At 36.6% G+C, this 57,671-nt stretch carries 56 protein-coding genes and 1 pseudogene (2 of these 57 only partly in view); 38 read left to right on the forward strand and 19 right to left on the reverse strand.

Annotated elements, in window-relative coordinates:
- The 4 genes in view from QWY78_RS06925 to QWY78_RS06940 are tightly spaced (at most 9 nt apart) and all read left to right on the forward strand, a layout consistent with a single transcriptional unit that may run on beyond the window.
- Positions 1–553: the 3' portion of an acyltransferase gene (locus QWY78_RS06925; protein WP_290217889.1), read on the forward strand. 38 nt of this gene lie to the left of the window's left edge; the window shows 553 of its 591 coding nt (coding positions 39–591); its start codon lies beyond the left edge, outside the window; its stop codon occupies positions 551–553.
- On the forward strand, positions 554–1,390 hold the full coding sequence (locus QWY78_RS06930; RefSeq protein WP_290217891.1) for a glycosyltransferase family 2 protein: 837 nt from the start codon (positions 554–556) through the stop codon (positions 1,388–1,390).
- 9 nt (positions 1,391–1,399) lie between these two features.
- Positions 1,400–2,560, forward strand: a complete 1,161-nt coding sequence (locus QWY78_RS06935) for a glycosyltransferase (RefSeq protein WP_290217893.1) — start codon at positions 1,400–1,402, stop codon at positions 2,558–2,560.
- A gap of 4 nt (positions 2,561–2,564) precedes the next feature.
- Positions 2,565–3,125, forward strand: a complete 561-nt coding sequence (locus QWY78_RS06940) for an acyltransferase (RefSeq protein WP_290217895.1) — start codon at positions 2,565–2,567, stop codon at positions 3,123–3,125.
- Positions 3,126–3,202: 77 nt separating this feature from the next.
- Here QWY78_RS06940 and QWY78_RS06945 read toward each other — a convergent pair whose 3' ends face one another.
- Entirely contained in the window at positions 3,203–3,505 is a 303-nt protein-coding gene (locus tag QWY78_RS06945) for a DUF4298 domain-containing protein (protein WP_290217897.1), read from the reverse strand.
- Between the two features lie 79 nt (positions 3,506–3,584).
- Between QWY78_RS06945 and QWY78_RS06950 the strand changes: the two genes are divergently transcribed.
- The 3 genes from QWY78_RS06950 to QWY78_RS06960 all read left to right on the forward strand — a co-directional run bounded on the left by QWY78_RS06950 (position 3,585) and on the right by QWY78_RS06960 (position 6,162).
- Positions 3,585–4,742, forward strand: coding sequence for a glycosyltransferase (locus tag QWY78_RS06950; protein WP_290217899.1), 1,158 nt, complete (start codon positions 3,585–3,587; stop codon positions 4,740–4,742).
- Positions 4,743–4,858: 116 nt separating this feature from the next.
- Complete coding sequence (locus QWY78_RS06955; protein WP_290217901.1) at positions 4,859–5,413, forward strand: serine acetyltransferase; 555 nt, start codon at positions 4,859–4,861, stop codon at positions 5,411–5,413.
- An 80-nt stretch (positions 5,414–5,493) separates the two neighbouring features.
- A complete protein-coding gene (locus QWY78_RS06960) occupies positions 5,494–6,162 on the forward strand; it encodes a carbonic anhydrase (RefSeq protein ID WP_290217903.1) in 669 nt (222 codons plus the stop codon).
- Positions 6,163–6,366: 204 nt separating this feature from the next.
- Here the strand turns inward: QWY78_RS06960 and pth are convergent, their stop codons facing one another.
- Entirely contained in the window at positions 6,367–6,930 is a 564-nt protein-coding gene (gene pth / locus QWY78_RS06965) for an aminoacyl-tRNA hydrolase (protein ID WP_290217905.1), read from the reverse strand.
- A 9-nt stretch (positions 6,931–6,939) separates the two neighbouring features.
- Positions 6,940–7,833 (reverse strand): hypothetical protein, encoded by an 894-nt coding sequence (locus QWY78_RS06970; protein ID WP_290217907.1) that lies wholly within the window; start codon positions 7,831–7,833, stop codon positions 6,940–6,942.
- A 161-nt stretch (positions 7,834–7,994) separates the two neighbouring features.
- On the opposite strand from QWY78_RS06970, the gene QWY78_RS06975 reads away from it, so the two are divergent.
- Positions 7,995–8,567, forward strand: coding sequence for a CAP family protein (locus QWY78_RS06975; RefSeq protein WP_290217910.1), 573 nt, complete (start codon positions 7,995–7,997; stop codon positions 8,565–8,567).
- Positions 8,568–8,699: 132 nt separating this feature from the next.
- Here QWY78_RS06975 and mfd read toward each other — a convergent pair whose 3' ends face one another.
- Positions 8,700–12,128 (reverse strand): transcription-repair coupling factor, encoded by a 3,429-nt coding sequence (mfd, locus tag QWY78_RS06980; RefSeq protein WP_290217912.1) that lies wholly within the window; start codon positions 12,126–12,128, stop codon positions 8,700–8,702.
- 269 nt (positions 12,129–12,397) lie between these two features.
- Between mfd and QWY78_RS06985 the strand changes: the two genes are divergently transcribed.
- The 6 genes from QWY78_RS06985 to QWY78_RS07010 are packed head-to-tail and all read left to right on the forward strand — an operon-like array spanning position 12,398 to position 16,200.
- Complete coding sequence (locus QWY78_RS06985; RefSeq protein WP_290217914.1) at positions 12,398–12,658, forward strand: hypothetical protein; 261 nt, start codon at positions 12,398–12,400, stop codon at positions 12,656–12,658.
- The gene (locus QWY78_RS06990) at positions 12,624–13,100 is read left to right on the forward strand and encodes a hypothetical protein (protein WP_290217916.1); all 477 of its coding nucleotides are present in this window, start codon (positions 12,624–12,626) and stop codon (positions 13,098–13,100) included. The genes QWY78_RS06985 and QWY78_RS06990 overlap by 35 nt, the downstream gene beginning before the upstream one ends.
- A complete protein-coding gene (locus QWY78_RS06995; protein WP_290217918.1) occupies positions 13,097–13,708 on the forward strand; it encodes a hypothetical protein in 612 nt (203 codons plus the stop codon). The genes QWY78_RS06990 and QWY78_RS06995 overlap by 4 nt, the downstream gene beginning before the upstream one ends.
- An 11-nt stretch (positions 13,709–13,719) precedes the next feature.
- Positions 13,720–14,097 (forward strand): hypothetical protein, encoded by a 378-nt coding sequence (locus QWY78_RS07000; RefSeq protein ID WP_290217920.1) that lies wholly within the window; start codon positions 13,720–13,722, stop codon positions 14,095–14,097.
- On the forward strand, positions 14,094–14,681 hold the full coding sequence (locus tag QWY78_RS07005) for a hypothetical protein (protein ID WP_290217922.1): 588 nt from the start codon (positions 14,094–14,096) through the stop codon (positions 14,679–14,681). Before QWY78_RS07000 ends, QWY78_RS07005 begins: the two co-directional genes overlap by 4 nt.
- 19 nt (positions 14,682–14,700) lie before the next feature.
- Positions 14,701–16,200 carry a GH3 auxin-responsive promoter family protein gene (locus QWY78_RS07010; RefSeq protein WP_290217924.1) on the forward strand — a complete coding sequence of 500 codons (1,500 nt, stop codon included), beginning with the start codon at positions 14,701–14,703 and terminating at the stop codon, positions 16,198–16,200.
- 98 nt (positions 16,201–16,298) lie between these two features.
- Here QWY78_RS07010 and QWY78_RS07015 read toward each other — a convergent pair whose 3' ends face one another.
- Together QWY78_RS07015 and QWY78_RS07020 are read right to left on the reverse strand one after the other, a co-directional pair.
- A complete protein-coding gene (locus QWY78_RS07015; protein WP_290217926.1) occupies positions 16,299–17,165 on the reverse strand; it encodes a T9SS-dependent choice-of-anchor J family protein in 867 nt (288 codons plus the stop codon).
- 102 nt (positions 17,166–17,267) lie between these two features.
- Positions 17,268–17,609, reverse strand: a complete 342-nt coding sequence (locus QWY78_RS07020; RefSeq protein ID WP_290217928.1) for a DMT family transporter — start codon at positions 17,607–17,609, stop codon at positions 17,268–17,270.
- 201 nt (positions 17,610–17,810) lie between these two features.
- Between QWY78_RS07020 and QWY78_RS07025 the strand changes: the two genes are divergently transcribed.
- The 11 genes from QWY78_RS07025 to QWY78_RS07075 all read left to right on the forward strand — a co-directional run bounded on the left by QWY78_RS07025 (position 17,811) and on the right by QWY78_RS07075 (position 31,935).
- Complete coding sequence (locus tag QWY78_RS07025) at positions 17,811–19,049, forward strand: MFS transporter (RefSeq protein ID WP_290217930.1); 1,239 nt, start codon at positions 17,811–17,813, stop codon at positions 19,047–19,049.
- A gap of 250 nt (positions 19,050–19,299) precedes the next feature.
- The gene (gene dnaB, locus QWY78_RS07030; protein ID WP_290217933.1) at positions 19,300–20,892 is read left to right on the forward strand and encodes a replicative DNA helicase; all 1,593 of its coding nucleotides are present in this window, start codon (positions 19,300–19,302) and stop codon (positions 20,890–20,892) included.
- A gap of 2 nt (positions 20,893–20,894) precedes the next feature.
- Complete coding sequence (gene rnhA, locus QWY78_RS07035; protein WP_290217935.1) at positions 20,895–21,377, forward strand: ribonuclease HI; 483 nt, start codon at positions 20,895–20,897, stop codon at positions 21,375–21,377.
- A gap of 335 nt (positions 21,378–21,712) precedes the next feature.
- On the forward strand, positions 21,713–22,342 hold the full coding sequence (locus tag QWY78_RS07040) for an NAD(P)H-dependent oxidoreductase (RefSeq protein WP_290217937.1): 630 nt from the start codon (positions 21,713–21,715) through the stop codon (positions 22,340–22,342).
- 37 nt (positions 22,343–22,379) lie between these two features.
- Positions 22,380–23,954, forward strand: a complete 1,575-nt coding sequence (gene nadB / locus QWY78_RS07045) for an L-aspartate oxidase (protein ID WP_290217940.1) — start codon at positions 22,380–22,382, stop codon at positions 23,952–23,954.
- Positions 23,951–24,802, forward strand: a complete 852-nt coding sequence (locus QWY78_RS07050) for a sulfurtransferase (RefSeq protein ID WP_290217942.1) — start codon at positions 23,951–23,953, stop codon at positions 24,800–24,802. Before nadB ends, QWY78_RS07050 begins: the two co-directional genes overlap by 4 nt.
- Positions 24,803–24,857: 55 nt before the next feature.
- Positions 24,858–25,718 (forward strand): carboxylating nicotinate-nucleotide diphosphorylase, encoded by an 861-nt coding sequence (nadC, locus tag QWY78_RS07055; protein WP_290217944.1) that lies wholly within the window; start codon positions 24,858–24,860, stop codon positions 25,716–25,718.
- Positions 25,719–25,936: 218 nt separating this feature from the next.
- A complete protein-coding gene (locus tag QWY78_RS07060) occupies positions 25,937–29,248 on the forward strand; it encodes a TonB-dependent receptor (protein WP_290217946.1) in 3,312 nt (1,103 codons plus the stop codon).
- Positions 29,249–29,381: 133 nt separating this feature from the next.
- A complete protein-coding gene (locus QWY78_RS07065; RefSeq protein ID WP_290217948.1) occupies positions 29,382–29,828 on the forward strand; it encodes a hypothetical protein in 447 nt (148 codons plus the stop codon).
- Positions 29,829–29,853: 25 nt separating this feature from the next.
- Complete coding sequence (locus tag QWY78_RS07070; protein WP_290217950.1) at positions 29,854–30,846, forward strand: aspartate-semialdehyde dehydrogenase; 993 nt, start codon at positions 29,854–29,856, stop codon at positions 30,844–30,846.
- Between the two features lie 78 nt (positions 30,847–30,924).
- Positions 30,925–31,935: a cation diffusion facilitator family transporter gene (locus QWY78_RS07075; RefSeq protein ID WP_290217952.1), complete on the forward strand. Its 1,011-nt coding sequence runs from the start codon at positions 30,925–30,927 to the stop codon at positions 31,933–31,935.
- Here the strand turns inward: QWY78_RS07075 and QWY78_RS07080 are convergent.
- Positions 31,928–32,353, reverse strand: a complete 426-nt coding sequence (locus QWY78_RS07080; RefSeq protein WP_290217954.1) for an exosortase F system-associated membrane protein — start codon at positions 32,351–32,353, stop codon at positions 31,928–31,930. The genes QWY78_RS07075 and QWY78_RS07080 overlap by 8 nt on opposite strands.
- Positions 32,340–32,882, reverse strand: a complete 543-nt coding sequence (gene xrtF / locus QWY78_RS07085; protein ID WP_290217956.1) for an exosortase family protein XrtF — start codon at positions 32,880–32,882, stop codon at positions 32,340–32,342. Before xrtF ends, QWY78_RS07080 begins: the two co-directional genes overlap by 14 nt.
- Before the next feature lie 53 nt (positions 32,883–32,935).
- On the opposite strand from xrtF, the gene QWY78_RS07090 reads away from it, so the two are divergent.
- From QWY78_RS07090 to QWY78_RS07115, 6 genes and pseudogenes are all read left to right on the forward strand, one after another.
- Entirely contained in the window at positions 32,936–33,955 is a 1,020-nt protein-coding gene (locus QWY78_RS07090) for an aminoglycoside phosphotransferase family protein (protein ID WP_290217958.1), read from the forward strand.
- 97 nt (positions 33,956–34,052) lie between these two features.
- Positions 34,053–34,457: pseudogene (locus tag QWY78_RS07095) on the forward strand (GxxExxY protein).
- 129 nt (positions 34,458–34,586) lie between these two features.
- The gene (locus QWY78_RS07100; protein ID WP_290217960.1) at positions 34,587–35,015 is read left to right on the forward strand and encodes a RapZ C-terminal domain-containing protein; all 429 of its coding nucleotides are present in this window, start codon (positions 34,587–34,589) and stop codon (positions 35,013–35,015) included.
- Between the two features lie 48 nt (positions 35,016–35,063).
- Positions 35,064–35,777: a nucleotidyltransferase family protein gene (locus QWY78_RS07105; RefSeq protein ID WP_290217962.1), complete on the forward strand. Its 714-nt coding sequence runs from the start codon at positions 35,064–35,066 to the stop codon at positions 35,775–35,777.
- A 3-nt stretch (positions 35,778–35,780) separates the two neighbouring features.
- Complete coding sequence (locus tag QWY78_RS07110) at positions 35,781–36,539, forward strand: LOG family protein (protein ID WP_290217963.1); 759 nt, start codon at positions 35,781–35,783, stop codon at positions 36,537–36,539.
- Between the two features lie 43 nt (positions 36,540–36,582).
- Positions 36,583–37,053 (forward strand): DUF6702 family protein, encoded by a 471-nt coding sequence (locus QWY78_RS07115; RefSeq protein ID WP_290217965.1) that lies wholly within the window; start codon positions 36,583–36,585, stop codon positions 37,051–37,053.
- A 99-nt stretch (positions 37,054–37,152) separates the two neighbouring features.
- Here QWY78_RS07115 and QWY78_RS07120 read toward each other — a convergent pair whose 3' ends face one another.
- The 7 genes from QWY78_RS07120 to QWY78_RS07150 form a co-directional block, all read right to left on the reverse strand.
- Positions 37,153–37,482, reverse strand: a complete 330-nt coding sequence (locus tag QWY78_RS07120) for a metal-sulfur cluster assembly factor (RefSeq protein WP_290217967.1) — start codon at positions 37,480–37,482, stop codon at positions 37,153–37,155.
- Positions 37,479–38,744: a hypothetical protein gene (locus QWY78_RS07125; RefSeq protein ID WP_290217969.1), complete on the reverse strand. Its 1,266-nt coding sequence runs from the start codon at positions 38,742–38,744 to the stop codon at positions 37,479–37,481. The genes QWY78_RS07120 and QWY78_RS07125 overlap by 4 nt, the downstream gene beginning before the upstream one ends.
- Positions 38,745–39,578 carry a DUF2249 domain-containing protein gene (locus QWY78_RS07130; protein WP_290217970.1) on the reverse strand — a complete coding sequence of 278 codons (834 nt, stop codon included), beginning with the start codon at positions 39,576–39,578 and terminating at the stop codon, positions 38,745–38,747.
- Positions 39,579–39,676: 98 nt separating this feature from the next.
- Positions 39,677–40,804, reverse strand: a complete 1,128-nt coding sequence (locus QWY78_RS07135) for a DUF2249 domain-containing protein (protein ID WP_290217972.1) — start codon at positions 40,802–40,804, stop codon at positions 39,677–39,679.
- A 63-nt stretch (positions 40,805–40,867) separates the two neighbouring features.
- Complete coding sequence (locus QWY78_RS07140) at positions 40,868–41,302, reverse strand: RrF2 family transcriptional regulator (RefSeq protein ID WP_290217974.1); 435 nt, start codon at positions 41,300–41,302, stop codon at positions 40,868–40,870.
- Between the two features lie 198 nt (positions 41,303–41,500).
- Complete coding sequence (locus QWY78_RS07145) at positions 41,501–42,892, reverse strand: M949_1556 family lipoprotein (protein WP_290217977.1); 1,392 nt, start codon at positions 42,890–42,892, stop codon at positions 41,501–41,503.
- A 30-nt stretch (positions 42,893–42,922) separates the two neighbouring features.
- Positions 42,923–45,787: a carboxypeptidase-like regulatory domain-containing protein gene (locus tag QWY78_RS07150; protein WP_290217978.1), complete on the reverse strand. Its 2,865-nt coding sequence runs from the start codon at positions 45,785–45,787 to the stop codon at positions 42,923–42,925.
- Positions 45,788–45,992: 205 nt separating this feature from the next.
- Here QWY78_RS07150 and QWY78_RS07155 point away from each other — a divergent pair, with 205 nt between their 5' ends.
- Together QWY78_RS07155 and QWY78_RS07160 are read left to right on the forward strand one after the other, a co-directional pair.
- Positions 45,993–47,189, forward strand: a complete 1,197-nt coding sequence (locus tag QWY78_RS07155) for an endonuclease/exonuclease/phosphatase family protein (protein ID WP_290217980.1) — start codon at positions 45,993–45,995, stop codon at positions 47,187–47,189.
- A 75-nt stretch (positions 47,190–47,264) separates the two neighbouring features.
- Complete coding sequence (locus QWY78_RS07160) at positions 47,265–47,663, forward strand: DUF6146 family protein (RefSeq protein WP_290217982.1); 399 nt, start codon at positions 47,265–47,267, stop codon at positions 47,661–47,663.
- Between the two features lie 68 nt (positions 47,664–47,731).
- Here the strand turns inward: QWY78_RS07160 and QWY78_RS07165 are convergent, their stop codons facing one another.
- Positions 47,732–48,328 carry a superoxide dismutase gene (locus tag QWY78_RS07165; protein ID WP_290217984.1) on the reverse strand — a complete coding sequence of 199 codons (597 nt, stop codon included), beginning with the start codon at positions 48,326–48,328 and terminating at the stop codon, positions 47,732–47,734.
- A 158-nt stretch (positions 48,329–48,486) separates the two neighbouring features.
- Complete coding sequence (gene rho / locus QWY78_RS07170; RefSeq protein WP_290217986.1) at positions 48,487–50,301, reverse strand: transcription termination factor Rho; 1,815 nt, start codon at positions 50,299–50,301, stop codon at positions 48,487–48,489.
- Between the two features lie 153 nt (positions 50,302–50,454).
- Here rho and QWY78_RS07175 point away from each other — a divergent pair, with 153 nt between their 5' ends.
- The 4 genes from QWY78_RS07175 (at position 50,455) to QWY78_RS07190 (ending at position 53,545) form a co-directional block, all read left to right on the forward strand.
- The gene (locus tag QWY78_RS07175; RefSeq protein ID WP_290217987.1) at positions 50,455–50,844 is read left to right on the forward strand and encodes a DUF4293 family protein; all 390 of its coding nucleotides are present in this window, start codon (positions 50,455–50,457) and stop codon (positions 50,842–50,844) included.
- Between the two features lie 133 nt (positions 50,845–50,977).
- Complete coding sequence (locus QWY78_RS07180) at positions 50,978–52,816, forward strand: ABC transporter ATP-binding protein (RefSeq protein ID WP_290217989.1); 1,839 nt, start codon at positions 50,978–50,980, stop codon at positions 52,814–52,816.
- Entirely contained in the window at positions 52,816–53,160 is a 345-nt protein-coding gene (locus QWY78_RS07185; protein WP_290217991.1) for a DUF1801 domain-containing protein, read from the forward strand. The genes QWY78_RS07180 and QWY78_RS07185 overlap by 1 nt, the downstream gene beginning before the upstream one ends.
- Positions 53,161–53,164: 4 nt before the next feature.
- Positions 53,165–53,545 (forward strand): energy transducer TonB, encoded by a 381-nt coding sequence (locus QWY78_RS07190; protein ID WP_290217993.1) that lies wholly within the window; start codon positions 53,165–53,167, stop codon positions 53,543–53,545.
- 2 nt (positions 53,546–53,547) lie between these two features.
- On the opposite strand, the gene mutS is transcribed toward QWY78_RS07190, so the two are convergent.
- On the reverse strand, positions 53,548–56,103 hold the full coding sequence (gene mutS / locus QWY78_RS07195; protein ID WP_290218086.1) for a DNA mismatch repair protein MutS: 2,556 nt from the start codon (positions 56,101–56,103) through the stop codon (positions 53,548–53,550).
- A 100-nt stretch (positions 56,104–56,203) separates the two neighbouring features.
- On the opposite strand from mutS, the gene QWY78_RS07200 reads away from it, so the two are divergent.
- On the forward strand, positions 56,204–56,737 hold the full coding sequence (locus QWY78_RS07200; protein ID WP_290217995.1) for an RNA methyltransferase: 534 nt from the start codon (positions 56,204–56,206) through the stop codon (positions 56,735–56,737).
- Positions 56,738–56,812: 75 nt separating this feature from the next.
- Here QWY78_RS07200 and QWY78_RS07205 read toward each other — a convergent pair whose 3' ends face one another.
- Positions 56,813–57,671, reverse strand: partial view of an efflux transporter outer membrane subunit gene (locus QWY78_RS07205; protein WP_290217997.1) — the 3' portion only. It continues 551 nt past the right edge of the window; only the last 859 of its 1,410 coding nucleotides appear in the window; its start codon lies beyond the right edge, outside the window — the gene reads right to left on this strand; its stop codon occupies positions 56,813–56,815.

The raw sequence follows: 57,671 nt of genomic DNA on the forward strand, positions 1-57,671 counted from the left end.
AGACATGATTACAGCAATTATAGAAAAACTTCAACGCAAAAAACAAAGGATGATTTTAGAAAAACATCCACAAGTTTCGGTTGGTAAAAGTTTGAAATTGGGAATCAACAATCATTTTATTGTATATCCAAAAATCAAAAATTTCATTCTTGGCGATCATGTTTCTCTTCGAAATTACATTCATATCATCGTTCAAAACGGAGCGATTTTAGAAATAGGGAACAATGTTTTTTTAAATAATCAATGTTCTATTACGTGTTTAGACAAAATTTCAATTGGCGAAAACACATTATTTGGCGAAAATGTGAAGTTGTATGATCACAATCATTCTTACCAAAGAAATGAAAATAATTTGAAAATTTCTCATTCAGAATTTACTACTGCACCTATTTCAATTGGAAAAAATTGTTGGTTGGGAAGCAATGTTGTTATTTTAAAAGGCGTAGAAATCGGCGACAATTGCATTATTGGAGCAGGTTGCGTGATTCACAAAAATGTTCCAGCAAATTCTACTGTTTTCAATAATCAAGAACAGATTTTAAAAACCAATTAAATGAAATTTTCTGTTCTCATTGCGCATTTCAATAATTCTAAATATTTCAAAGATTGCTATGATTCTTTGCTTTTGCAAACCTACGAAAATTGGGAAGCGGTTATTTTGGATGATGCTTCTGATGAAAATGAAAAAGCCGCAGTTCAAAATTTAATTAAAGACGATCATCGTTTTAAATATTTTGAAAATTCTGAAAATCAAGGAGTTGGATTTACAAAAAGCAAATTGATAGAATTAGCAACCGGAGAAATTGTTGGTTATGTAGATCCAGATGATGCCATTTTGCCGACCGCAATTGAAAAATCCATTGAGGTTTTTAAAAAAGATAAAAATACCGTTCTCACTTATTCCCGCTTTTTCTCTTGTGACAAAGATTTAAAACCGATAAATCCGTTCAAATCTGCACAACAAGTTCAAAATAATGATCTCTATTTTTTTAATTATCCCATTCAAATTGCGCATTTTGTTTGTTTTAAAAAAGCAACTTATCTTTCGACAGAAAAAATGAATCCCGACTTGAAAATTTCGGAAGATCAAGATTTATATTTAAAATTATACGAGAAAGGAAAAGTAGTATTCATCGATGAAACCAACTATTTGTACCGAACTCATCAAGGTGGAATTTCTCAAAATGACCACAAAAAAAAATCTTATGAATATTGGGGAAAAGTAATTTTCGATGCGATGACAAGAAGAAATTTAAAAACAATTAACGGACAAAAAATTCCAGAAAAATTTAGCAATTCCGAAGAAATTTTCGCTTTATTGGCTTATCAAAATTCAATTTCTTATCGAATTAAAAAGAAATTAAAAATCCTATTTCAATCTTTTTTCTAAATTTAATACATGAAAAACTCATCAAAAATAAAAGTATTATTTCGACATCGTTCCATGGAAATGGGCGGCGTGGAAAAAGTAATGTTGAGTGTTTTGAATAATTTAGACCAAGAAAAATTTGAAATGACGGTTTGTTTGAGTTTAAATCAGGGCGAATTGCGCGACGAATTTCCTTCTCATATTCGGAAAGTTTTTTTAACAGAAGGAAAAGAAGATTTTTCCAAAAATAAATTCATACAGAAATTTCAACTTTTTAAAAGAAAACTTCAACTCGAAAAATTATCAAAAAATCCAGAAATTGTTGATAAAGAAATTTTAAAAGAAAATTACGACATCGAAATCGGGATGACTTATAATGATTTTGAATTGATTCTAAATTCCTCCAACAAAAATTCTAAAAAAATAGGTTGGTTTCATTCTGAAATTAATTTACCGAAACTTCAACCTTTAGTTCCAAAAATTCTGGAACATTTTCCACAAATGGATCATATAATTTATTGTTCCGAAAAGATTCAGAAAATTATGCACGAAGTTTATCCAAATCTTCAATATCCTGCAGAAAGTGTGATTATCAATGCAATTCCAATTGAAGAAATAAAGAAAAAAGCAGAAGAAAATATTTCAGATTTACCAAAAAATCCCGTTTTCGTTTCTATTGGAAGATTGCATACCAGGAAAGGTTACCATAAATTGATGGACGCACATTTTCAATTATTAAAGGATGGTTTTCCGCATTCTGTCCTGATAATCGGAGATGGAGAAGAATTGCCCAATCTTTTGGCTCAACAAAAAAAATTGGGAGTTACCGAAACTTTTATTTTCGCAGGAAATAAAATGAATCCTTATCCTTATTTAAAAAATGCCGATTTTTTCATCATGCCATCGGAATCTGAAGCGTGGCCTTTGGTCATTGCAGAAGCATTAATTTTGCAAAAACCCATCATTGCAACAAAAGTTGGCGATGTAGAAACCATGATAAAAGATAGGAAAACTGGCTATTTAATCGATTATAAAACGGGTGAAATCTACGAAGCGATGAAAGAATTTTTGACCAATGAAAGTTTGGTTTCGGAAATTAAAGAAAACTTGAAAGACATCGAAAATGAATTTGATAATCAGAAAATTTTCGATGAAGTTGAAGAAATCATTACTAATTTAGCAAAAAACTAAAAAGATGAATTTTCTGTACAGAATTATTCTAAAAATCCATACCATTTGCGTAGAATTGCGCGACAAAGCATACATCGAAATGTGCAAATCCCGCGGATTGAAAGTTGGGAAAGATGTGATTTTCATTGAAGCACCAAAATTTGGATCGGAACCTTATTTAATAGAAATTGGCGATCGCACAAAAATTACTGCAAACTGCACTTTCATCAATCATGATGGCGCAATGTACGTGATTCGCACCATGGAAAAATATCTTGATGCAAGAAATTTCGGACGAATAAAAATTGGAAAAAATTGCTTTATCGGAAATAATTGCACCATTCTTCCCGGTGTTGAAATGGGCGATAATTGCATTTTGGGAGCAGGTTCTGTTTTAAATTCTTCCACTCCACCAAATTCTGTTTTTGCTGGAACACCCGCAAAATTAATTTGCACCATCGAAGAATACGGCGATAAAGCATTGAAAAACAATGTGATGTATCCAAGAGAATTGGAACTGGTTCGTCCGGAATTGGATGATTACATCAAAAAAAATCTTCCGCATGTTTATAAACCTGTGAAATAACGGGTTTAGGAAACGTGATTTTCTTAACATGACAACAAGAACGTGTTAACAAAAACTGAAAATCTTAACATTAGAAATTATTCCAAACTGGAAACACCCGTTTTGACCATATTTATTGCAACTTCTTTTCGATTTCCGTAGGTGTTATGAACAGCATCTTCGCTTAAAACACCACGCGGAAAATCTTGTGGAATTCTTTGTTCTTCATCGTCTTTACGGTCATTGTGCCATTTTTCGCTGCCGTAATAATCCATTAGTTTATGAAAATCTACCTCGTTTTCTTTCCATTTTTTAATTAAAATTTCCATTTCGCTGATTAATGCATCGGTGTGATTTAAAATATTTTCCATTTGTTGGATGTTTTCCAAGCGTTCTTCCATTTTAAAAATTTTCAATAAATATAAAGATTAGTTTTCTTACCTTATTTTCGCTTTCTTATATTTGTAAAAATTTCAATTTTTGAAAAAGAAAATCCTTATCAGAATCGGTTCTTTGCGTCATGGTGGTGCAGAAAAAGTTTTGGTTACTTTTCTGAAAAATTTGCCGAAAGACAAATATGAAATTGATCTTTTATTAAATCTTTATTCGGGGAAATATTTGGCAGATGTTCCTGATTTTGTGAATGTTTTGTACTTGAATAAAGGCGAAATGATTACCACCAATCGTTTGCAGGATATTCCTACAAAGGCATTTCGAGTGATTTATCAAAAATTACTAAAGAAATTTCCGAAACTTTTATATCAATTTATTTTAAAAGGTAGAAAATACGATATAGAATTTGCTGCGATTCACGGAATGCGTGATGAAATCTTGAATTCGCCTCAAAAATCCTCAAAAAAAATCGTCTGGATTCACAATGATTTGAAGAAAACGGAATTTCATAATTACACTGATGAGGAATTTCGGAAGTTTTTTGGCTTTGATAAAATAATGGTAATTTCCGAGAAAATTCAAAAAGATTTTGAAGTTTTAGCCAAAAACGAGGAAGAAAAAAATAAAATTGTGCGAATTTATAATCCTTTAGATACGGAAGAAATTTTGGTGAAGTCAGAAGTTGGAAGCGGGAAGTTGGAAGATAGAACTGAAAAAACAGTACCAACTTTCGTTTCAGTTGGGACGGTTTTTCCGCAGAAGGGTTTTGATCGATTGCTGAAAGTTCACAAAAAATTATTGGATAAAGGTTTTCCACATCAAATCCTAATTCTGGGTAATGGTTATGATTTTGAAAACATCAAAAAATTGCAAGAAGATTTGGAAGTTACTGAAACTTCAACGCTTTTTGGCTTTACCGATAATCCTTATCCACATTTTAAAGAGGCAGATTTTTATGTTTTAAGTTCGAGATATGAAGGTTTTCCGACGGTTTTGTTTGAAGCAATAACTTTAAAAAAGAAAATAATTGCAACCGATGTTTCTGGCGTAAAGGAAATGTTGGAAGACGGAAAACTCGGTTTAATGGTAGAAAACTCTGAAGTTGGAATTTATGAAGGAATGAAAAAAGCACTTCAAAATCCTGAAAGTTTTGATAAATATGAGGAGCAATTAGAAAATTACGAGATGCCTTTTAACTTGGAAAATTCTGTGAATTCTATTGTGAAAATTATTGATGAATTATAAAGTTTTTGCTCTCGCAGATATTGCAGATGAAGCAGATTTTTTAAAGTAGAAAAAATATTTGCCCTCCTTTGCGTAAATACTTTGCGTCTTTGCGTGAAAATTTTATCTTTGTTCCAATGTCTGAAAAAACTACTTTACAAAAAGATTTTTATCGCGAAAGCGGGAAATGGCTTTCTACAATTGAAATTTGGAAGAAATGTTTCAGCCCGAATTTGCACTACATTTATCTTTTGAGGACAACGCAGAAACATCCAAGAAATACATTATTAGGAAAATTCTGGCGGTTAATTTTACGGCATTATCAAATAAAATATGGCTTTCAAATTTACCCAGAAACGCAAATTGGAAAAGGTTTTTATCTCGGACATTGGGGAAGTTTGGTGATTAATCCGAAAACGAAAATCGGAAAAAATTGCAATATTGCTCAAGGAGTTACCATTGCACAAGCCAATCGCGGGAAAAATGAAGGTGTTCCAGAAATTGGTGATGAAGTTTGGATTGGACCAAATGCGGTAATCGTTGGGAAGATAAAAATCGGAAATAATGTATTGATTGCGCCAAATTCTTATGTAAATTTCGATGTTCCTTCCAACTCAATTGTAGTTGGAAATCCTGCAACGATTTCGGCAAATGAAAACGCGACTTTGGGTTACATCAACAATAAAATTTAAAAATAATTTAGTTTAAATTTTCTTTATTTCAGTTATTAGCACTTATTTTTGTACAACTTAATTCATCAAATTATACTTTAATGAAAAAATCATACGAAGCGCTTTTTGAAAATAATAAGAAATGGTTAGAATCTCAATTGGCTAAAAACCCAGATTTTTTCAAAACCCTTTCTGCTACACAAACACCTGAATATCTTTATATTGGCTGTTCAGACAGTCGAGTTTCTGCCGAAGAAATGATGGGAATGAAGCCGGGCGAATTGTTTGTACATAGAAATATTGCGAACATGGTAAATACGTTGGATATGAGTGCAACTGCCGTGATACAGTACGCTGTAGAACATTTGCAAGTGAAACACATCATCGTTTGTGGACATTATGGTTGCGGTGGAATAAAAGCAGCGATGACTCCCGAAGATTTGGGCTTGCTGAATCCTTGGTTGCGAACCATTCGAGATGTTTATAGATTGCATCAAGCGGAATTGGACGCCATAGAAAATGAGCAAAAACGCTATGATCGTTTGGTGGAATTGAATGTTCAGGAGCAATGCATCAACGTGATCAAAATGGCATCGGTTCAGGAAGAATATATTTTAGATGAATATCCGGTAGTTCACGGTTGGGTTTTCGATATGGCAACAGGAAAAATCATTGATTTGGAAATAGATTTTGAGAAAATTTTGAAAGATATTCAGAAAATTTACAATCTTACCAATTCGGATTGGGTGATGAGTAGGAAGAAAAAATAGGTTTTGCACGGCTTTTTGGCTCGTAGATTTCCTGGCTTTTTGGCTCACAGATTACACAGATTTGCACGGATCTGATGTAAACGCTTTGTTCCAGAAACTATGTGCAAAGTTTGTACTCGACAATGAAAAAATAATTGAAAATTCTGTGAAAATCTGTGAAAATCTGTGGGCTTAAAAGCGCAGCAATAAGAAATACGTGAAAAATTATTTCCCATTAAAGCCCGTCATCGTGTTTTGAATTCCCGCGAAAACAAATGATAAACACGCTTTAGAAAACTTTTCGATTCTTTCGGGGAGTTTTTCTTTTTCCTCTTCACTCCATTTTCCTAGAACGTAATCTACTTGTTTTCCTTCAGAAAATTCTGCAGAAATTCCGAATCTTAAACGTGGATAATTTTGAGTTTGCAATTGTTCTTGGATACTTTTCAAACCATTGTGACCTGCATCTGAACCCTTTAATTTCATTCTTAAAGTTCCAAACGGAAGTGCTAAATCATCAGAAATAATCATTAAATTTTCTACGGGAATATTTTCTTTTTGCATCCAAAACTTCACAGCATTTCCAGACAAATTCATATACGTATCTGGTTTTAGGACAAAAACTTTTCTACCCTTGTATTTTCCTTCTGCGACTAAACCAAAGTTGGAAGATTTGAAAGATGCTTCAAGAGTTTCGGCGATTTTTTCAGCGACTTTAAAGCCAATATTATGACGTGTTTCTGCGTATTCTTCACCTTTATTTCCGAGACCAACGATGAGATATTTCATTGTCGTGAATTAGAGCGTAATATATTCGAATTTTAAAACTCCCTGCGTCGCTGTAGCAGCGGTCGGATAACCCTCTGCATCATAAACATAATTATAATTAATGACTTCTGCGACCCCATCGTTAGTGACCGACGCTGTTTTATAATTATTAATAGATAATCCATGTACGGAGTTGGTACTGCTAAGAAAATGCGCACCAACCATATTGAACTCCAGCGGTAAGGTCGCCCACGGATTTTTAAATTGATCATAGTTGCTCATTTTAATATCGAAAACAATGGGTGGAATACCAATGGGTGGTGTAGCGTTGGTTGTGAGGGTCATTTTATAATTAGAAATATTTCCTCCCTCAAAAGTGAGTGCACTTACATATTTAAAAATTTCAACATAATTCCCAGGATTTGCCGGATCTGCGGAGCTTAGAGAAGTGATAATCTGCTTCAATTTTCCATTCGCAAGATCATAGGTGAAATTGGTAAAGTTTTTAGTAAGTTCAACTCCTGCAGATTCCATTTTACCAGAAGCACTGGTTAATTTACCATTACTGTAAGTTAGATTCATTGTGGTTTTTACAATATCAGAACCTTCCATTTCAGTGATTACAAACTGGGCGATTTTATCTTTATTGTACGTGAGGCTGATGTCACTCTTGTTACCTTCTTCATCAATTGCAACACTTTTAAGAAGTCCCGATGTGTAGCTGTAATTAAAGATGGTAACCGCACCATCACTATCGGTAGCTGTCATTTTTTTCAACAACTTCAGCTTACCAGCACCTCCTCCATTCTCATTGGACTCCCCAATACCAAAAAGCAAATCTCCATTGGTGTCGCGACCGGGTTCACAGGAAAATAAGAAAATCAAGCTGAAAATCAAGCTTAGAAAACCGATGACTTTTTTCATTATTAAATATATTTGAGCAAAAATACTCTTTTTTTAGAAATCGAATATGGATAAGACCAAACCTTCTCATTTTTCACTCGCGAAAATTCTCAACCTTTTTTTCTTGATTTTTTTATTTCCGTTGCTATTTTTACTAATTTTGAATACTAAAAACAAAAACCATGAAAAAATTAATCACCGTATTATTTGGACTAATGATCGCGGGTATTCAAGCGCAAAGCCCTGTTGAGAATAGAGAATCTGTAAAAAAAGACCTCCTACAAAACATAACGACACCTCTTTCCGGTTCTAATATTTCTATAAAGGAAGCTGATGAAGCTTTAGCCTTTCATAACCAAGCGAGAAAAGAAGTCGCAGTAGAGCCTCTTTTGTGGTCTGCAGAAATTAGTGGTTATGCACAAGAATGGGCCAATAACCTTGCAAAAAACGGCTGCCAGCTTCGGCATCGATCTTCCGCAGAAAACACCAAAGGTTATGGAGAAAACATTGCTTTGCGACCATCATCTTCTGGCTCTGCAACGGATGCTTCTAAAGCGTGGTATAACGAAATCAGTAAATTTAAAAATGTAGTTTTAGACAATACCAATTGGTATGCAGCCGGACATTACTCCCAAATGATTTGGCGCAAAACAAAAAAAGTTGGAATTGGTTCAGCAAAATGTACCAATGGTTATTATATTGTCGTAGCCAACTATGATCCACCCGGAAATTATATGGGACAAAAAGCGTATTGAGATTATTCGTTGCTAACAAAATTTTCTTCCTTTTCGAAAAGGGAGGAACGTTTCATAAAAACTTAGTTGGATCAAAAAAACGATCGTAAAGCAAAAATTATTATCGGTTTTCCTTTAATTAAAAACGTAAAACTATTTCCCCAAAATTCTTTCAAGAACCGCATTCACCTCATCTACATTTTGTACATTTTCTTTGCGCATCAGGAGTTGATTTCCTTCTTTGCTGCTTTTTTCTTTTAAAGTCGCTTCTTTCGGATTCTTCGATAAATAAGAAATAATATTTTTAAATTGATCACTTTGATAAAATTTATCTTGTGGGTTTGGTGGAAAATACCCCAAGAAAATTCCGTTCTTCACCACGATTTTATCGAAGCCAATGTCGGCCGCAATCCATTTTAATTCTACTGATTTTAAAAGATTAATCGCTTCCGAAGGCAGAACTCCAAAACGGTCTATTAATTCTAATTCAATTTTATGCAAGCCCTCTTTATTTTCAATTTCTGATAATTTTTGGTACAGTGACAAGCGTTCTTCAATACTTTGAACATAAGAATCGGGCAACATCAACTCCAAATCAGTATCAATATTCACTTCTTTGGTTGATTTAAAGAGTTTTTTACGGTCTTCTTCATTATCAAATAAGTCTTCGAATTCTTCATCATGCTGCAATTCTTCGAGTGCCTCTTGCATAATTTTCTGGTAGGTATCAAAACCCATTTCATTGATAAACCCACTTTGTTCGCCACCCAATAAATCACCAGCACCACGGATTTCTAAATCCTTCATCGCAATCTGAAAACCACTGCCTAAATCCGAAAACTGTTCAATCGCTTCTAATCTTTTTCGGGCATCAGAAGTCACCATATCAAACGGTGGTGTAATCAAATAACAAAAAGCTTTTCTGTTACTTCTACCCACGCGACCACGCATTTGGTGCACATCTGCCATGCCAAAACGTTGCGCATCATTGATGAAAATCGTATTGGCATTCGGAACATCTACGCCACTTTCAATAATCGTGGTAGAAACCAACACATCATATTTTCCTTCCATAAAATCCAGGACATTTCGCTCCAGTTGTTTGCCATCCATTTGCCCATGACCCGTAATTACTTTCGCGTCTGGAACTAAACGCTGAATCAATCCAGCGATGTCTTTTAGATTTTCTATTCTGTTATTAATGAAATATACCTGACCATCGCGTTGAATTTCATACGAAATGGCATCCCGAATCAATTCTTCATCAAAACCTACAATTGAGGTTTCAACTGGCTGTCGGTTGGGCGGAGGTGTTTTTATCACTGATAAATCCCTGGCAGCCATCAAAGAAAATTGCAAAGTCCGCGGAATCGGTGTCGCTGTTAAAGTTAAAGTATCTACATTACTTTTGATGGTTTTCAGCTTGTCTTTCACAGCCACCCCAAACTTATGCTCTTCATCAATAATTAAAAGTCCTAGATCTTTAAATTTCACTGAACTTCCCACCAATTGATGGGTGCCAATCACGATGTCTATTTTCCCAGTCTTTAACCCTTCTAGCGTTTCGGCTTTTTGTTTGGCCGACCGAAACCGATTCATGTAAGAAATCGTCACCGGAAAATCTTTCAATCTTTCGGTAAAACTTCGGTAATGTTGAAAAGCTAAAATCGTGGTCGGAACGAGAATCGCCACTTGTTTTCCATCAGTCGCCGCTTTAAAGGCCGCTCTGATAGCGATTTCTGTTTTACCAAAACCTACATCACCACAAATCAAACGATCCATTACGGTTTCGTTTTCCATGTCTGTTTTTACATCGACGGTTGCTTTTTCCTGATCCGGCGTGTCTTCGTAAATAAAACTTGCCTCCAGTTCATTTTGTAAATAAGAATCTGGTGCGAAGGCAAAGCCTTTCGCGGTTTTCCGTTCTGCATACAAACGGATTAAATCAAAAGCGATTTGTTTTACTTTGGCTTTGGTTTTTTGTTTTAACGCTTTCCACGCGGGAGATCCAAGTTTAGACAAAACGATTTCCCTGCCGTCTGGGCCGTTATATTTCGAAATTTTATTTAAGGAATGAATACTTACGTAAAGCAAATCTCCATTTTTATAGGTCAGTTTAAAACATTCCTGAACTTTGCCATTATTGTTGACTTTTACCAAGCCCATGAATTTCCCGATTCCGTGGTCGATGTGGGTAATATAATCACCGACTTTCATCTGCATTAAATCTTTTAGCGTAATCTGTTCTGATTTAGCAAAGGAGTTTTTAGCTTTAAATCGCTGATATCGATCGAAAATCTGATGATCGGTATACACAGAAATTTTATGATCGAGGTCGATAAACCCTTCATGAAGTTCTGATTTAAAAGACTTAAATAAATTTTTTGATTGCTTCTCTGAAATATCTTTTCCGTCAGTTTCATCTTCTGAAAACGATAAAGAATTTTGTTGCGAAATCAAATCTTCAAAAATCGATTCTAACCGTTCTTTCTGTTTTTCGGTAGAGAATGAAATCCAGGTTTGGAAACCCTCCATTTGTTTTTCTTCTAAATCCTCCAGCAAGAGTTCAAATTTTTTATGGAAACTCGGTTGTGGCGTTTGATTTAATTGAATGATGGCTGCACCACTCCCTTTGACTTCTTGTAACGTAAAATCGATCCACTCAAATTTGTGGAGGTCTTTTATGAAATTTTCTTCCGACACAAAAAGTTCTTCTGGTGGAAGCTGCCTAATCTCAGTCGTTAAAGTTCCGAACTTCGCTTCTGCTTTTTCATAAAACCCTTTGATTAAAGTAAAACCAACAAAGGCATTCTTGGTGACAACAACTAAATCTTTCGGTGCCAAATCAAATAAAGAAACTTTCGTTCCTTGTGCTGAAAAATTCATATTAGAAACCAACTGAAATTCTTTAATCTTCTCTTTTGAAAGTTGGGTTTCGATATCAAAAGTTTTAATGCTCTCGATTTCATTTCCGAAAAAAGTAATCCGATAGGGCTCTTCATTAGAATAAGAAAAAACATCTACAATCCCACCTCTTACCGAAAACTCGCCTGGCTCGGACACGAAATCGGTGTGGTTAAAATTAAATTGATGCAGCAATTCCTCGGTAAAATTAAAATCCAGCTGATCGCCTGTTTTAATGGTGTGGGAAATCGCTTTGAAATCATCTTTTTTCATTACCTTTTCTGCCAATGACCCGAAAGGTGCAATCATAACCCGCGGTTTTTTATCATTGTGAATTCTATTTAGAACTTCGGTTCTCAAGACCAGATTGGCATTTTGAGTTTTCTCAATTTGATAAGGTTCTAAATGAGTGGGCGGAAAATAAAGGACATTTTCTTTGCCCAACAAATCTTCTAATTCTGCGGTGATGTAAAGTGCATCTTCTTTGTCATCGGTCAGAAAAAGCAGGGATTTTTTCTTTATTAAAAACAATTCCGCTGCAAAAACAGCAGGCGAAGAACCCGCAAAAGATTTTACAGTAAGATGCTTATTTTGATCGAGATGCGCGAACAATTCTTGCCCAAAACCTAAGTGTAGAAGCTGGGGTAGAAAAGTCTCGTTGATATTTTTTAACTGCATAAATTTTCTGACAATCAATTTGTCTTTAAACGAAAAGGTCTAAAAACGGGAAAATCGATTTCGGAAGCCATCCGAAATCGTTTGAAGTTGCAAATTTAAGGAATTAATTTTTGGATAACAGTATGAAGAGATTCAAAAATAAATCCATAAACCACTGTTGAATGCGTTAAACTTTGGTTAAAATCTGGCCGTTTTATTTTTGAATTTAGTATTTAGCTAAATTTACACTTGTGAAAAATAACGCAATACTAATTTAATTTTAAAAAAAAATGAAAAAATTATTCACCGCGCTTTCCGTTGTTTTAGGTCTGGGACTTGCAAGTGCACAACAAGTAGCTACCACAAAACCTTCTGTTCCGCCAGCAAAAGGACAAAAAATGCAAACTGCTAAAAACGCAAAAGCATCAAATCCAACAACAACAAATTCTGGCATTAAATTGAAAAAAGACGGAACTCCGGATAAAAGATACAAAACCAATAAGGGTCTAAAAAAAGATGGAACTCCTGATAAAAGGTACAAAACGAAATAAAACCTATTTTACGTTGAGAACCTTCGAAATTATTTTCGAGGGTTTTTTATTACCTTTAAAAAAAAAATTGATGAAAATTTTGTTGGTCATACTTGCTTTTTTTTCGCTCAGCGTTTTTGTGGGCTGCAGGTCAGAAAACAGAGACCATGCACGCGCTTACGTGGAAGGAACAATCACAGGAAACCAGTTAATCTTAGATGAAATTACCATTCATCTATCGAGCGATGGAAAAAATATTGCCGAAACAATCTCAAATAGTTCGGGTGAATTTGTATTATCTGGACCCTTATTATCAGATTCATTTTCATTGGTTTTCAATAAAAAGATAAAATCATTTTCTACTTTAAAAAAAGGCTGTACGCTTTCTGCCGATGCCAAGCAGATTCAAATTCCAGCAGGCATTACCTACATTACTTTTAACGAAATAATTTTGGAAAAATGAGAATAGCACTACTACTTCTATTCGGATTTTCTACCGTATTTTTTGCCCAAAAAAAGAAAAATGTTCTTGACGTGGTTTCCAATATCGAAGTAAAAATGATTGCTATGAAACCCCTTGGAAATAATCATTTGGCAAAATTACTGATGCCTTTTTACGGATTTGGTTTTGGTGGAAACTTAATGACACCCATCAACTTTGGTGTTGGAGTCGATTACAATGTGCTATTTTCTAATGTGAAATATAGTGAACAAAACCGCTATGGAAACATTGGTTCTCCAACAATCACCAATATCGATGTATATCTAACCCATCGAGAAATTATTTCAGAAGATTTCTCTCTTGAAGAAATGGCTGGTTTTAGTTTCTACCGACAAACGAATTTATTAGTTGACGCAAAAAATCAGAAACTAAAAGACAATGCCACCGGCTTTAATCTCGGCGCAAAAGGCTTATACACTTTGGATCGGGAGGGTTATCAACAGGTTTTTATTTCGGGAAAAGTTAATTTATATTTTACCAATATTTATAATGAAAATACAGAAATTAAGAAGTTTTATGATCGGTCTATTTTCTTAAGTTTCAATATGGGTTATCGCTATAATTTTTAAAATTAATTCTAATGAAAACACTTTTGCTTATTTGTAACCTTTATGGCGCATTATTTTTAATGGCACCAAACAGCAGTTGCCAACCAGAATACCTTAATAATTCCAGAGTGTCTGTGGAGGGTAAACTTATCGCTTCGAATTCAGCAGGCATTCCTGTTAAATTACAGTCCGGTACTATTTTAATTTCAGAAACAACATCACAAACCGATGGGAGTTTCAAACTTGGCGGCCCTGGAACTACTGGGGAAAAAACATTGTCTTTTGACCGGAAAATAAAATCATTTACCGCCACTACAAGCAATTGTATTTTATCGTACGATTCATTAAGCATCGTTCTGCCAAATGAAAAAAGCTATTTCAATTTTCCACAAATAACCTTTGAACCATGAGAAAATATATATTTGTTTTGCTTTTCGTTTCGGGATATTTATGCGCTCAACAACAAAATAAATTTTCCTTTGAACTTCAAGGAAATACTTTTTTCGGAATTGGCAATAATTTTATTGCAGACGGGCTCAAGCCATTTACAGGATTTGGTTTTGGACTTTCGGGAAAACTGTACAATAATCTGGGTTTAAGCATCGAATTCCACAGGGGATTTTCTGATGTAAAAGATGTTTCGGTTTTTGGTGATCTTCATAGTCCTACCCTCACCTCCCTTGATATTGTAGCTTTTTATCGCTACCAAGCGACTGAGAAATTTGAGCTCGAAGGAAATATTGGTGCCGGAAGTATACAGATCAATAGCAAATCGAATTACAGAAGCAACGGTTTTCAGGAGGGAGGAACAGCTTTTATTATCGGTGCAAAAGGCATTTACTCGATCACCAAAAACAATTCGTTATATGTGCTGGGTGGCCCAAGATTATACTTTCTATCGACGCTAACCGAAATGGATAACGCGGCTGCCGATCAATATTATTCTAAAGCCACCTTGTTTAATTTTTCATTAGGGCTAAGGCTTTATTTCTAAAATGCTTTAAATTTGCGCTATGATCAATTTCATTAAGAAAAATATCGCTTTAATTTGGGCGAAAAATCATGTTAAAGGAACGCAGTCTTTTAAAGAAAATGCAGTTAGAAATCAAGAGCAAGTTTTACTTTCTTTGATTAGAACCGCCGAGAAAACCTTATTTGGCAGAACCCACCAATTTGAAAATATCAAAAGTGTTCAAGACTACCAAAATCGAGTTCAAATTGCCGATTATGAAGACCTAAAACCATATATTGAAAAAGTAAAAAAAGGAGAACGCCATATTCTTTGGCCAGAAACTCCGGAATATTTTGCAAAAACTTCGGGTACAACCTCCGGCTCCAAATACATTCCGATTTCCAAAGAAGCCATGCCCTATCAAATTGCGGCAGCCCAAAGCGCAATTTTTCATTACATCGCGCAGCAAAACAATGCTGATTTTGTCGCGGGGAAAATGATTTTCATACAAGGAAGTCCCGAATTAGAGGAAATCAACGGCATCAAAACCGGCCGACTTTCTGGCATTGTCGCGCATCATATTCCTTCTTATTTACAAAAAAACCGTTTGCCAAGTTTAAAAACCAACCTTATCGAAGATTGGGAAACCAAAGTTGATGAAATTGTAAAAGAAACCGAAAAGGAAAACATGACTTTAATTTCGGGGATTCCGCCTTGGTTGATTATGTATTTTGAAAAATTGATCGAACGAAATGGTAAAAAAATAACGGAACTTTTCCCTAATCTTCAACTCATTATTACGGGTGGCGTGAACTATGAACCGTACCGCGAAAAAATGAATGAACTCTTGGGTAAACCCGTAGATACGTTGCAGACTTTCCCGGCGAGCGAGGGTTTCTTTGCGTTCCAAGATGATTTTAACAAAGAAGGTTTATTGCTCTTAACCAACCATGGAATTTTCTATGAATTCATTCCACTAGAAGATTACGGAAAGCCCCAGGCAAGAAGATTAACCTTAAAACAGGTTGAACTTCACAAAGACTACGCTTTAATTCTGACGACCAATTCGGGACTTTGGGCTTATTCCATCGGTGATGTGGTTCGGTTTATTTCAAAAGATCCATATCGAATTTTGGTGTCGGGAAGAACCAAACATTTCACGTCTGCTTTTGGTGAACACGTAATTGCGTTTGAAGTTGAAGAATCCTTGAAAGCAACGGTGGAAAAATTTCCGGCCCAAATCACCGAGTTTCATTTAGCACCACAAGTCAATCCGGTCGAAGGTCTGCCGTTTCACGAATGGTTCATCGAATTTGAAAAAGAACCTGCAGATCTGGAAATATTTAGAAAAACCCTCGACGACGAAATGCGTAAAAGAAACTCTTATTATGATGATTTAATTTCCGGACGAATTTTAAAACCCTTAATAATCACCGCTTTAAAGAAAAATGCTTTTCAGGATTATGCAAAATCTGAAGGAAAATTAGGGGGACAAAATAAAATTCCACGTTTGGCAAATGACCGAAAAATTGCGGAGTTTCTAGAATGTTTAAAGAAATAATTATGAGTTCAACCCCCTTCTTAATTAATAGATTAGACTTCGATTCTAAACAACAAAGCCCTCAAATAGAGGGCTTCATCATTAATAAAAATTAAGATTTATTTCTTAATAAATTTCTGTGTTGAATTTCCTTCTTCACCATTAATTTTAATGACGTAAGAACCTTTTTCTAATTTTTGAACATCTACAGAGATTCCGTCAAAAATAGCCTGAACTTTTTTACCAGAAATATCAAATACTTCTACAGATGAGATTTTAGCAGTCGTATTAATTTTCAAGTAATCTGAAGTTGGGTTTGGATAAACCGCCATTTTCACTTTGCTTACATCAGTAACTGCCATATTTGGTCTTTCCACAGAAAAAGTATCAATACCAATATAGTTAGAGTTATTTCCTGAAGGACCTCCATCCGTAACAAAATATCTGAAAGCCATATTTGCCGAAACTGGTGTTGCTGATAAACCAGCAATCGTTATGGTATACTCTGTCCACACATCTGGATAATTTGTTGGTCCGGTTAAAAGACTTGGATTAATCGTTAGCAGAACGTTGCTAAATGAGCCCGTATCTGTAGCACCAACTGGGGTCGTAAATGTGGAACCTGTAGATAATCTTACCTCAAGACGATCGGCATAAGATGCTCCCGCCACTGTTCTGGTCCAGAATTTAAGTACATCCCCATTTTGAACCATAATATTGGGCGTGATCAACCAGTTACTGATTGTTCCTGCTCCTGCCGTATTATTAAAATTAGCAGCGATGTAGGTGGTAGCAGCTCCCGACTGAGCAGGAAATACGGTGTCGTTTCCTTGAAACCAAGTAATAGTGCCCACAGGTGAACTTTGATTGGTTTGAGTCCAAGAAGTTAATGCATTAATGTTGTCAAAATTCTCTTGTAAAAGAGTCTGTGCAGAAGTTGTTGTAAATGTTCCTGCTAACATCAAAAAAAGTAATTTTATTTTCATAATTTAAAATTTATTTGTTTAATTATCAAATATACTATAAAAAAATAGAACACAAACACTATAAACCCAACCAAATATAATAAAAACTAAGATTACTACAATTTATGTATTAGAAACCGCTTTCAATCCAATCACCGATGCAATCAAGGTAAACACAAAAAATAGTCGCCAGAAAGTCGCCGGCTCATTAAAAATAAAAATCCCCATAAAGACCGCACCGACCGCACCAATTCCCGTCCAAACTGCATAAGCCGTCCCAATCGGAATTGGATTGGTTCCAACAGAAATTGCTTTGTACAGCAACAACATACTTAAGAATAAAGAAATTATAAATCCTGCCCACCAAAAATAACTTTCGCGCCCAGAAGTCTCTTGCGCTTTTCCAAGACACATTGCAAAGCCAGTTTCAAACAAACCACCGATAATTAATAAAATCCAGTTCATTTTTCAAAGATAATTTTTTTTATGAAGATTCGAAGCCACGAATTCACGAAAAAACTGCCAACGCATCTCTTTAAAATTTACAAAATCTCTTAAACAGAAATAAAATAGGCAGAAATAAATTCATGCATTCCTGGCAAAAAAAATTATTAGTTGCACAAGATTCTTAAATGATTTTTCATTTCTAAAATTTACTTTTGCAAAATGATTTCACTGCAACCCATTCAAACGCTGAAAATTCCAGAATTTCGAAATCTCATGACCGGTCGGTTTTTTCTGATTTTGTCGTTTAGAATGTTGGCAACATTACTCGGTTGGTGGGTTTATCAATTGACTAAAGACCCTTTTGCCATTGGCTTGATCGGCCTAGCAGAAGTGATTCCCGCTGTTTCAACTGCACTTTATGCGGGCCATGTAATTGATAATTCCGAGAAAAAAAGACTGCTGCTCATCTGCAATTATTGCTATGTTTTCCTGATTGCTTTATTGGCGATTCCCGCGTTTTTTGGACATCAGTTATTACATTTCAGCAACCTTCAGATTTCCTATTTTATTTATGCAGTCATCTTTTTTACCGGATTTTGCCGTGCTTTTATCGGTCCAATTATTCCATCAATGATACCGAAAATCGTTTCCAGAGAAACACTTCCAAATGCAATCACCTTAAATCAAGCCACCTTTCTGACGGCGTCGGTTTCTGGTCACGCCTTGGGCGGTTTTCTGATTCATTGGATCAATATTTCGGGAACCATTCTCGTGATTGTGGGTTTAATGATTTTCTCCTCTATTTTTTTCTGGCTTCTCAAAAAACATCCCTCTGAAAATACCGACAGAACGATGGGTGTAGTCAAAAGTATGCGCGAAGGTCTTGCTTATATTTACAAAACCAAAGAAATCCTGGGCGCACTTTTCCTGGATATGTTTGCAGTCCTATTTGGTGGAGCTGTGGCGATGATTCCGGTTTTCGCTACTGATATTTTAAAGGTGGGGTCTGAAGGTTTTGGCCTACTCAATGCCGCCTCCGACATCGGCTCCATGTGCGTGATCACGCTATTGGCATTTATTCCTTTACGCAAAAATCAAGGTAAAATTCTTTTAGCAGTCGTCGCTGGATTCGGTTTATGCATCATCGGTTTCGGGCTGTCTCAATTATATTGGCTGTCATTTCTCTTACTTGTGGCCAGCGGCATGCTCGATGGGGTTTCGGTCGTCATCCGTGGCACCATTGTTCAGTTAAAAACACCGGATCATATTCGCGGTCGTGTTTTAAGTGTCAACTCTATCTTCATCATGTCCAGCAATGAAATGGGCCAGTTTGAAAGTGGCGTTGCAGCCAAACTTTTAGGCGTCGTTCGCTCCGTTGTTTTCGGGGGAACCATGACCGTTTTAATTGCACTTTTAGTCGGTACAACCAATCCGAAACTTCGCAAAATGAACTATTAGATTTTTAGGAGCAACTTGGTTTTGGCTTCTTACAAAACCCGTCCGGCTCTTCACTGCAATCTTTTTCGCTGCACCTGCAGCCACCGCCGAAAAAAGGATTTCCGTTGCGATCCGGGCTACTATAAAAACCCGGTCTCATTTTGACTTACCAACATGACAACCGGTTAAAAATCAATAAATTAATCATCACAACCAAGATATTGTTAATTAAATATTCTAAACGAAAACTTAAAAAAACTATCTTTGTCACATGGCACAAAAGGAAACTTTATCTTCATTAATTCATGGTAATTTCGCAAAGGAACTCTCGATTTCCGATGGCAAAATGCCCCCAAATGCAATAGAATTCGAAAAACTCGTTATCGGTACTTTTTTAATTGATAAAAAAGGACTTGATTTTTCTATCGATTTATTGACCCCCGATGTGTTTTACGACCCCAGACATCAAGAGATTTTCCGATCCATCGTTAAATTATTTGAAGGAAATCATCCCGTAGATTTAATGACGGTTATCCAAGAATTAAAAAAATCCGAAAAACTTGGCCTTGCCGGTGGCGATCATTATATTATCGACTTAACCATGGGTGTCTCGTCGAGTGCGCATATCGAATATCACGTTCGGGTTATTTTAGAGAAATTTATTTTACGCAGTTTAATTAATGTTTCTGCCAATGTGATCGACAGCTCCTATAAAGAATCGACCGATGTTTTTGAACTTTTGGATAAAGCCGAGCAATCCTTTTTCGAAATCACCAACGGAACCATCAAAAAAGGTTTTGACACCGCAAATACGTTGGTATCAAAAGCGATTGAAACCATTAAAGCCTTAAAAGACAAAGAAGGAATCTCTGGGATTCCCTCAGGATTTAAAGATATTGACAAAGAAACAGGAGGTTGGCAAAATTCAGATTTAATTATTATTGCCGCCCGTCCCGCCATGGGAAAAACCGCTTTCCTTCTTTCAATGGCCAGAAACATTGCTGTAGAACATAATATTCCTTTGGCTTTATTCTCGCTCGAGATGGCTTCTGTGCAGTTGATTACCAGAATGATCGCTTCTGAAACAGGCATTTCTTCGGAGAAACTAAGAAAGGGACAAATGAGTGACGAAGAATGGCAACGCTTATTCTCCAATGTTTCTGCCTTAGAAAATGCTCCTTTATATATCGACGAAACACCATCGCTATCGGTCTTTGACTTCCGTGCAAAATGCCGAAGATTGGTGATGCAACACGGCGTAAAAATCATTATGGTTGATTATCTTCAGCTGATGACCGCCAATTCTGGAAAAGGTGGTGCCGGAAACCGGGAGCAGGAAATCGCCATGATTTCCCGTTCTTTAAAAGCGATTGCAAAAGAACTCAATGTTCCTGTGATCGCACTTTCCCAGCTTTCCAGAAGTGTAGAAACACGCCCTGGTAAAAGACCCATGCTTTCTGACTTACGGGAATCGGGCGCCATTGAGCAGGACGCAGATATTGTATCCTTTATATTCCGTCCGGAATATTATAAAATTGCCAATTGGGACAATGATGAAGATGGCGGCGAATCTTCCACCGAAAATCAGGCAGAATTAATCATCGCCAAACACCGAAATGGCGCCACAGCCGATGTGAGGATGTCGTTTTATAAAAATATTGCCAAATTTGCCGACCTCGATTTATTTGGAGGTGGTTACGGCTATCAATCATCAAACTTCGCGCAACAAGATGCGCCGGGAGGTTTTGAAAAAATTAAAACCACCATTGATCCTGGTGCTGCCTTTGACTTACCGAGCAAACAAAACCTTTCAGGCTCTTCAATGAATGATGCAGATGATGACGACGATGATTTTCAATTCTAAGAATGGCACTTAAAATCGAAATTTTTACCGACGGAGCTTGCAGTGGAAACCCCGGAAAAGGCGGGTACGGAATCTTGATGAAAGTACCGGAAAAAAATTACGAAAAAAGATATTCGCAAGGTTTTCGAATGACGACCAATAATCGTATGGAGTTGTTAGCAGTGATTGTGGCTTTAGAAAAACTAAAATCTACTGAAAACGATATTCACATTTACACCGACAGCAAATATGTTTCTGATGCCATCAATCAAAAATGGATTTACGGCTGGATCAAAAAAGGTTTTAAAAATGTAAAAAATCCTGATTTGTGGAAGAGAATGGTTCCTTTAATTAAAGCACATCAAACTACTTTTCATTGGGTAAAAGGACACGCTGGACATCTTGAAAACGAAATCTGTGATGAACTCGCGGTTAAAGCGGCACAAACAGAACCTTTGCTGATTGATGAGTTTTTCGAACACCAGCAGAACGGTGGACTTTTCTAACAGTCATTTTGCTTCCGAGTGAATGGTCAATTTACAATAGTCAATTAGCGTTGCTATGAATAGTGCATTTTTTGAAAATTCGCTATCACTCAATTCAACATTGACTTATTCACTCAGATAAATTCGTCATTTACTCTTTTAAATCAAGAAATTTAACCCTTAAGATTTGGGTTAAGATGTTAAGATTCATTAAGTTATTTTTGACAAGTCAAAAATATTGGAACGCATATTTAAAATTCACTCGTAAAAATTTACCATTCACCGATCCACTCGAAGAACATTCACTTAAAAAGATTCACCCGAAAAAATCCGTCTCATTTAATTATCTTTGTTAGATGAATTACCTTGATGCACTGAACAAAAGATATTCGGTGAAAAAATTTGATCCTGAAAAAAAAGTTTCCACTGAGGCACTCTTTCATATTTTAGAGGCTGCACGGCTTTCGGCGAGTTCTCTGGGCCTGCAACCGTACCGTTTAATCATCGTACAAAATGCGGAGATGATAGAGAAACTTATTCCGGCGTTTTACAATCCCTCGCAAATTTCAACATGTTCGCATTTAATAGCGATTGTTTCTAAAAAAAAGATTGGCTCCGAATATATAGGCAATTACTTCAATCATATTTCCGAAACGAGAGCGGTTCCTTTAGAAAGTCTCAATCCGTTTCAGGTTAGCATCAGCAATCATATGGAACGATTAACCCCCGAGCAGATGACAATCTGGGCAGATAAGCAATGTTACATCGTCTTAGGAAACTTGATGTTTGCAGCCGCAATAGAAAAGGTAGACACCTGCCCTATGGAAGGGTATAAGCAAGAAACAATTGATGATATTCTGGGCTTAGAAGTGACCAAAGAAAAAGTTGCCGTGACTTTAGCCCTCGGTTACCGTTCGGAAGAAGATGAGTTTCAGAATTTTAAAAAAGTACGGAAACCTACTGAGAAACTATTTAAATTTATTTAAACTTTAAACACTAAACTTTAACACGACGAATAACTCCATGATAAAAGCAGACGTACTCGTAATCGGTTCCGGAATTTCCGGACTTTCTTATGCAATAAAAATTTCCGAAAAAATGCCCGAAGCAAAAATCATCATTGTGACCAAAGCCGATGAAGACGAAAGCAACACCAAATATGCACAAGGCGGCTTGGCGGTGGTAACCGACTTTGATAAAGATGGATTCCAAAAACACATTGATGATACCATGAGAGCCGGCGATGGAGAAAATACGCTCGAGGTTGTGAAAATGGTTATTGAAGAAGGTCCCGAACGGTTTCGCGAATTGGTAGAATGGGGAACCAATTTTGACCAAAAAGACGGGCTCCTGAGCTTGGGTAGAGAAGGTGGACATACCGAAAACCGCATTGTACATCATAAAGACATTACCGGAAAAGAAATCGAGCGCGCATTGTTGGAAACAGTAAACCGATCTCCGAACATTAAAATCATGGCACACCATTACGTGATCGATTTAATAACCCAGCACCATGTTCCTGGAAAGGTTTTTGACCAGGAGAAAATCGACTGTTATGGCGCCTATATTTTGGATGAAAAAAGCAAAAGCATCAAAAAAATTACGGCAAAAATTACGTTGGTTGCAACGGGTGGCGCGGGGCACGTTTATAAAAATACCACCAATCCGATTATCGCAACAGGAGACGGAATTGCCTTTGTACACAGAGCGCGTGGAAAAATTTCAAATATGCAATATTATCAGTTTCATCCTACCGCCTTATTTTCTAAACGAGATGGAATGTTGTTTCTGATTTCCGAGGCGGTTCGTGGAGATGGCGCAAAAATTAGAACTAAAGATGGCGAGAAATTCATGCATAAGTACGATGAACGTGAGGAACTCGCTTCTCGTGATATTGTAGCCAGAGCCATTGATAATGAATTAAAAATTTCAGGTGATGATTATGTCGGCCTCGATTGTCGGGAGATGGATCATCAAAAATTTATCGAACATTTTCCCAATATTTATCAGAAATGTCTTGATGAAGGCATCGATCCTTTTACGCAACTTATTCCAGTGGTTCCCGCTTGTCACTACTTAATGGGTGGAATCGATATTGATATGGACGGACAAAGTTCCATCAAAAATTTATTTGCAGTCGGAGAATGCACCAATTCTGGTCTCCATGGCGCTAATCGACTGGCCTCCAACTCCTTGTTAGAAGGAATGGTTTTCGGGCATAACGCTGCGTTGAAAACAGTGGAGCTTTTAAATAGCAATGATTTCAATTTTGATGATTTAAAAGCAGTCCCGGAATGGAACGAAGAAGGGATGAAAATAATGGATGAAATGGTAATGGTCTCGTACCTTAGAAGACAATTACAGGAAATGATGAGCGATTTGGTAAGTATCGTAAGAAGCCATGACCGATTACTTTTGGCAAAAAAAAAGCAGGAAGAAATTTTTCATGCAGTTAATGAATTATACAACTACTCGATCATGTCACCGAAACTATCAGAACTGCGAAACCTGACCAATATCTCTTATCTGATTATCAAACACTCGCTAAAAATGACCGAAAACAAAGGCGCTTTTTACAATAAAGATTTTACAAAATGAAAATAAATCCCCTCATTAATAGTAATGAAATTCAAAATTTAAATAAAAAACATCTCGTCATAGTGAATGCCGGAAGTGGCGATGCTGCATATGAAAATTTTTTATCTGACCATTTAGAAGGTGCTTTATATGTAGATTTAAATAACGACTTAGCTGAAATCCCGAAAAATGCAAAAAACGGTGGAAGACATCCCTTGCCCAGTTTGGAAAAATTTGCAGAAGTTTTACAACGTTTAGGAATTGATGAAAATTCTCATGTCTTAATTTATGATGATAAAAATGCGGCAAATTCTGCTGCAAGATTTTGGTGGATGTTAAAAGCTGCCGGAATCGAAAATGTTCAGGTTTTAAATGGCGGACTTCAAATGGCAAAAGCAAAAGGATTAACCGTAAACGCAAATAAGGTTGAAGCCAAAACTGCTGAAAAAATTTCTTTAAAAGAATGGAAACTTCCGAAAGTTGACCTTAATTTCATTCAGAAACATTCAGAAGATCCCGACTATCTTGTAATCGATGTTCGCGAAAAAGACCGTTATGACGGCAAAACAGAACCCATCGATGAAATTGCCGGACATATTCCAGGCGCCATCAATATTCCTTTTAAGGAAAATCTAAATGAAGATGGAACTTTTAAAAGTCCGGAAATTCTCCGAAAAAAATACAGTGAAATTTTAGGAAAAATTCCTTCCGAAAAAATTGCTATTCATTGTGGATCTGGGGTTACAGCCTGCCACACCTTATTGGCGTTGGATTATGCCGGCTTTAAACTCCCGAATCTTTATGTAGGTTCATGGAGTGAATGGAGTGAATGGAGTAGAAATGAGAAAAAAATTGCGAAAAACATTTAAATTAACTCATCCTTCAAAGTTCTACAAACCTTGAAGGACTGTAAAAAATAAACTTATGAAAAAACCGGTTTACGTTTCGAAAGAGGCTTTAAAAAACTTTATTAAAAATGCTTTAGAAGAAGACATTCAAGATGGCGATCATTCAACCTTGGCAACGATTCCGAAAGATTTACAACAACAAGCCAAACTTTTGGTGAAGCAGGATTGTATTTTAGCGGGCGTTGAATTGGCAGAGATAATCTTTAAGCAGTTTGATAAAAACTTAAAAGTAGAGCGTTTATTGAAAGATGGCGATGCAGCAAAAGTGGGCGATATTGCCTTTTTTGTGACCGGAAGCGCACGTTCGATACTTTCTACAGAACGGTTTGTTTTGAACTGCATGCAAAGAATGAGCGGAATTGCCACGCTGACTCATGATTGGGATGCTCGATTATTGGGCACAAAAACCAAACTTTTGGACACGAGAAAAACAACGCCCAATTTCAGATTGTGTGAAAAATGGGCCGTAGCAATTGGCGGCGGAACCAATCACCGATTTGGCTTGTATGATATGATCATGTTGAAAGACAATCATATTGATTATAATGGAAGTATTACGAATGCTGTAAAAATGGCAAAAAGTTATACGGAGAAAATCAAGAAGCCTTTAAAAATAGAAGTAGAGACCCGTAATTTAGAGGAGGTAAAAGAAGCCTTAAAGGCAGGAGCAGACCGCATCATGCTCGACAATATGGACATTTCGACCATGGCTGAAGCCGTGAAAATAATTGGTAAAAAATGTGAAACTGAAGCCTCTGGAGGAATCACCAGAGACCAATTGAAAGAGGTCGCAAAAACGGGCGTAGATTATATTTCTGCAGGTGCGCTGACCCACTCCGCCGAGAACATTGATCTGAGTTTAAAGGCAGTGAAATAATTTATTGAAACTGTAATTAATGAAGGCTCTTTTGCAAAAACATGCAATTCTAAATAGAATAATACGCAAAGAATAGTATTTTTAATAGCTTGACTTACCGATAAATAGGCGAAAAATTAACAAAACTTTAAAATTTAACAATTTGTTAACGAAAGTACCATATAATTTAGATATTTTTGCAAAATATATTATCAAAAAGTATAATAAAATTAACTGATATGAATTTTAATCCACTTAAGAAAACGGTTCTTGTTGCTGCTTTAGCATTTGCAGGGTATGGTTCTGTACACGCTCAGGTTACCACGAGTAACATGTCTGGTGTAGTAACAACCATTGATGGTAAAAAAAGCACCGGAGCAACCATTAAGGCTACGCACATGCCATCAGGAACGGTTTATTCTGCTACTGCAAATTCAGCAGGAGTATTTAACCTATCCAACATGCGTGTTGGTGGTCCTTACCAAGTTGAGGTTACCTACGGTAACGAAAAACCAATGATTTACGATGATGTCTACTTGGAACTTGGTCAACCATTCGCATTGAATCCTGTATTTGGTGAAAAAACAGCAAATATTGCCGAGGTAGTATTAACAGGAACCAGTGGTAGAAACCTTAACAAAACGGGGGCTGCAACGAACATTGGTCAAAAACTAATTCAGGATCTTCCACAAAGTTCTAGAAGTATTACAGAATTTACAAGATTAACGCCCCAAGCAAACGGTAACTCATTTGCAGGCCGTGATGCTCGCTACAACAACCTTCAAATTGATGGAGCGAATTTTAATAATGGTTTTGGATTAAGTGGCAGCCCACTTCCGGGTGGTAACTCACAACCAATTTCTTTAGATGCTATACAAGAAATTTCTGTTAACATTGCACCGTTTGACGTTACACAATCTGGTTTTACCGGTGCTGGTATCAATGCCATTACGAAATCTGGAACCAATAAATTCCACGGTTCATTATATGGTTATTATAACGGTAAAGAATTGAACGGATGGAAAATTAATGGCGAAGAAATTCAAAAAGTTTCTGGTGCAAAAATTACTAATGGTTTCACCGTTGGTGGACCGATTTTACAAAATAAACTATTCTTCTTTGTAAGTGGAGAAAGAGAAACAGCTACAGGAGCTAATGCATCTGGAGCAAACCTTTGGAGAGCTTCACAAGATGGAATTTCTAATCCTGCAAATAACATTTCAAGAGTTAAAGAATCTGACCTTATTGCAGTTCAAAATCACTTGATTAACAGATGGGATTACAACCCTGGTCGCTACCAAGGTTATGCTAATGAAGCAGAGCAACAAGGAGATAAATTCTTGGCTCGTTTTGACTGGAACATCAGCGACAAGCATAAATTTGCAGTTCGTTACAATATGTTGAAAGGAACTTCAATGCAAGTTGCGAACGCTTCTTCAGGCCCAGCACCAAGATCTGCATGGGGACGTGTAAGTGATAAAGCAATGACTTTTGAAGGAGGTAATTATGGTTTTGAAAACACCGTAAGTTCTGTTACGGCTGAATTAAACTCAACGTTCAACTCTAGTATTTCCAATAAACTTTTATTTACATACTCTAAAATTCAAGATAAAAGAACTTCACCATCTGAAAAACTCTTCCCATTTGTTGATATCTGGGACGGTTCTGCAACAGGTGGAAACTACATCAGTTTCGGTACAGAATTATTTTCTTACTTAAACGATGTTGTGAATGATAACTTCTCTTTTACCAATAACTTAACCTACACTACCGGAAGAAATAACTTTACGGCAGGTATCGCTTACGAAGTTCAAAAATTTGGTAACTCGTATACCAGAATGGGAACGGGGTATTATCGATATGCTTCTGTTGAAGATTTCTTGAAAACAGGTACCGCTAACGAGGTTGCACCAATTATGTTTGGTTTAACTTATCCGTACGCAAACCAAGACACTTATTCTAGAGTAAACTTCGGATTGGCTTCTGCTTATTTACAAGACAAATTCACCGTAAATGATAAATTTAACTTTACCGTTGGTTTAAGAGCTGAGCTTCCAAACTATTTAAATGATTTAACAGCCAACCCTTCCATTGACGCTTTAAATTTATTGGATAAAAACGGAAACCCTAAAAACTACTCTTCTGGTGAATGGCCGAAATCTAAAGTTTCTCTTTCTCCACGTTTAGGATTTAATTATGACGTAATGGGCGACAGAAGCTTAACATTACGCGGAGGTACTGGTATTTTCACAGGTCGTGTTCCTTTTGTATGGTTAACCAATATGCCAACCAATGCTGGAGTTTTACAAAACACCGTAGAACCAGGTTCTTATGCTGAGGTTGCAGGATGGATCGGAAACGTAAGATTCCAGCCACAAGACATTTATTACTATGTAAGCAACCCGCCAGCAGGAGCAGGAAATGTATTCATCAACAGTCCGAAAGACGGTGCGCCAGCATCATTTGCTTTGGTTGATCAAGATTTCAAAATGCCATCTGTATGGAGATCAAGCTTCGGTGCTGACTACAAAATTCCAAATTCTGTGTTCACACTAACCACCGATATCCTTTATACGAAAGATGTAAATTCTGTTTTCCAATATGGAGCAAACAGAAAAGAATCTACGGCAAGAATGACCAATCAAGATCGAGTGTATTACCCGAATGTCGCATCTTACCAGTATAACAATAAAATCGGCGCAAACAGTGCGACTGTTTTAACAAATTCAGATACTAAAGGAACTGCATTCTCTGCAACGTTTGGTGCAAACATGAGAACATGGAAAGGGTTATCCGGCTCCGTATTCTATACGTACTCTGAAGCGAAGGAGATTTCTGCAAACGCAGGATCTAGTGCAAGTTCAGCATGGCAAGCTTCACCAACTGTTGATTCTCCGAACCAACAAGAGTTGAGTATTTCAAACTTTGCAATTCCACATAGAATTGTTGCTAATATTAGCTATAACATCAAAAACACAACAATCGGAGTGTACTATTCTGGATCAAACCAAGGTAGATTCTCTTATTACTATTCTAATGATGTGAATGGTGATGGTATTGCAAATGATCTAATGTATATTCCGAACGCATCAGAGGTGATGAAATTTGCTGATATTAAGCAAGGAGCAACCACTTTATTCACTGCACAACAACAACGTGAAGCCTTTGATCGATTTATCGCTGAAAATGGCCTAGAAGAATACAGAGGTCAAATCCTTCCTCGAAATGAGTTCTTGTTACCATGGTTAAACCGTGTTGATGTAAGAATTGCGCAGAACTTATTTACAGATATGGTTCAGAAAGGAGATAAAATAGCCATTACATTGGATGTACTAAACTTTGGTAATTTGCTGAACTCAGACTGGGGAATTCAGGATAACAACGTAAGTTCATACGGAGCAGCGGTATTAGGTAGATTTGGTACACTTTCGCCAGACCCAACTTTTACCATGTTACGTGATGGTGCAAATTTAGTAAAAGGGCCAACAAGACCTGCAAGTTCAAGATTTACAACGTGGAGCGCAATGCTTGGATTTAAATATTCATTCTAACACCACCTTCCATCTATAAAAACTGCCTTACAATTTAGATTGTAAGGCAGTTTTTTTTTGTTCATTTTAAGTTTCCATAAGCTTGACTTAATCCTCGGGATTTTTTTTATCTTTGCCCTTAACAAAAATTACTATGGATACATTTAAGATTATTACTGAAGCACACAAAGGTTTTGCTTATCTGATATTGCTTGCGGGCATTATCTTCGTGGTTGCATTATTGGTCACCATGTTTGGTTATTCCGGAAAAATCAAAAAATTATTGCGCACCTCAACTTTGATTACCATGATTTTATTTCATGTTCAATTGATCGTTGGTATTTTCATGTTGGTATTTTCTCCAGGGCTAAAAGGCGCCTTGGAAACTGGTACTTTAATGAGCAATGCAGCGGCAAGATTCTCGTATGTAGAACATCCGGTTTCCATGTTAATCGGTGTAGTTTTAATGACGATCATTAATAAATACATGAAAACCAACGAAACATTGGCAATGAAAATTGTAATTATGGGCGTAATTGCTTTTGCTTTATTTGCCTACGCTTTTCCTTGGGTGAAAGTTTTCCCATCCATGTTCGCCTAATTAACTTTAACAACAATTATTCTTAATGAAAATAGCAGTAGTCGGCGCTACCGGCATGGTGGGTCAAATCATTTTAAAGGTTTTGGAAGAACGTAATTTTCCAGTGACCGAATTAATTCCTGTCGCGTCTGTAAAATCAATCGGTAAAAAAATTATTTTTAAAGGTACCGCCTTCGAAATTGTTTCGATGCAAGATGCTTTAGACCGAAAGCCCGAAATTGCTCTGTTCTCTGCTGGTGGAATAACGTCATTAGAATATGCACCAAAATTTGCCGCCATCGGGACAACTGTTATCGATAATTCCTCAGCCTGGAGAATGGTTGCAGATAAGAGACTAATCGTACCGGAAATTAATGCAGAAGTGTTATCCAAAGACGATAAAATTATTGCAAACCCAAACTGCTCAACGATTCAGTTGGTCATGGTATTACATCCTTTAAATCAAAAATATAAGGTAAAACGCGTGATTGTTTCTACCTATCAATCGGTCACTGGGACAGGCAAAAATGCAGTTGATCAACTGAATAATGAAATCAGTGGGAATAAAGAAGGAACAAAAGTTTACCCGTATGAAATTTTCAAAAATGCCTTGCCGCAATGTGATGTTTTTGCAGAAGATGATTACACCAAAGAAGAAATAAAATTAATGACGGAACCTAAGAAAATTATGGGTGACGACAGTTTCAATATTACCGCAACCGCAGTGCGTGTGCCGGTTCAAGGTGGTCATTCAGAAAGCGTAAATATTGAATTTGAAAATGATTTCGATTTGCAAGAAGTGAAAAAAATCCTTTCTGAAACTTCTGGCGTCATTGTTTTAGATGATGTAAAAAATAACATTTATCCGATGCCTTTGTATTCGGAAGGAAAAGATGAAGTGTTTGTGGGAAGAATTAGAAGAGACCGCTCACAACCCAAAACTTTAAACCTTTGGATTGTAGCAGATAACCTTCGAAAAGGAGCTGCAACCAATGCGGTACAAATCGCAGAATACCTCTACGAAAACAAATTAGTTTAATAAAAATGCTCACAGAAAGTGGGCATTTTTTATGTATTAGAGCCTTGAAACATTAGTGATAAGCTAAGCAAAACTACCATGTCAGAAAATAAAAATATTCCCAAAACCAATTTCGCGTTCCAAAGAAATGTTGCCATCGTTGGTATTATTCTCTTTTTAGGAAAATTACTGGCCTGGCATTTCACCAATTCTGATGCTGTTTTTTCTGATGCCATGGAAAGTATTGTGAACATTATCGCGGCTTTCATGGGTTTGTATTCGCTCTACCTAGCGGCAAAACCGAAAGATGTGGATCATCCTTATGGTCACGGAAAAGTAGAGTTTGTGACTTCGGGGGTAGAAGGTGCTTTGATTATTTTTGCAGGAATCATCATTATAATCCAAGCTGTAGATTCCCTTTTACACGATAATATTCCGAAACAATTAGATTGGGGAATTTGGATTGTGGCAGCAACCGCTGCTATCAACTATTTGATGGGTCATATTTCCTACAAAAAAGGGATTAAAGAAAACTCCTTGGTTTTACAAAGTTCTGGTAAACATTTACAAAGCGACACTTTTACCACTATTGGAGTGGTCATTAGTTTAATCTTGGTTTATTATACCAAACTCTACTGGATTGATGCGGTCGTTGCCCTACTTTTCGGTGCTTACATTATGGTTGTGGGTTATAAAATCATTCGAAAAGCGTTAAGCGGCATTATGGATGAAGCCGATTTGGACCTGCTTCAGAATTTATCTAAATTCTTGAACGAAAAAAGAAAACCACAGTGGGTAGATTTGCACAATATGCGGATTCAACAGCACGGAAGCGGACTGCATATCGATGCGCATTTTACCCTACCTTGGTATTATGAACTTAGAAAAGCCCACAATGAAATGGAGGATCTGTACAAACTGATTGGTGAAAACACCGACCGAACCATCGAGTTTAATTTTCATTTGGATGATTGTAAATCATTTTCCTGCGAAATTTGCGCCTTACACGAGTGTCCGGCAAGGCAGAAACCCTTTGTGAAAAAAATAGAATGGAATAATAAAACCATCGCTCAAGTCGACAAACATTCTCTAAAAGACGACCTTAATTAACATGTTTTCGATAATAAAACAAAGGGATAATCAGCAACAAAATTAGCGGTTGAATCACAAATCTTCGCATATAAAAAGAAAAAAGATACCCGATTTCAAATTGCGTTTGAATACAGTAAAGATAGATGGGGAAAGTGATCGCAAATACAATCAACATTAAAACTACAGCTTGTAGGGTCCATTGTTTATTCTTAAAAATCAGAAAAACAACCGCAGCAGACAAAAGTAGATTAAGGCCAAACCGAAAAAGATAATTGAGGATTAAAGGCAACCAATTAAAATCCGGAAAAGGCGCGTGCTTACTGGCTAAGTGAAAATACTGTTGAAAAGGATCGTAGAAAAGTTCACCTTCAACCATCCTCACGCCGACCAATCCCAAAATTGCAACCGCCACTAAAAACCAATTAAGGATTTTCATTATGAACATTTTTTAACGCATAAAACTTAATCCAGATCAACCAAAGCACAACCACGCTGCCGTAAATAATGGCAGGAAAGAAATAATCATGTCCCATTCTAGTGTATTGCGGTAATTCAACAATCAAAATATTTAAACCAACAATCCTCAAAACATTGATGATATGAAGAAAGACCAACCCTAAAGCTGCAAAAATAAAAGTTTTAAATCCCTCATAAAAAGCAAAGATAAAAGCCAGAAACAAAATCATTACGGAAATGGCATTGCAGCCTTCAACCATACGGGAAACGTATTGTCCGCTTACATAGAACCAAGTGGTTTCATCTTCTGGTTTGCCTTCTACCATCTGCGAGGGATAGCCAAAAAGGTTTTGAAGAAAATCAGCCTGCTGCATGGCCCACGTAGAAAAAGGGTCCAAGCCGGCATTTTTAAAGGTATTTAAATAAAACTGATAGCCTAAAACAAGCACCACATATAAAATGATGAATCGAAGAAGAACTTTCAGAACAGGCTTAAAATCATTAAACATAAATACAAATATACTATTTTATAAAATACGTTTTTCCTTATCTTTGTAAAAGTATGACTGACCAAAACGCACAAGATTTTTTAGAAAAATATACTGGTGAAGCCGCACAAGAGTTTTCCACCTTAGCCCAAAGTGGTTCTGCAAGAATCAATTTTGTGGGCAAAAGCAACAACAAGAAATACCTGATTACCTTCAATGAAAATAACCGTGAAAACGAAAGCTTCTACTATTTCTCTGATTTGTTTTCTACCCTCAACATTAAGGCCCCCAAAGTTTTAAAAATCACAGAAGCGCGAAATTTGTACATACAGGAATTTCTAGGTGAAAACACCTTATCAGAGCTCATCGACAAAGAAGGGCTTACCGAAACCATAAAAAACTTAGTCAAAAAAACATTGCAGCAATTGGCTGAAGTACAGCTTAAAACAGAAAATAAAGTTGATTATTCAAAAACATTTGAATACGAAAGCTATGATGAGCTGCCGATCACCAATGATCTCTTCTATTTCAAAAGTTTTATCGCTGACGTTTTAGAAATCCCTTATCATAAATCTTCTCTTTTACTAGAATTCAAAAAATTGGTCGCCAAAATAGAAAACCTGGAACCGCAAGGTATTATGATGCGCGATTTTCAAGCACGAAATATCATGGTAAACCATAAAGATGAAATTTTCTTTATTGATTACCAAGCTGCGATGAAAGGTCCATTAATGTACGATGTTGTTTCATTTTTATTTCAAGCAAAAGCAAATTTTCCAGAAGCTTTTAAAAATGAAATGCTGGATTACTATTTCTCTTTCTGGAATGATGAAAAAGCAGCTCAACTAAAAAACTCAGTAAAGCCGATTCAACTGATCCGTTTTCTACAAGTCTTGGGAGCTTATGGTTTCCGTGGACTAATTCAAAGGAAACAACATTTTATTTCCAGCCTTGATATAGGCATTGAAAACCTAATTCAATTTTCAAATTCATGGCATGAAATGGATGAATATCCTGAGTTGAAAAATTTAATTTTGCAGTTAAAATCAGAAGAAGTGCAAAATAAAATTGCAATGATAATTGGGAAGGATTGAAAAAATAGAATTTAACCATTAAGATCTCATTAAGTAGTTAAGAAGATTAAGCTTTTTCCCTTCAGGAAAATATAGGAATAAAAAATGCGAGAAAATGATGACAAAAAAAGAAGTGACCCAGTTATCTTATGAAATTACAGGATTAGCAATCAAGGTTCACAAAAACCTTGGGCCAGGATTATTGGAAAGCATTTATGAGGAATGACTAAAATACGAATTGCTGAAAAATGGGTTTGATGTAAAACAGCAGTTTTTAGTTCCCATAATCTATGAAGGAGTGGGGGTGAGAACGAAGGTAATTGTTGATTTATTAGTAAATGACTGCATCGTAATTGAAATTAAAGCACAAGAAGAAACTTTGCCTGTACATGAAGCACAACTTCTTACCTACATGAAAATCTTAAAAAAACCTCAAGGATTATTAATTAATTTCTTCACAACAAACATTACAAAATCTTTGAAACCGCTTGTAAGTGAGTATTTCAAAGAACTAGCAGATTAATATTTAATGTAAAAATTGAATTCGGATCCAACATTTTTGACTTGTCAAAAATAACTTAATGACCTTAACCTCTTAATTAATTCTTATTGGTTAAATTGCCATTATTCAATTATAAATTTAAAATAGAACATGAGTTTAAAAATAGAAATACACAGTTTTTCCTATAAAAAAGGAGGAATCCCAAAAGACAGTTCCGGTAATGGTGGCGGCTTTGCCTTCGATTGCCGCGGAATCCTGAATCCCGGTAGAGTCGAAGCGTACAAACTTCAAACCGGTTGCGAAATCGGTGTTCAGGACTATTTAGAAACAAAAACCGAAATGCCAAAATTTTTGGAATTGGTGAAAAATATCGTTTCTATTAATATCGATAATTATATTGGGCGCAATTTTGAGCATCTTCAAATTAATTTTGGGTGTACGGGCGGCCAACACCGTTCGGTTTATGCTGCAGAAAAAACCGCTGCATTTATCCGTGAGAAATATCCACAAACAACGGTTACATTAAATCATGACGAGCAACCTCAACTTAATCAATCTCAAATAAGTACTGAGCAATAGGTAATTTATAATTAATTAACCTTTATTTAGTACTCCTTACTCATTTTTATGAAAGCACTCATCTTCGCAGCGGGAAAAGGCACCCGACTTAAACCGTTTACCGATCATCATCCAAAAGCATTGGCCTTGGTGAATGAAGTCCCATTATTAGAGAGAAATATTAAATATTTAAAACGTTTCGGGATTAATGATTTTGTGATTAATATTCATCATTATGGTGATCAAATAGCCACATTTCTGAAAAAAAATAATAATTTTAATTCTAATATTGAACTCTCTGATGAGAAAGATCAGCTGCTGGAAACTGGGGGTGGATTGGTTTTTGCAAGAAAATTCCTGGATCATGGCGAAGATTTTCTGATTATGAATGCAGATATTTTAACAGATTTGGATTTAAATTATTTCGTAGAATATCATCAAGAGCAAAAAGATTTTGCTACTTTAGCAGTCTCTGACCGAAAAAGTTCCCGAAAACTTCTTTTCAATCCAGAAATGATTCTGAAAGGTTGGCTAAATGTAGAATCTGGCGAACAGCGATTGGCAGAATTCAACAAAGGATTTAAACCTTTGGCGTTCAGTGGAATTCATTGCGTAAATCCAGCGATTTTCAGTAAAATAATAAGAACCGGAAAGTTTTCTATTATGGAAGAGTACTTAGATTTAATGAGTCATGAGCGCATTCATGGTTATGAACATTCGGCTAGGATTATTGATGTTGGAAGACCAGAATCCATAACGGAAGCTGAAAAAAATTTTAAATAAAAAATGAGCAAGATAAAAAGAGGCAAAGGAACCACGAAATTGGCTACCGGAAATGAGTTTGAAATTGACCAAAAAGTTCAAAACTCTTTTAAAGAAAAAACCTGGGACGAAACCATTACCAAAGACAGTTGGATGGTTTTTAAAATCATGGCTGAATTTGTAGACGGTTATGAAAAAATGGCTAAAATTGGGCCTTGTGTATCCATCTTTGGATCTGCCCGAATGAAAACCACAGACTCGTGCTACGAACTCGCAGTAGATATTGCCGAAAAAATTACAGAAATTGGTTTTGGAGTTATCACCGGCGGCGGTCCCGGAATTATGGAAGCTGGGAATAAAGGCGCCAGAAAAGGAGGTGGTAAATCGATCGGTCTAAATATTGACTTGCCGTTTGAACAGCATTTCAATCCTTTTATTGATAAAGGCTTGAGCATTGACTTTGATTACTTTTTTATTAGAAAAGTGATTTTTGTGAAATATTCTCAGGGCTTTATCGTGATGCCAGGCGGTTTCGGAACCCTTGATGAATTGATGGAAGCGATCACTTTAATCCAAACCAATAAAATTGGCAGATTCCCAATCGTCTTGGTTGGCTCTAAATTTTGGTCGGGCTTACTCGACTGGTTCAAAAATACCTTATTAGAAAGCGGAATGATCTCTGAAGAAGATCTGAATTTGTATCGTGTTGTAGACACCGCCGAAGACGCAGTTGCCCATATAAAGGCGTTTTACGATAAATACCAGGTCAACGTAAACTTCTAATTGGCACTATATTTGAGATTATTCATTTTACAAATTACTTATAATGAAAAAATATTTACATATTCCCTGGATTTTTGCACTGATGCTCTTGTTAAGTTTTGCTGCGGCCGACTTCTATTCATCAATGACAAAGGTTGATTATTTGGAAGCCAGTAAAACACTGAAATTCACTACCAAACTCAACACCGCCCATATTTCGGATGCGATAAAAATCAATCCAAACACCGCAGGATTTGAAGCAGAAGTTAAAAAGTACGTGAATAATAACTTCGATTTGTATGTGAATGGAGGCGCAAAAAAACTAACCTTCACAGGCAGTCAAGTGAATGGCGAATCGGTTTGGGTTTATTTTGAAGCCAGTGGCATTACGGATATCAGCACGATTAGAATTAAAAATACCATACTATTGAGTGCATTCCCAAAACAATTTAACTTGGTGAACATTGCTTATAAAGGCAACCAGAAAACCATGAATTTCCAAAGAGGAAAAGAAGTAAACGAAGTTAGTTTTTAAAACAATTATACATCATAAAGAAATCCGTCTCAGCGATAAGTTGAGGCGGATTTTTGAAATACAGAAACGTATTTCGGTAACAATTAAAAACAGTAAAATTTATCTATTATTCAGTTGCTGCATTCCTTCCGATGAAACCATATCATAATTCCATGCAGGCTCGAAAGTAAGGTCGATTTCCACTTCGTGACCGGGAAGCTCCTTCTCTAGAGCATTTTTAACTCCGGTTTGTATGGCTTCACCCATGGGACAGTGCGGTGTGGTTAAAGTCATGGTTACTTTAATGGTGTTTTCTCCGACGATTTCGAGGTCGTAGACCAAACCTAAATCAACAATGTTTACCATCAATTCTGGGTCGATTACTTCATAAAGGGCAAATTCAGCACGACTTATTTTATCGTAATTTTTATCTGTTGAATCGAGTATCATGATGTTTTATTTATTTTATGGAACATTAATTTAAAGACATTGATATTATATAAAACGGCTACAATCAACCACAATACAGCACCTATCCTGATAATCATAACCTTTTGAATGATTATCCCTAAAGCGAATACTAAAAATGCGGCAATAAAAATTCTAAATTGCCAGATGGTGATTTGCTCACTATACAAGTCTTTGGGCAGGGGCACTTTCCTTTTACCCGAAAGATTTTTATAATGATCATTCCAGATGATAAAGGGAAGCGTTTTAAAGGTCTTTCCTAAAATAATGCTGGTAATCCAACCCATGAACAGAAGCGTTCCGTAAAGCATGGCAAAGCGGTATCCACTGGAAAAATAAACTGCTGGCAAAAGCAAAATTGAAATCACCAACGCCAAAAATGAAAGAAAAGCGTGCTTCATCAACAATTCAATGCGTTTTCTTAGTCGATTTTTAAAAGTATCATATAAATAGAGAAGCCAAAAAATCACGCCAATCAAAACAATCGCCGCATAAATTAAAACCCTCGGCGATACGCCAATAAAATATCCGTCGGTAAGAAAAAGAATCAGACCAAGATTTTGAAATATAAATGCCCATTTCAGCAGATATTCTTTGGTTGATTTCCCCAACAAAAACATGGGCACCAATTTGGTACTTACCCCAGTGATCAGTTGCAAAAACCAACCTGCAAAGCCAGCGTGAGCGTGAAGTTTCAATATTTCTAAATGGTTTTGTTTAAAGAAGGGGAACTTTAAATTAATGGCCAGCAGCAAGCCGACAATTACCGTAAATAAAAGCCACAGTGCAGAACTTATTAAAAATAATTTCTGAATAGAATATTTTTTACCTATCCCACTTGTTTTTAAAACATTAAGAAGATAAAGACTGGCTGAAATCACGATCAGCGTACCACCCGAAATCATGACCCAACCTACCGTCAAATTCCAGAAATTAGCGGTCAACAGAATCATTCCTAAAGTCAAGGTATACCACACAAAAGCCGCTATTTTTTCGCTGTACAAATCCTGTTCGCATATCACGGGCAACAGTTGATGCGCTGCACCGAAAATAATCATGGTGCCCCAACCTAAAGCTGCAACATGAACCATGGATAGTAAATGAGGTGTAAAATAATGCCGTGTAAAAGATTCCGGACTGAGAACCATCAATGCGCAGAGTACAAAAAACATCACCGCTCCTGTCACATAAAACGGTAGAACTGCGCTATTTCCCGGGGCTTTGCCTATACTAATCTGTGCCATTTATTTTTTAAAGATGAGCATTTTTACATTCCCTTCTTCTCTATTATTAATATGAACTTCGTAGTTTTTATCTGCGAGCTCTTCTAACAAGAAAACCGGAACTCTTTTATGATTGATATACAAGGCGTTTCCTGAAGGAAGCTCTTCTAACTCCGCCAGAATCACTTGCATAGGACCCGGCATTTCGAGTTCACGCACATCTATTTCTTTCTTTTCTTCTGCAGCAAATTGCGCACAGATCGCTTCAAAGCTCGCAGCATCATCCATCTGTAGTTTTTCATTGGCCGTAGTTGAAGAATGTGCTGTTTCTTTTTCCTTTTTCAAGAAATAGGTGTGGAATTCTTTATCATTAATGGTTTCAACAAAGGTAGCTTCTGCTTTTTCCTGTTTTAAAAGATGAATCAAGGGAGTTGGCACAAAATTATTAATGATGCATAGAATTTTTCCAGGTTGCACGGTTTTAAAACGTCCTAATATTTCCTTTAATGGGTCTGCACCTTCGTCTATAATGGGTCGTACATCATAGAAATCAATATCGACTTGATCTGCTTGCGATAACCAAGATGGTTTTAGGTCGGTTGCAGCTTTTTCTTTATCCTTAATTTCGGTCTCCAAATTAAATCCCAACGGACGAAGAACACGCTGAAACTCTTCAACGGTGGTTCCGCCCATTTTTGCAGCTTCTGCTATGGAAACCCGTGAAGCCATTATTTTTCTCAAGATCGGATTTTTCAATTTCTCAAGAGGTTTTGCGAGAGAAGCAATTGCATCTATGCTGTTTGAATTGAGTTTAATCAGCTCAGATATTTTCGTTTTGGCGGTAATATTTTGCATAATATTTTGTTCTTATTGGTGAAGTAAATCAATTCTTCAACTATTTTGAAAACCACAAACCCATCGATAGCCAGGTCTGTGGTTGAAAATTATATGAATTATGAATTCAATTTTGCTAATTCTGCATCGAGCTGAAGCGCTTTAGGAAAAAGAACGGTATTTTCCAGCTTCATATAAGTTTGCACTTCACTTTCAAACTCTTGCATTTTTGTAAAAAGATATTGGTAAGAACTGCAAGCATCTGCTGGAACCTTATAATCATCGGTCAACTTTCTCAGGAAAGACAAGTCTAGACTTGCGATTTCGTGCTCCTTCTTCAGCAGGTTAATCGGTTCTGAGAGGGAGCCTATTTTATAAGTTCCCTCTGTTTCTGGATTTCGTTGTTTGACGACCATCTGCTTAATGACGGGGAATAAGACTTCGCCTTCTCGTACGATATGATCCAATAAATCTTGTAAAAAATGATAAGTTAAAGTAGAAAGCCGATTGAGTTCAAGGTAATTATCCCCGTGATGCTCAGCAACTTTAATCGCCAAATCATTGAGACTCTCTGCATGATCTTTAATATACCTGTGATGCGTATTAACAACATAATCTATTAAAAAATCAAGTTCCCATCTGTCATAATCGTAGATTGGAGCTTTCGTATTATTATCAGTTTTATCGGTACTGCAGGCAAACTGAATCCCTCTCTCTTTTAGCATTTCTGCTTTTTGAATATCTTTTGCAGAGATGGAACCCGTATTTTCTGCAACGGGGTTTTTAGCAATTTGCACCTCGTAAACTTCCGGTCCTTTTTCTAAATACTCCCAAGTAAAAATATCACCACGCTCTGCGATTAACTCATAATAAAGTGGTTTTGGATCGTGATCATTTTCAATAATGAAACTTTCGCCTGGTTGCAAAGCATCAAAATATTTAAAGATGGTCGGATGTTTAAATTTGGGTTCAATGGTGGAAACGACTAATCTTTCCACTTCTTTTTTTGCCACTAAGGGATTTTTGCAAATTCTAACGATGAACCACTCCGGTCCTTTTTGCAAGTATTCCCATGTAAAAATATTTCCTCTTTCGCCAATTAATTCGTAATAAAGTGGTTTTGGATCGTGGTCATTTTCGATAACAAATTCTTCGCCGGCCTGTAGGGCATCGAAATATTTAAAAATAGTCGGGTGTTTTAAGCGAGGTTCTATTTGGGTTACATCCAAAGTTTGTGCTGTTGCCATTTTAATAAGTTTTTTTTTGTTAAATAAGGGACGAAAATTTTATTTTTTATTTTTAAAAGAGAGTTACTCTCTTCTCAATTGTAATTTTTCCAGCGAATTTTCTGTTCTAAATTGGTTTAAAGTTGTTTTGCCATAAATCTCATATAATTGATCGCGGGCTTCTTTATAGGTGTTATGAATAGGGCAGGGATTGGTTTCAGAACAGAAGGCTAAACCAAGCCCACAGCCTTCAAACATTTTGTTGCCATCAATCGCTGTGATGATATCTGCCAAAGAATGTTTGGCTTCTTCATCTGAAATATAGAAGCCACCGTATCGGCCTTTGGAAGATTGTAGAAAACCTTGTTTGCTTAAACTCTGCAAAATTTTTGCAATAAACAGTTCAGGTGAATTTATTTTTCCTGCAATCTCTTTGATATTAATGATGCTTCCGTCGTTAGACTGCTGCGCGATATAGATCATCGCTCTTAAAGCATATTCACAGGTTTTTGATAGCATAATAGTTCATTTCAACAGTACAAAGATATAAAAACTTTTTAAATCGGACTAATAAGTCTTAATTGAATTTGAATTGATTCTTAAGATCATTATTTTCACTTTTGAAATCTGTTTTATGACAATGAAAGTAATCTTTAAAGCAAAAAATCCGCCTCTTTGTAGAGACGGATTTAATTGCGTTTATTAAAAAACTAGTTCTTAATTTAGTTTGATGTTATCTAGTTGAATGGTGGTTGTTACACCAGATCCATTACCAACATATTTAAACATTACGAATCCTTTTCCGGTAAGATTTGCCGGAACGGTATAGTTTCCTGCATTTACAAAAGTTCCGTACCCAGAAACAGGTGTTTTCGGGATGGTAAAGCTTGAAGAGATATCGGTAAGCGTTGCTGCTGTGATATCTTCTAGAGGAACATAATTTGTAGACGTATATACTTTCAAGGCGTCACCTGTGTAGAAACCAATGTTTACATCAAAAGTTAATAATTTACCAGGGGTAAAAGTAACAGGGACCACAAAGAAGGTTTCGAATGGACCACTTCCTGCATTTGCACTTAACTGAATATAGTTATTGCTGCTAAAGTTTCTTAACTGCCAGTATCTGTTGCCCAAAACTGGATCATTAACATAAGGAGGGAATACTTCTAATAAATTCCCAGAGAAAGTTTCGAAAGTTTCCGCCAAAGTTGTCGGATAAGTTACTGCAGATCCTCCTTTTGGTGGCGTAGGGTCAAATCTATTTCCTGTTGGTGGGATTTTCACATCTTGCAAACCTCTGATCAACATTTGAAAATTTGCATTATACTTGCTCACCACGAAGGTAAGAGTACCACTTCCTTTTGGCAAAAGCGTTGCGCCATACGTTGAGAAACCAGAGCTTCTAAGATTTGTAGAACCTCCTACTGCATCTTCGATTTTACGGTCAGTATCTACACCAGCACCGGCTAGATAATTTATATAAGCTTTGTTATCTGGATATAATTCAGAAATATTGAACTGCACATTAGGAACAGTGACCAAAGTATTGATGTATTTGTCTTGCATCGCTGCAGAAAGACTTGGTAATGCTGTAGGTACGATGGTTGCAATATCCATGGCATTGCCATTACAAACTGCAGAAATGTATCTTCCGAATAATACACCTGGAATTCTACCGATTGCGTAGGTAGGGTCAACAGAACCAATTTTTACAGACCCACGGTCTAATCCTAATCTCAACCCTTTAGCATTAATTCTAACATGCGTTCCTACTGGAAAATCTGCGTAGTTGCTTGCCCGGTCAACTTCCATTTGCAAACCCGCGGTTGGATTTTCTGGTTTATCTTGGAAAGAGATTGTTTTATAAAAGTTTCCATTTTCATCAGAGGAAACGATGTACCCATCAAAAATCTGATCAGTCTCGATCAAGAGATAGCCTGTTGCAGGAGCTTGTGCTTTAAAATCAGCCATTGAAATGGTTGCAGCATCAAACTTATTTTTACAGTTAATTGGTGGTGTATCCCAATCATCTTCATTTACACAAGAGCTTACTGCAAATGCTGAAAAAGCAAGAACAAAAGCGGTTTTTAAATATTGTTTGAAATTCATTTTATTGTTTTTTAAAATTCTGATTATTAATTAAAATCTAACTTGAAGGTTGACGAAATACGATCTCCCTTGCGTGTACCAATATTTTGGACCAAATAATGGAAACTCTCTGCTGTTTTCTTCAACATATCCCGGGAATGTTACTCTTCTGGTCTGCTCGAACCCACCTGTTATATATTTCGTGTTGTCTAAAATATTATTAACAGATGCGGTTAGCAATACGTAGTACGCTCCTAATCTCCAAGACTTTCCTACGTTTGCATTAATAAATGCAGCTGATGGAAGTTTGGTTGGTGCCAAAACTCTTCTTAATTCGCTTTCATCTAGACCTGCATACGGTGTTCCTGTTACTGGATTTTGCACAAATCGCTCTGTTCTCAATAATGCAGATGGATCCAGGAAGTTATCATCTAAATAATTCCAGTTTGCTCCGAACCACCAGTATTTGGTTGAGTTGTATCTAAATCCTAAGGAATACCCTTGTTGTGGTGTTCCACCTTGTTTTGAATCTTTCAAATAAGCCTTTCCTAAATCAAGGTAAGATTTACCATCGGCAAAAGTTCCTGTGGCATCTGATGCGAAATAAACATTCGGATCATTTCTGTAGGTAAACTGGCCGTAACTTGCTAAACCTTGGACTGATAAGGTTGGCAAGATTTTTACATCTACGCCTAATTCACCACCCATATTTCTTTTCTCAACATTTGTCATTACTTGCGTAACGAAAGCACTTTGTACATTCGCAATCGTTCCGTCTTGACCTGAAGACTCCAATTGAATTCCATCGGCAAAGAACCGCTGAACATTGGTATCATTCTGCGTTTCTACTAAATAACCTGTCAATCGCATTTTGAAGAATGGGCTATTAATTACATAGCTCAAATCATTTGCATTAACAATGGTATTTTCAACATTCGGTGCTACCGATGCGTTCACTCTTGGGTTAATGAATAAGTCTTCTAAGAAAGGGGCTTGAGAAAAATATGCACCGTTATATACTAAGAAGTTTCTACCATTCATTTTATAAATAACCTGTCCTTTTAATCCAAAATTCCAGAAATTATAGTCTGCACTTTTTCCGTAAGAATCTTTGTATAAATAATGGTTGTAATGTCCCTCTCTAAACGAAGTAGAATAGCCTGCTAAACCGGAAACAAAAACATCAAATTTACCTGCTTCTACTTTTAAACCCGGGTTCACCTTTACTTCTTGTCTTGCAAAACTGTAATTGTAATTAATTTTATCTCCTACTCTTTTGGTAACATTGGTTTCTCCCTCGTTATAAAGGCCGCTTTTACCTGGTTGGTTCGTCGCTGCAAATGGATCACGGTTCAACGCAAAATCAGCACCTAAAAGATCTTTTACTTCTCGGTACAATTCTGATTTATAATTTTCGTAAGAAACATTTAACAATAACTTCGATGTATTGTTAAAATTATAAACATAGTGTGTTCCAGCGTTGAAGATTTTATCATCACTGACGTCTGCAACTTGGAAATACAAAGCACGTTTACCATTCACACCGAAATATTCACCAGCTGGCTGACTACTATTTCTTCTGTACAACGCATCCCAATTAAGTTGCGTATAAGCTGGATCTCCGTTCTGCCAACCTGCCAAAGCATCTTGGTACGCTTGCTGCGCTGTGGTTGGAGTTTCGCCATTGGGTACCGAAACTGAAGCGTTAGGATCTAACGAGTCATAATAGCTCGGCAAATATCTATAGTATGTTGGCGAAGGATTCTGAACACTTTGCCAATCTAATCTTGCGCCTTTATCTTTTCCGAATTGGTAAGAAATAGCAGTTCTTAGACTTGATTTATCATTAATTTTCCAGAAATCCTGAATTTGGAAAATGGGTTGGAAACCAGATTTTACCCTCTCGCTTCTTTTTTTTCCATCTTGCCAACCCCAATAAGAGTTATAATGTACGCCTCTATAATCATAAACTTCTTGTGTACTTGGACTAGAAGTTGATCTTCTATAAGGTGCTGCAAACGTATTGAAAGTCATGGAATGAGAATCACTAAACTTCTTTTCAATTCCTAAGAAACCTCCCCACGCATCGTAGAAAGTTCCTTCTTGGATTCCTTCTTGTGCCCATCTTCTGGCAGCCATTGCAGTAAACGCCCAACCCGTTCTACTCATTCCTGAAGTATAACGAAGCGATGCACGATTTCTGTAGTTTCTGTTGGTCAATGAGTAAGTTGCTTGAAAACCTTTTCGGTACTCACTGGCATTGGTATTTTTATAAATAACAGAGCTTGCACCACCAAATGAATATTCAGATGGAGCATGGTTTGCTGAAATTTCTGGATACCTGGTGATTTCGTTCAAACCTCCCCAGTTTCCAAAATCAACGTTTCCATTATCTGATTTCACCATGGAAACACCATTCATCATGGTTTCTCCTGATCGGCCATCAATACCTCTTGGTCGGAACCAATATGCTCCCAAGTCGTACGCAGCAATTCTGCTGAACACATCTTGCGATGACTGCAACAGACCAATCGTGGTTCCTTGACTGGCGTTTTCTTCATCTCCACTACTTTCAATAATGGCAAGACCTTGGTCCGCACCAGTTAAACTAGAATAAAGCGTAACAACGCCCAAGTCCTTTTTCTTTTCGTCATTAATATCGAACTCCATCACTTTGGTTTCGAAATTCGGTTTGGTAATGACAATTTGGTAATGTCCTGTTTTCAAGTCGACAAACTGGAAATATCCAATTTTATCAGCTTTCACATCATTACCAGATCCTTTTAAATCAATCTCTGCATTTTCCACCGGTTTCCCATCTGCATCTTTCAAATAAGCATAAACCGTAGTTTGTGCAAAGAAAAACGATGCTGGGAGCATGGTAAACAAAGAGATTAAAGTTAATTTTTTAATCATGTTGATAATTTATTTTTTCGCTGTTTGAGTTAAAAATCAATTCAGTAAATTAATTAGGGCAAATTTAAGCAATATTATATTAGTTTAGATTTATTTAACATATTATGAACGTCAGATATGATAAATATTAGGAGATAGTTAAATAAGGTAGTCTGAAAAATATATTTATACTAACTTTGCATTAATAATATAATTAAAAATTATAATGAAAAAAATTGTAAGTTTTGTTTTCTTAATGGCATTCTGTTTTATATTCGGTCAACAGAAAGGTCAACTGAGAAAAGTAGCGACCATTGGGTTTATGAATGTAGAAAATCTTTGGGATACCATTGCTTCTGCTGATTATATCGATGGAACAAAAGACGTGAGTAATCCTGCATTTCACCGAAGCGTTCCGATAGATTCCTTGAAATATTTAGAAACCACCGAAGAATACCGTGGGGAGTGGCGAGATGATTTATTAAAAGGTAAAAAAGTAGTTCGCCATCAAATCCTTGCAGATGATTTTACCTACAACAGTGCCAAAAACTGGAATACTAAAAATTATAACATAAAGATTGCGAACCAAGCAAAGGTTATTTCAGAAATGGGTGCGCAATACACCAAGACCGCGCCCGTAATTGTGGGTTTGATTGAGGTAGAAAACAGACAAGTAATTGAAGATTTGATTAAACATCCTCTTCTTGCGAAATATGATTATGGCATTATTCATTACAATTCCTACGATGCCAGAGGAATTGATGTTGCCATAATTTATCAGAAAAGAAGATTCACGCCAAGTAACTCTTTGAAAAAAGAAATCAAGATTTTTAATGACGATGGTAAAAGAGCTTATACGCGTGATATTATTGTAGCCACCGGCTTTTTGGATAATGAAAAAATTGCCATTTTTATGAATCACTGGCCAGCGAGAAGCGGTGGTGAAGCAAGATCATTGCCCCGAAGAAATGCTGCCGCCAAAGTCCTAAAACAACAAATGGATAGTATAAGATTGAAAGATCCTACGACCAAACTATTTGCCATGGGCGATTTCAATGACGACCCGGTAAATACCAGTTTGAAAAATATTTTACAGGCAGTGGCGAGCCCCAAAGACCTTAGCCCAGAAACACCGTATTTAAATTTAATGTACCCTTTGTTCAAAAAAGGAGTTGCCTCATTGGCATATCAAGACGCACCGAACCTTTTCGACCAAATCATCGTGTCGGGAAATTTAATTTCAGACCAAGTAGGAAAAGAGTATTCAGTATACAAAACCGAAGTATTTGCGCCGCCCTACCTTATCAACAGAGAAGGACCGTGGAAAGGTTACCCACTTCGATCATGGAATGGAGACCAGTTTACAGGTGGTTACAGCGACCACTTTCCAGCTTTTGTAGTGGTGCAAAGAGAAGTTCAATAAACAACATCAATTTAAAAACCGTTTTTCGAAACGGTTTTTTTGGCTGTAAATTTGATGGCTTAACAAAAAGAACCCATGAAAAAAATAATTTTTATACTCAGCATTTTATTGATGACATTAAGTTGTTCTACCCCGAATAAACTCCCGAGTCAAGATAAAGATAACGTCATTCAAGCACAAAAAAATGAAGATGGCGAGTATGATTTGGAAGTACTCGACGGTCAATTTTCTTATTTCATAAATGCGGTGGCAAAGCCGGCGAGCATGTATTCTGAAGGTTATCTAAAGAGTAGAAATCAATTCTTGGTGAGCCAATGGAATTCTTATTATTTTTCGGGGCGGTATAAAAATATTATTGAATCATCAATAGATTACGATCCCAACATTAATTATGGATTAAAATTCGAATACAAACTCTATCAAGTATTTGAGTTTGTAAAATGGAAGTATGGTTTAAATATGACCGGATTATAAGAAAGACGATTTTATAAAAACAAAAAAGTTCAGATAAATCTGAACTTTTTTTATGGAATACTCTCAATTTATTTATTGAATTTCTCTTCTACCTTATCCCAATTCACCACCTCAAAAAAGGCAGATACATAATCAGGTCTTCTGTTTTGATAGTTCAAATAGTAGGCATGTTCCCAAACATCCAATCCTAAAACGGGTGTTCCTTGGCACTCTGCTACGGGCATTAATGGGTTATCTTGATTTGGAGAGGAACATACAGCTAAAGAACCATCCCCTTTTTTGCACAGCCACGCCCACCCAGATCCGAATCTGGTTTTTGCAGCATTAGAAAAATCTTCTTTAAATTTATCAAAACCTCCATATGCTTCGATGGCTGCTTTTACATTTCCAACGGGTTCTTTGCTCCCACCTGGTGTCATAATTTCCCAGAAAAGCGAATGGTTAAAATGACCGCCGCCATTATTTCTTACCGCCGCTTTATCGGTTCCTGTTTTGCAGATTTCCCCGATCGATTTCCCTTCTAAATCAGTTCCTGCAATGGCTTTGTTTAAATTATCTACATAACCTTGGTGGTGTTTTGTATGATGAATTTCCATAGTTCTCGCATCAATAGTTGGTTCTAACGCGTCGTACGCATATCCTAATTTTGGTAATTCAAATGACATAATATTATTTTTTAAGTGTTAATAGTCAAACTTAATCATAATTTAGACCAATTCCAAAAAGGTGTAACTACTTTAATAAATCTTTAACATTGATAAAAACTAAGAAACCGCCTTCAAAAAGCGGTTTTATTGGATGCAAAAAAAACAATTCTTGTCTTTTATCTATTCATTGACATCAAAAACTCTTCATTGTTCAAAGTATTCTTCATGCTTTTATTTACAAATTCCATTGCTTCAACTGGGTTCATATCAGCCAAATACTTTCTTAAAATCCACATTCTTTGCTGTACCGTATCTTCTAAGAGTAAATCATCTCTTCTGGTACTAGACGAAGTTAAGTCAATGGCAGGATAAATTCTCTTGTTCGCAATTTTTCGATCAAGCTGCAATTCCATATTTCCGGTTCCTTTGAACTCTTCAAAAATAACTTCATCCATTTTTGATCCTGTATCGATTAACGCTGTAGCGATAATGGTTAATGAACCTCCACCTTCAATGTTTCGGGCGGCTCCGAAAAAACGCTTTGGTTTGTGCAATGCATTGGCATCAACACCACCAGATAAAATCTTACCAGATGCTGGCGTAACGGTGTTATATGCGCGCGCCAAACGGGTAATGGAGTCTAACAAAATCACCACATCATGTCCACATTCAACCATTCGCTGTGCTTTTGACAAGACCAGATTCGCAACTTTTACATGCTTATCTGCGGGTTCATCAAAAGTTGAAGCGATTACTTCTGCATTCACACTTCTTTCCATATCGGTCACCTCTTCAGGTCTTTCATCGATGAGTAAAATCATCATATAAGCTTCTGGGTGATTGGCTGAAATAGAATTCGCAATCTCCTTCAGCAACATGGTTTTACCTGTTTTTGGCTGGGCTACAATCATCGCACGTTGTCCTTTCCCGATGGGCGTAAATAAATCTACAATTCTGGTGGACGGCGTTGCATTTTTACCTGTCAAATTAAACTTCTCTTCTGGGAAAAGTGGAGTTAAAAACTCAAAGGCAACCCGATCTTTAATAAACTCAAGATCCCTCCCATTTACTTCAGTCGGCTTCAATAAAGAGAAATATTTTTCTCCTTCTTTCGGTAATCGTACGATTCCTTTGACTGTATCTCCGGTTTTCAACGCATAATTTCTAATCTGGTTGGTCGAGACATACACATCGTCAGGCGAAGAAATATAGGAAAAATCAGATGATCTCAAGAATCCATAATTATCTGGAAGGATTTCTAAAACCCCTTCAATGGTAACCAATCCATCAAAATTAAATTCCTTTTTAGCAGGCTCTTCTTGGGAAGGGTTGTTTTGTTGGTTTTTGTGTTGATTGGGATTTTTGTGCTGATTCTGATTTTTATGTTGCGGTTGTTTATTTTGATTTCCGCCTTGATTAGGATTTCCGTTCCCATTCCCTGCTTGGTTTGGATTGGAATTTTGATTTTTAGGTTGCTCGGCTTTAGGTTCTGCTTGAACTTCTGAATCCGCAACAACTTCTTTTTCGGTCTGATCTGCTTCCGATTTAGGTGGAGCAACACGCTGTCGCTTTTTCTTTTGTTGATTTTGCGGTTTTGGCTGGTCTGTTTCCAAACTTTCAGCAGCGGTTTCCGCTTCAATTTTAGCAGGAACTTCTTTGTTTTCTTTAGAAAGATTTTTCGCAACTTCTTTTAAAATTTCCTTCGGAGCTTCCGCAGAATCTTCTACTGGTTTTTCTGCTTTCTTTTTAGGAGCTGGTTTTTTTACAGCTGGTTTCTTAGGAGCAGGTGCATTTGTTTCTTCTGTATTCATAGGAGTTTCTGTCGCATTGAAATAATCTTTCACTACTTTTGTATTGGATGCTTGAAAATCCAAAATAGCAAAAATCTTATCATTATCAGTGCTATTTTTAGCAGTTTTAACGCCCAGATCGTTTGTGATTTTAGCCAAGTCCGAATCGGATTTTGACCTTAATGTTTCAATGTTGAACATAAATGTTTCGCAAAAAGTAATTTATAAGTAATTGTAGATAAGAATGTTAAGTCGGGTGACTATTCTTTTATAGGTCGTTTGTAATGCAAATCTACGTTTATTTTTTAATAATGCAAAAAATTATTGTTATTTTTGTAGTCAGAATCGAATCATATGTTGCAGAGAATACAGACCGTATGGATATTTTTAGCGATTATAGGCGCAGTTTTTTTGTTCATCACCGGGCAAGACTTTTCCGTATTTGGACCCGTTCCATTTATATCGGTGGTTTGTGTTATCCTTGTATTTCTAGGATTCATCAGTATTTTAAGCTATAAAGACCGTAAGAGACAAATTCAGCTGAATAATATCAGCATGATTATAAACGCTTTGTTGCTCGGTTTATTGGCGTATTGGTTACTCACTTTATCCGGAGGAATTGATTTTCCTGAGAAGGGTATTGAGCCTCTCTTTCCTCTTTTATCTGTGATCTGTTTGCTTATTGCAAATGTATACATCCGGAAAGACGAAAGGCTCGTAAAATCTGTAGACCGTCTCCGATAAATGTACAACGATTTTTTTTGAGTGAAACAGTTCCTTTTTTGGAACTGTTTTTTTTCACTTCAAAATGGTCATTTCTGATTTTTTAAAAATAATCCATTTGAAATTGCTTATTTTTGCGTCTTAAATTCCCTGAATGAAACCTCTCCAAAGAATACTCTTTTTCGCAAAACCTCATCAGAAATATCTTTTTGCCAGTATGTTTTGCAATATCATGTACTCGGTTCTCAATATTTTTTCCGTTGCCACCATGCTGCCTATTTTAGGTTTAATGTTTGGAACGGTTGAAAAAGTAGACACTTCAAAACCCCCAATTAACTCAGGGCGATTGGTGGATTTCTTCGGTTACGCCAAGGATTGGGCCTACTACAATATTCAGATCTCCATTGATCAGCACGGCGCGGTAAAAGTTCTGGCATTTCTTTGCGGAGTAACCGCGGTTGCATTTTTACTGCGGAATGCCTTTCGTTATTTAGGGTCTTATTTATTGGTTAATTACAGGGTCGGTATTACTAAAGACTTAAGAACCGCGATGTATGACAAGTTTTTAAAATTACCAGTCTCCTTCTTTACAGAAAAGCGAAAAGGCGATATGATGTCGAGAATATCCAATGATATTGGTGGCGTAGAAGCCGGCATCATGGGAAGCCTGGTTGATATCATCAACTCGCCATTTATGATCATTACTTCATTAATTACATTGTTTATCCTTTCCCCACAATTAACCTTGTTTTCCTTACTTGTTTTCCCGGTGATGGGCTGGTTGATTTCTTGGGTCGGAAAAAGTTTGAAACGACAAGCTACCGCTGCCCAGGAAGAATTAGGGAATTTGTTTTCTTTGGTTGATGAAACTTTGAAATCATCAAAAGTGATTAAAATTTTCAACGCAGATAAAATCTTAAAAAACAGATTTAACACCACGACCAACAGTTGGCAAAAATATGCCATCGGAATGAGTCGCCGCCGGGAATTGGCCTCACCGATGAGTGAGTTTTTGGGTTCGGTAACCATCTTAATTATCACCTGGTTTGCAGGCGTTCAAATTCTGACTGAACAATCCATGGAACCAGAAACTTTCTTGGTTTTCATAGGAATGTTTTTCCAAATTTTAGATCCCGCTAAAAAATTATCCAGCGCTATTTCTAATATCCAAGGCGGAATGGCAAGTTTAGACCGGGTTGCAGAAGTTTTAGATTATGACCTAAAAATTGATGAAATTGAAAATCCAATCCCAATTTCTACTTTGAAATCTAAAATTGAATTTAAAAATATTGGTTTCTTTTATGATAAGGACAATGTTATTTTAAAGAATTTCAACTTGACCATTCCAAAAGGAAAAACCATCGCTTTGGTCGGTCAGTCAGGTTCTGGCAAAACAACGATTGCCAATTTATTAGCACGTTTTTATGATGTTTCGGAAGGTGAAATCTTGGTGGATGGCGAAAATATTAAAAATTTAAAAGTCGTTGATTACCGAAATCTTCTGGGAATGGTCACTCAGGAATCCGTTTTATTTAATGATTCGGTCTTCAATAATATTTTGATGGGAAAACCCGAGGCCACTGAACAAGAAGTGATGGAAGCAGCGAAAATTGCCAACGCTCACGAATTCATCGATCATCTTCCCGAAAAATATTACACCAATATTGGTGATGATGGAAACAAACTTTCAGGCGGACAAAAACAAAGAGTTTCTATTGCTAGAGCCGTTCTGAAGAATCCTCCGATTATGATTTTAGATGAAGCAACTTCTGCTTTAGACACCGAATCGGAAAGATTTGTACAAGATGCTTTAGAAAAAATGATGGAAAACCGAACTTCATTGGTGATCGCACACCGACTTTCAACGATTCAAAAAGCAGATTGGATTGTGGTCATGGAGCGCGGAATTATCGTGGAACAAGGAACGCATCAGGAATTATTTGAGAAACAAGGAATGTATCGCCGATTGGTGGATTTGCAGAATTTTGGGTAATGAATCCAATCCAAGAATATTTCTTCAAAATTGAAGAACCTCATCAAACTTTACTTTTATTTTTACGAGATAAAATATTAGAAAGCGATGTGGAAAATATCACCGAAACCTTAAGTTTTGGACTGCCTTTTTTCAAATACAAAAAGAAAATGTTGTGCTATTTTTATTACAGCAAAAAATATAAAAAGCACTACATCAGTTTCTATCACGGCGATCGATTGGATTATCCGGAACTTATTTCGGAAGGCAGAAAGAAATTCAAAATTCTTCTGATCGATGAAAATGAAGATTTACCAGTGGATTTCATTTTGAAACTATTGACTGAAATTAAAAATTACCTATGATTTTATGAAAAAACTATTTATAATTTTCGCCTTAATGAGTTTCGGGATTGCATTTTCCCAACAAATTACAAAAAACAACAGTGCTGAAACTGAAGAAATAGCCGAATTTCCTGAGGGTGGTTATCAAAATTTTCGTAAGCTTATTATAGATAATTTTAGAGAAAAGAAGGTGATTGGAAAAGGCAAAGAATTCTGTGAACTCAAATTTATTATTGATAGAGATGGATCTATTACAAATGTTACAGCAAATGGAACAAATGAAAGTTTCAATAAAGAAGCCATTCGCCCAATCACAAAAATTAAAACAAAATGGATTCCGGCAAAAATTAATGGAGAACTCGTTCGATACCGATTTAGAATCCCATTAAATCTTGATTTTAATTAAATCTATCGCCCTATCATTTTCTTAATCGAATTCAATTTCATCAAAGCTTCAATCGGTGTGAGTGTATTGATGTCCATTTTCAATAATTCTTCCCGAATATTTTCCAAAACCGGATCATCCAATTGAAAGAAAGAAAGTTGCATACTTTCATCGGTAATGGCTTTTGCAGAATTTTTGGAACCACTTTGCGACCGGCTTTTTTCTAATGTTTTCAGCACTTCATTCGCACGATTTACCACCTTTGCGGGCATTCCGGCTAGTTTCGCCACATGAATTCCGAAACTGTGTTCGCTTCCTCCCGACAATAATTTTCGCAGGAAAATGATGCTTCCTTTATGTTCCTGGATAGAAACATGGAAATTCTTGATGCGTTCAAAATTCACCGTCATTTCATTGAGTTCATGATAGTGCGTAGCAAATAAAGTTTTTGCCTTCGTAGGATGTTGATGCAGATATTCTGCGATCGCCCAAGCAATGGAAACCCCGTCGTAAGTGGAAGTTCCTCGACCGATTTCGTCTAAGAGGATCAAACTTCTTTCCGAAATATTATTTAGAATATTTGCGGCTTCATTCATTTCGACCATAAAAGTAGATTCGCCAGACGAAATATTATCACTCGCACCAACTCGCGTGAAAATTTTATCCAAAATCCCAATTTCCGCATGTTTCGCAGGAACGAAACTTCCGATTTGCGCCAATAAACAAATAATTGCAGTTTGCCTTAAAATAGCAGACTTTCCCGCCATATTCGGACCGGTGACCATGATAATTTGTTGCGAATCTTTGGATAAAAACAAATCATTCGGAATGTATTTTTCGCCCAACGGCAACGCATTTTCAATGATCGGATGGCGTGCTTCTTTTAGTTCAATTTCAAAACCTTCATTTAAAACCGGCTTTGTGTAAGATTCAGAAACGGCGAGTTCCGACAATGCGACTCCACAATCGAGTTCTGCAATAATTTTTGAATTGTCTTGAATTTGATCGATGTAAATCATCACATTTTCGCAAACTTTTCGATACAATTGCTGTTCAATTTCCGATATTTTTTCTTCTGCACCCAAGATTTGCTCTTCGTATTCTTTCAGTTCTTCGGTGATGTATCTTTCTGCATTTACCAAGGTTTGCTTGCGAATCCAATCTTCAGGAACTTTGTCTTTATGAGAATTTCTAACTTCAATAAAATAACCGAAAACATTATTAAAACTAATTTTCAAACTGGTAATTCCGGTGCGTTTTATTTCTCTTTCGCACATTTCATCCAGGAAATTTTTGCCTGTGTTTTGCAGTCCACGCAAATGATCGAGTTCTTCAGAAATTCCTGCTTTGATCACATTTCCTTTCGAAATATTGACGGGGAGTTCGTCATTCAAATAATTTTGTAAATAATTAATGAGTTCATCTACATTAATTAAAGGTGACAACCACGCTAAAACCTCAGCGTAGGAATGAAGCAATTCTTTAATTTTTTTAATGTTCATCAAACTCTGACGAAGATAACCGAGTTCTTTCGGTGCTATTTTTTCTGCAGCCAATTTCCCCATCAAACGGTCTAAATCTGAAATGGTTTTTAATAATTGCAAAATCTCATATTTCAGCTGTTCTTCTTTATTAAAAAATTCGATAAGATCCAATCTTCGGTTGATTTCATCCACGGATTTTAAAGGTAAAATTAATCGCCTTCTCAATAATCTTCCGCCCATCGGCGTGGAAGTTTTATCGATAATATCGAGCAAAGATTTCCCTTGTTGACTGCTTGAATAAACGATTTCTAAATTCCGCAAGGTAAAATGATCCATCATTAAATACTCCTCTTTTGGAATTAATTTAATTTTGGTAATGTGTTGTAAAAGAGCGTGATGGGTATCTTCAACCAAATAGGCAAAGATGGCTCCGGCTGCAGTAATTCCCAGTTTCAACTCTTCAATTCCAAAACCTTTCAAAGAGTTGGTTTTGAAATGATTGGTCAGTTTTTCATAGCCATAATTGTATTGGAAAGCCCAGTCTTCTAATTTAAAAGAATTGCGGTTTTTCAATTGTAAAGGAAGTTCCGTCGTTCTTTGAAAAATAATTTCACTGGGATCAAAAGTTCCCACGATATGCAGCAATTGTTCTAAATTCCCTTCCGAAGTTAAAAATTCTCCGGTAGAAACATCGACCAAAGCAAGGCCGTATTGCTCCTTCACTTTATGAATTGAAAGCAGGAAGTTATTTTTCTTGGAAGTCAAGACCTGTTCATTAAAAGTTACTCCAGGCGTTATCAGTTCAGTCACCCCTCGTTTTACAATTCCTTTGACGGTTTTTGGATCTTCCAACTGATCACATATTGCGACGCGAAGTCCGGCCCGCACGAGTTTCGGCAAGTAAGAATCTACGGAATGATGTGGGAAACCGGCGAGTTCGATATGCCCTTCACCGTTGGCTCTTTTGGTTAAAACAATTCCGAGAATTTGCGAAGCTCGAATCGCGTCGGTTCCAAAAGTTTCGTAGAAATCGCCCACACGGAATAGCAAAAGCGCATCAGGATATTTCGCCTTAATGGTGTTGTATTGCGTCATTAATGGAGTTTCTTTCTTAGCCACGTGATTTATTATTTTCAAGAAAAAGGGATTTAATTATTTAAGATTTGAAAACCTTAATTTTGCCAAAAATACGAAAATGTCATCCACAAAGAAACTGAAACTCGAAGAATTAGGAAGAATTGATATAGAAACCTTTAAACAAACCCAAAAAACTCCACTCGTGGTGGTGTTAGACAACGTGCGAAGCATGCATAATGTGGGTGCGATTTTCAGAACAGCCGATGCCTTTTTAATTGAAAAAGTAGTGCTGTGCGGCATTACCCCAACGCCACCGCATCGAGAAATTCATAAAGCCGCTTTAGGTGCAACCGACAGTGTGGATTGGGTCTACGAAAAAGAGATTGCCACGGCCTTGCAAAATTTAAAAATAGGCCAGTTCCAAATTATCGGAATTGAGCAGACAAGCAATTCAAAAGTGATGACCGACTATTCCATTAACAAAGAAGAGAAATACGCTTTGGTTTTAGGGAATGAAGTGGATGGGCTGAGCGAGGAAGCGCTTTCTTATTATGATACATTCCTGGAAATCCCACAGTTGGGAACCAAACATTCCTTGAATGTTTCGGTGTGTGGTGGGATTGTAATGTGGGAGTTTTTTAAATCGCTATAGCTACGAATGGGACGAATTTTATCGAATGATACGAATTTTGCCTAATTCGTATCTTTCGAGAAATTAGAAAAAAATTTATCTCCAGCCACCACCAAGTGCTCTGTATAGCTCTATCCCGGCATCTAATTTAGAATATTCTGCATTTGAAATATTCAGTTCTGCATTGAGTTGATTCTCACTGGCGCGAATAACTTCAAGATAATTTGCCATCCCATAATTCACCAATTCCTGAGAATACACCACTGAATTTTTATAAGCGTTCATTTCTTTCTTCTTTAAGGCAATGAAACCGTCTTGGGATTGGTATATTTTCAAAGCATCTGAAACTTCGCGGCCGGCATTTAATAATGATTTTTTAAAATTCAAATACGCAATTTCTTTGTTGGCCAGACTTATTTCATACTGGGTTTTGATTTGTCTCTTGTTGAAGATTGGCTGTACCAAACCAGCTACCACATTCCCAAAAATCGAACTCGCACTGAATAACTGATCCAGATCTTTTGAAACAATTCCTGTGCTTCCCGTTAAACGCAAACTGGGGTAGAAATTTGCTTTTGCCGCGTTGGTCATTTCAAAAGCGTTGATTAGGCGATATTCTGCCGCTTTCACATCGGGTCTATTTGACAGTAAATTTGCTGGGTATCCTAATTCTAAACGAATCGGCATTTTTTGCGCTGCCATATTTGTTCTTTCAATAGCCTGGGCTGGTTCGCCCATCAATAAACTTAGGGTGTTTTCTAGCAAAGAAATTTGCACATCAATACTAATTAATAGCGACTCTGCATTAAAAACCAAAGCCTCACTCTGCTGCACCGCAACTTCTGTAACGCTGCCCGCATCTTTCAAAGCTTTGGTCGTTGCCAGATTTTTATTTCTTAAAACAATGGTTTCTTTGATTATTCTCTTCTGATCGTCAAAAGTCAGCAATTGGTAA

Source organism: Kaistella yonginensis (assembly GCF_030409525.1).
Classification (GTDB): domain Bacteria; phylum Bacteroidota; class Bacteroidia; order Flavobacteriales; family Weeksellaceae; genus Kaistella; species Kaistella yonginensis.

Coding starts and splice junctions, on each gene's coding strand:
- QWY78_RS06940 (WP_290217895.1), top strand. CDS start 2,565: ATGAATTTTCTGTACAGAATTATTCTAAAAATCCATACCATTTGCGTA.
- QWY78_RS06970 (WP_290217907.1), bottom strand. CDS start 7,833: ATGAAAAAAGTCATCGGTTTTCTAAGCTTGATTTTCAGCTTGATTTTC.
- QWY78_RS07165 (WP_290217984.1), bottom strand. CDS start 48,328: ATGTCATTTGAATTACCAAAATTAGGATATGCGTACGACGCGTTAGAA.
- QWY78_RS06990 (WP_290217916.1), top strand. CDS start 12,624: ATGGAACTCCTGATAAAAGGTACAAAACGAAATAAAACCTATTTTACG.
- QWY78_RS07015 (WP_290217926.1), bottom strand. CDS start 17,165: ATGAAAATAAAATTACTTTTTTTGATGTTAGCAGGAACATTTACAACA.
- QWY78_RS06945 (WP_290217897.1), bottom strand. CDS start 3,505: ATGGAAGAACGCTTGGAAAACATCCAACAAATGGAAAATATTTTAAAT.
- QWY78_RS07020 (WP_290217928.1), bottom strand. CDS start 17,609: ATGAACTGGATTTTATTAATTATCGGTGGTTTGTTTGAAACTGGCTTT.
- QWY78_RS07135 (WP_290217972.1), bottom strand. CDS start 40,804: ATGGCAACAGCACAAACTTTGGATGTAACCCAAATAGAACCTCGCTTA.
- QWY78_RS07120 (WP_290217967.1), bottom strand. CDS start 37,482: ATGATACTCGATTCAACAGATAAAAATTACGATAAAATAAGTCGTGCT.
- QWY78_RS07005 (WP_290217922.1), top strand. CDS start 14,094: ATGAGAAAATATATATTTGTTTTGCTTTTCGTTTCGGGATATTTATGC.
- QWY78_RS07125 (WP_290217969.1), bottom strand. CDS start 38,744: ATGGCACAGATTAGTATAGGCAAAGCCCCGGGAAATAGCGCAGTTCTA.
- QWY78_RS07065 (WP_290217948.1), top strand. CDS start 29,382: ATGGATACATTTAAGATTATTACTGAAGCACACAAAGGTTTTGCTTAT.
- nadC (WP_290217944.1), top strand. CDS start 24,858: ATGAAAAAACCGGTTTACGTTTCGAAAGAGGCTTTAAAAAACTTTATT.
- QWY78_RS07145 (WP_290217977.1), bottom strand. CDS start 42,892: ATGAATTTCAAACAATATTTAAAAACCGCTTTTGTTCTTGCTTTTTCA.
- QWY78_RS07000 (WP_290217920.1), top strand. CDS start 13,720: ATGAAAACACTTTTGCTTATTTGTAACCTTTATGGCGCATTATTTTTA.
- QWY78_RS07010 (WP_290217924.1), top strand. CDS start 14,701: ATGATCAATTTCATTAAGAAAAATATCGCTTTAATTTGGGCGAAAAAT.
- dnaB (WP_290217933.1), top strand. CDS start 19,300: ATGGCACAAAAGGAAACTTTATCTTCATTAATTCATGGTAATTTCGCA.
- QWY78_RS07160 (WP_290217982.1), top strand. CDS start 47,265: ATGAAAAAAATAATTTTTATACTCAGCATTTTATTGATGACATTAAGT.
- QWY78_RS07130 (WP_290217970.1), bottom strand. CDS start 39,578: ATGCAAAATATTACCGCCAAAACGAAAATATCTGAGCTGATTAAACTC.
- QWY78_RS07105 (WP_290217962.1), top strand. CDS start 35,064: ATGAAAGCACTCATCTTCGCAGCGGGAAAAGGCACCCGACTTAAACCG.
- mutS (WP_290218086.1), bottom strand. CDS start 56,103: ATGACGCAATACAACACCATTAAGGCGAAATATCCTGATGCGCTTTTG.
- QWY78_RS07070 (WP_290217950.1), top strand. CDS start 29,854: ATGAAAATAGCAGTAGTCGGCGCTACCGGCATGGTGGGTCAAATCATT.
- QWY78_RS06935 (WP_290217893.1), top strand. CDS start 1,400: ATGAAAAACTCATCAAAAATAAAAGTATTATTTCGACATCGTTCCATG.
- QWY78_RS07090 (WP_290217958.1), top strand. CDS start 32,936: ATGACTGACCAAAACGCACAAGATTTTTTAGAAAAATATACTGGTGAA.
- QWY78_RS07155 (WP_290217980.1), top strand. CDS start 45,993: ATGAAAAAAATTGTAAGTTTTGTTTTCTTAATGGCATTCTGTTTTATA.
- QWY78_RS07150 (WP_290217978.1), bottom strand. CDS start 45,787: ATGATTAAAAAATTAACTTTAATCTCTTTGTTTACCATGCTCCCAGCA.
- QWY78_RS07175 (WP_290217987.1), top strand. CDS start 50,455: ATGTTGCAGAGAATACAGACCGTATGGATATTTTTAGCGATTATAGGC.
- mfd (WP_290217912.1), bottom strand. CDS start 12,128: ATGCAGTTAAAAAATATCAACGAGACTTTTCTACCCCAGCTTCTACAC.
- rho (WP_290217986.1), bottom strand. CDS start 50,301: ATGTTCAACATTGAAACATTAAGGTCAAAATCCGATTCGGACTTGGCT.
- QWY78_RS07140 (WP_290217974.1), bottom strand. CDS start 41,302: ATGCTATCAAAAACCTGTGAATATGCTTTAAGAGCGATGATCTATATC.
- QWY78_RS07075 (WP_290217952.1), top strand. CDS start 30,925: ATGTCAGAAAATAAAAATATTCCCAAAACCAATTTCGCGTTCCAAAGA.
- QWY78_RS07050 (WP_290217942.1), top strand. CDS start 23,951: ATGAAAATAAATCCCCTCATTAATAGTAATGAAATTCAAAATTTAAAT.
- QWY78_RS07110 (WP_290217963.1), top strand. CDS start 35,781: ATGAGCAAGATAAAAAGAGGCAAAGGAACCACGAAATTGGCTACCGGA.
- QWY78_RS07025 (WP_290217930.1), top strand. CDS start 17,811: ATGATTTCACTGCAACCCATTCAAACGCTGAAAATTCCAGAATTTCGA.
- xrtF (WP_290217956.1), bottom strand. CDS start 32,882: ATGTTTAATGATTTTAAGCCTGTTCTGAAAGTTCTTCTTCGATTCATC.
- QWY78_RS06930 (WP_290217891.1), top strand. CDS start 554: ATGAAATTTTCTGTTCTCATTGCGCATTTCAATAATTCTAAATATTTC.
- QWY78_RS07100 (WP_290217960.1), top strand. CDS start 34,587: ATGAGTTTAAAAATAGAAATACACAGTTTTTCCTATAAAAAAGGAGGA.
- QWY78_RS06955 (WP_290217901.1), top strand. CDS start 4,859: ATGTCTGAAAAAACTACTTTACAAAAAGATTTTTATCGCGAAAGCGGG.
- QWY78_RS07185 (WP_290217991.1), top strand. CDS start 52,816: ATGAATCCAATCCAAGAATATTTCTTCAAAATTGAAGAACCTCATCAA.
- nadB (WP_290217940.1), top strand. CDS start 22,380: ATGATAAAAGCAGACGTACTCGTAATCGGTTCCGGAATTTCCGGACTT.
- QWY78_RS07180 (WP_290217989.1), top strand. CDS start 50,978: ATGAAACCTCTCCAAAGAATACTCTTTTTCGCAAAACCTCATCAGAAA.
- QWY78_RS07200 (WP_290217995.1), top strand. CDS start 56,204: ATGTCATCCACAAAGAAACTGAAACTCGAAGAATTAGGAAGAATTGAT.
- QWY78_RS07080 (WP_290217954.1), bottom strand. CDS start 32,353: ATGAAAATCCTTAATTGGTTTTTAGTGGCGGTTGCAATTTTGGGATTG.
- QWY78_RS06985 (WP_290217914.1), top strand. CDS start 12,398: ATGAAAAAATTATTCACCGCGCTTTCCGTTGTTTTAGGTCTGGGACTT.
- QWY78_RS07040 (WP_290217937.1), top strand. CDS start 21,713: ATGAATTACCTTGATGCACTGAACAAAAGATATTCGGTGAAAAAATTT.
- rnhA (WP_290217935.1), top strand. CDS start 20,895: ATGGCACTTAAAATCGAAATTTTTACCGACGGAGCTTGCAGTGGAAAC.
- pth (WP_290217905.1), bottom strand. CDS start 6,930: ATGAAATATCTCATCGTTGGTCTCGGAAATAAAGGTGAAGAATACGCA.
- QWY78_RS06995 (WP_290217918.1), top strand. CDS start 13,097: ATGAGAATAGCACTACTACTTCTATTCGGATTTTCTACCGTATTTTTT.
- QWY78_RS07190 (WP_290217993.1), top strand. CDS start 53,165: ATGAAAAAACTATTTATAATTTTCGCCTTAATGAGTTTCGGGATTGCA.
- QWY78_RS06960 (WP_290217903.1), top strand. CDS start 5,494: ATGAAAAAATCATACGAAGCGCTTTTTGAAAATAATAAGAAATGGTTA.
- QWY78_RS07060 (WP_290217946.1), top strand. CDS start 25,937: ATGAATTTTAATCCACTTAAGAAAACGGTTCTTGTTGCTGCTTTAGCA.
- QWY78_RS07115 (WP_290217965.1), top strand. CDS start 36,583: ATGAAAAAATATTTACATATTCCCTGGATTTTTGCACTGATGCTCTTG.
- QWY78_RS06975 (WP_290217910.1), top strand. CDS start 7,995: ATGAAAAAATTAATCACCGTATTATTTGGACTAATGATCGCGGGTATT.